The 57,671-nt window shown below is 44.2% G+C and carries 55 protein-coding genes and 1 pseudogene (2 of these 56 cut by a window edge); 9 read left to right on the top strand and 47 right to left on the bottom strand.

All coding sequences use genetic code 11. The features are described from left to right. From pnpS to AC2EXB_RS07155, 14 genes are all read right to left on the bottom strand, one after another. Positions 1-890: the 5' portion of a two-component system histidine kinase PnpS gene (gene pnpS / locus AC2EXB_RS07220; protein ID WP_483604238.1), read on the bottom strand. It extends 508 nt beyond the left edge of the window; 890 of the gene's 1,398 nt are visible here — the first part of the coding sequence; its start codon is at positions 888-890; its stop codon lies beyond the left edge, outside the window. Further along, entirely contained in the window at positions 887-1,594 is a 708-nt protein-coding gene (locus AC2EXB_RS07215) for a response regulator transcription factor (protein WP_483604237.1), read from the bottom strand. Before AC2EXB_RS07215 ends, pnpS begins: the two co-directional genes overlap by 4 nt. 59 nt (positions 1,595-1,653) lie before the next feature. Beyond that, positions 1,654-2,112 carry a MaoC/PaaZ C-terminal domain-containing protein gene (locus tag AC2EXB_RS07210; RefSeq protein WP_235198913.1) on the bottom strand — a complete coding sequence of 153 codons (459 nt, stop codon included), beginning with the start codon at positions 2,110-2,112 and terminating at the stop codon, positions 1,654-1,656. Between the two features lie 166 nt (positions 2,113-2,278). Next, entirely contained in the window at positions 2,279-3,217 is a 939-nt protein-coding gene (mdh, locus tag AC2EXB_RS07205; protein ID WP_483604236.1) for a malate dehydrogenase, read from the bottom strand. Positions 3,218-3,282: 65 nt separating this feature from the next. Beyond that, positions 3,283-4,551 (bottom strand): NADP-dependent isocitrate dehydrogenase, encoded by a 1,269-nt coding sequence (gene icd / locus AC2EXB_RS07200; protein WP_235198911.1) that lies wholly within the window; start codon positions 4,549-4,551, stop codon positions 3,283-3,285. An 80-nt stretch (positions 4,552-4,631) separates the two neighbouring features. Further along, positions 4,632-5,747 carry a citrate synthase gene (gene citZ, locus AC2EXB_RS07195; RefSeq protein WP_235198910.1) on the bottom strand — a complete coding sequence of 372 codons (1,116 nt, stop codon included), beginning with the start codon at positions 5,745-5,747 and terminating at the stop codon, positions 4,632-4,634. Positions 5,748-5,934: 187 nt separating this feature from the next. Continuing rightward, positions 5,935-6,318 carry an FxsA family protein gene (locus tag AC2EXB_RS07190; RefSeq protein ID WP_483604235.1) on the bottom strand — a complete coding sequence of 128 codons (384 nt, stop codon included), beginning with the start codon at positions 6,316-6,318 and terminating at the stop codon, positions 5,935-5,937. Positions 6,319-6,450: 132 nt separating this feature from the next. Beyond that, on the bottom strand, positions 6,451-8,211 hold the full coding sequence (gene pyk, locus AC2EXB_RS07185) for a pyruvate kinase (RefSeq protein WP_483604234.1): 1,761 nt from the start codon (positions 8,209-8,211) through the stop codon (positions 6,451-6,453). A 22-nt stretch (positions 8,212-8,233) separates the two neighbouring features. Further along, complete coding sequence (gene pfkA, locus AC2EXB_RS07180; protein ID WP_483604233.1) at positions 8,234-9,193, bottom strand: 6-phosphofructokinase; 960 nt, start codon at positions 9,191-9,193, stop codon at positions 8,234-8,236. 207 nt (positions 9,194-9,400) lie between these two features. Then, positions 9,401-10,372, bottom strand: a complete 972-nt coding sequence (accA, locus tag AC2EXB_RS07175; protein WP_235198908.1) for an acetyl-CoA carboxylase carboxyl transferase subunit alpha — start codon at positions 10,370-10,372, stop codon at positions 9,401-9,403. Next, the gene (gene accD / locus AC2EXB_RS07170) at positions 10,365-11,237 is read right to left on the bottom strand and encodes an acetyl-CoA carboxylase, carboxyltransferase subunit beta (RefSeq protein ID WP_260107744.1); all 873 of its coding nucleotides are present in this window, start codon (positions 11,235-11,237) and stop codon (positions 10,365-10,367) included. The genes accA and accD overlap by 8 nt, the downstream gene beginning before the upstream one ends. Further along, entirely contained in the window at positions 11,212-11,874 is a 663-nt protein-coding gene (locus tag AC2EXB_RS07165) for a FadR/GntR family transcriptional regulator (protein WP_235198907.1), read from the bottom strand. Before AC2EXB_RS07165 ends, accD begins: the two co-directional genes overlap by 26 nt. 113 nt (positions 11,875-11,987) lie before the next feature. Then, positions 11,988-15,044: a DNA polymerase III subunit alpha gene (gene dnaE / locus AC2EXB_RS07160; RefSeq protein WP_483604726.1), complete on the bottom strand. Its 3,057-nt coding sequence runs from the start codon at positions 15,042-15,044 to the stop codon at positions 11,988-11,990. Between the two features lie 22 nt (positions 15,045-15,066). Then, the gene (locus AC2EXB_RS07155) at positions 15,067-16,005 is read right to left on the bottom strand and encodes a DHH family phosphoesterase (protein WP_483604232.1); all 939 of its coding nucleotides are present in this window, start codon (positions 16,003-16,005) and stop codon (positions 15,067-15,069) included. A gap of 94 nt (positions 16,006-16,099) precedes the next feature. Here AC2EXB_RS07155 and AC2EXB_RS07150 point away from each other — a divergent pair, with 94 nt between their 5' ends. Beyond that, on the top strand, positions 16,100-16,399 hold the full coding sequence (locus AC2EXB_RS07150; protein WP_235198905.1) for a YtpI family protein: 300 nt from the start codon (positions 16,100-16,102) through the stop codon (positions 16,397-16,399). A gap of 313 nt (positions 16,400-16,712) precedes the next feature. On the opposite strand, the gene AC2EXB_RS07145 is transcribed toward AC2EXB_RS07150, so the two are convergent. After that, complete coding sequence (locus AC2EXB_RS07145) at positions 16,713-18,020, bottom strand: DRTGG domain-containing protein (RefSeq protein WP_483604231.1); 1,308 nt, start codon at positions 18,018-18,020, stop codon at positions 16,713-16,715. Positions 18,021-18,137: 117 nt separating this feature from the next. Next, positions 18,138-18,818, bottom strand: coding sequence for a metal-dependent hydrolase (locus AC2EXB_RS07140; protein WP_235198904.1), 681 nt, complete (start codon positions 18,816-18,818; stop codon positions 18,138-18,140). 90 nt (positions 18,819-18,908) lie between these two features. On the opposite strand from AC2EXB_RS07140, the gene AC2EXB_RS07135 reads away from it, so the two are divergent. Next, complete coding sequence (locus AC2EXB_RS07135; RefSeq protein WP_483604230.1) at positions 18,909-20,009, top strand: M24 family metallopeptidase; 1,101 nt, start codon at positions 18,909-18,911, stop codon at positions 20,007-20,009. 45 nt (positions 20,010-20,054) lie between these two features. On the opposite strand, the gene ald is transcribed toward AC2EXB_RS07135, so the two are convergent. Then, positions 20,055-21,170: an alanine dehydrogenase gene (gene ald, locus AC2EXB_RS07130; protein WP_251478497.1), complete on the bottom strand. Its 1,116-nt coding sequence runs from the start codon at positions 21,168-21,170 to the stop codon at positions 20,055-20,057. Positions 21,171-21,469: 299 nt separating this feature from the next. On the opposite strand from ald, the pseudogene AC2EXB_RS07125 reads away from it, so the two are divergent. Continuing rightward, positions 21,470-21,916, top strand: a pseudogene (locus AC2EXB_RS07125) (universal stress protein); the annotation flags it as partial. Positions 21,917-22,117: 201 nt separating this feature from the next. Here the strand turns inward: AC2EXB_RS07125 and AC2EXB_RS07120 are convergent. The 11 genes from AC2EXB_RS07120 to AC2EXB_RS07070 all read right to left on the bottom strand — a co-directional run bounded on the left by AC2EXB_RS07120 (position 22,118) and on the right by AC2EXB_RS07070 (position 32,069). Then, positions 22,118-22,459, bottom strand: coding sequence for a hypothetical protein (locus AC2EXB_RS07120; protein WP_235198901.1), 342 nt, complete (start codon positions 22,457-22,459; stop codon positions 22,118-22,120). A gap of 194 nt (positions 22,460-22,653) precedes the next feature. After that, positions 22,654-23,382: an alpha/beta fold hydrolase gene (locus AC2EXB_RS07115; RefSeq protein ID WP_483604229.1), complete on the bottom strand. Its 729-nt coding sequence runs from the start codon at positions 23,380-23,382 to the stop codon at positions 22,654-22,656. Positions 23,383-23,411: 29 nt separating this feature from the next. Beyond that, positions 23,412-23,750 carry a zinc ribbon domain-containing protein YjdM gene (locus tag AC2EXB_RS07110; protein ID WP_235198899.1) on the bottom strand — a complete coding sequence of 113 codons (339 nt, stop codon included), beginning with the start codon at positions 23,748-23,750 and terminating at the stop codon, positions 23,412-23,414. 99 nt (positions 23,751-23,849) lie between these two features. Then, positions 23,850-25,235 (bottom strand): Na+/H+ antiporter NhaC, encoded by a 1,386-nt coding sequence (gene nhaC / locus AC2EXB_RS07105; protein WP_483604228.1) that lies wholly within the window; start codon positions 25,233-25,235, stop codon positions 23,850-23,852. Between the two features lie 410 nt (positions 25,236-25,645). Next, on the bottom strand, positions 25,646-26,029 hold the full coding sequence (locus tag AC2EXB_RS07100) for a GNAT family N-acetyltransferase (protein WP_483604227.1): 384 nt from the start codon (positions 26,027-26,029) through the stop codon (positions 25,646-25,648). Between the two features lie 139 nt (positions 26,030-26,168). Continuing rightward, complete coding sequence (locus AC2EXB_RS07095; RefSeq protein WP_483604226.1) at positions 26,169-27,722, bottom strand: AMP-binding protein; 1,554 nt, start codon at positions 27,720-27,722, stop codon at positions 26,169-26,171. Next, entirely contained in the window at positions 27,719-28,567 is an 849-nt protein-coding gene (locus AC2EXB_RS07090) for an SDR family NAD(P)-dependent oxidoreductase (RefSeq protein ID WP_483604225.1), read from the bottom strand. The genes AC2EXB_RS07095 and AC2EXB_RS07090 overlap by 4 nt, the downstream gene beginning before the upstream one ends. An 11-nt stretch (positions 28,568-28,578) precedes the next feature. Beyond that, positions 28,579-29,475 carry a DMT family transporter gene (locus tag AC2EXB_RS07085; protein ID WP_483604224.1) on the bottom strand — a complete coding sequence of 299 codons (897 nt, stop codon included), beginning with the start codon at positions 29,473-29,475 and terminating at the stop codon, positions 28,579-28,581. Between the two features lie 158 nt (positions 29,476-29,633). Next, the gene (locus AC2EXB_RS07080; RefSeq protein ID WP_483604223.1) at positions 29,634-30,170 is read right to left on the bottom strand and encodes a GNAT family N-acetyltransferase; all 537 of its coding nucleotides are present in this window, start codon (positions 30,168-30,170) and stop codon (positions 29,634-29,636) included. A gap of 27 nt (positions 30,171-30,197) precedes the next feature. Next, entirely contained in the window at positions 30,198-30,689 is a 492-nt protein-coding gene (locus tag AC2EXB_RS07075; protein ID WP_483604222.1) for an N-acetyltransferase family protein, read from the bottom strand. A 129-nt stretch (positions 30,690-30,818) separates the two neighbouring features. Then, complete coding sequence (locus tag AC2EXB_RS07070; RefSeq protein ID WP_483604221.1) at positions 30,819-32,069, bottom strand: MDR family MFS transporter; 1,251 nt, start codon at positions 32,067-32,069, stop codon at positions 30,819-30,821. A 98-nt stretch (positions 32,070-32,167) separates the two neighbouring features. On the opposite strand from AC2EXB_RS07070, the gene AC2EXB_RS07065 reads away from it, so the two are divergent. Continuing rightward, positions 32,168-33,835, top strand: coding sequence for an ABC transporter substrate-binding protein (locus AC2EXB_RS07065; RefSeq protein ID WP_483604220.1), 1,668 nt, complete (start codon positions 32,168-32,170; stop codon positions 33,833-33,835). A gap of 65 nt (positions 33,836-33,900) precedes the next feature. On the opposite strand, the gene AC2EXB_RS07060 is transcribed toward AC2EXB_RS07065, so the two are convergent. The 15 genes from AC2EXB_RS07060 to ezrA form a co-directional block, all read right to left on the bottom strand. Further along, a complete protein-coding gene (locus AC2EXB_RS07060; RefSeq protein ID WP_483604219.1) occupies positions 33,901-34,686 on the bottom strand; it encodes a nucleotidyltransferase domain-containing protein in 786 nt (261 codons plus the stop codon). A 51-nt stretch (positions 34,687-34,737) separates the two neighbouring features. Next, the gene (locus tag AC2EXB_RS07055) at positions 34,738-35,424 is read right to left on the bottom strand and encodes a tetratricopeptide repeat protein (RefSeq protein ID WP_483604218.1); all 687 of its coding nucleotides are present in this window, start codon (positions 35,422-35,424) and stop codon (positions 34,738-34,740) included. 112 nt (positions 35,425-35,536) lie between these two features. Beyond that, positions 35,537-36,133, bottom strand: coding sequence for a histidine phosphatase family protein (locus tag AC2EXB_RS07050; protein ID WP_483604217.1), 597 nt, complete (start codon positions 36,131-36,133; stop codon positions 35,537-35,539). Between the two features lie 146 nt (positions 36,134-36,279). Next, positions 36,280-37,275, bottom strand: a complete 996-nt coding sequence (locus AC2EXB_RS07045) for an S-layer homology domain-containing protein (protein ID WP_483604216.1) — start codon at positions 37,273-37,275, stop codon at positions 36,280-36,282. 96 nt (positions 37,276-37,371) lie between these two features. Then, positions 37,372-38,223, bottom strand: a complete 852-nt coding sequence (locus AC2EXB_RS07040) for an alpha/beta fold hydrolase (RefSeq protein ID WP_483604215.1) — start codon at positions 38,221-38,223, stop codon at positions 37,372-37,374. A gap of 166 nt (positions 38,224-38,389) precedes the next feature. Continuing rightward, positions 38,390-38,575 (bottom strand): hypothetical protein, encoded by a 186-nt coding sequence (locus tag AC2EXB_RS07035; protein ID WP_235198884.1) that lies wholly within the window; start codon positions 38,573-38,575, stop codon positions 38,390-38,392. A 75-nt stretch (positions 38,576-38,650) separates the two neighbouring features. After that, positions 38,651-39,574: a class I SAM-dependent methyltransferase gene (locus tag AC2EXB_RS07030; protein ID WP_483604214.1), complete on the bottom strand. Its 924-nt coding sequence runs from the start codon at positions 39,572-39,574 to the stop codon at positions 38,651-38,653. Between the two features lie 54 nt (positions 39,575-39,628). After that, complete coding sequence (gene tpx / locus AC2EXB_RS07025; protein WP_483604213.1) at positions 39,629-40,135, bottom strand: thiol peroxidase; 507 nt, start codon at positions 40,133-40,135, stop codon at positions 39,629-39,631. A gap of 35 nt (positions 40,136-40,170) precedes the next feature. After that, the gene (locus AC2EXB_RS07020) at positions 40,171-40,749 is read right to left on the bottom strand and encodes an RDD family protein (RefSeq protein WP_483604212.1); all 579 of its coding nucleotides are present in this window, start codon (positions 40,747-40,749) and stop codon (positions 40,171-40,173) included. 14 nt (positions 40,750-40,763) lie between these two features. Continuing rightward, on the bottom strand, positions 40,764-41,777 hold the full coding sequence (gene sppA, locus AC2EXB_RS07015) for a signal peptide peptidase SppA (protein WP_483604211.1): 1,014 nt from the start codon (positions 41,775-41,777) through the stop codon (positions 40,764-40,766). Between the two features lie 78 nt (positions 41,778-41,855). Beyond that, a complete protein-coding gene (gene rarD, locus AC2EXB_RS07010; protein ID WP_483604210.1) occupies positions 41,856-42,773 on the bottom strand; it encodes an EamA family transporter RarD in 918 nt (305 codons plus the stop codon). A 216-nt stretch (positions 42,774-42,989) separates the two neighbouring features. Beyond that, the gene (gene mbcS, locus AC2EXB_RS07005; protein WP_483604209.1) at positions 42,990-44,564 is read right to left on the bottom strand and encodes an acyl-CoA synthetase MbcS; all 1,575 of its coding nucleotides are present in this window, start codon (positions 44,562-44,564) and stop codon (positions 42,990-42,992) included. 111 nt (positions 44,565-44,675) lie between these two features. Further along, complete coding sequence (thiI, locus tag AC2EXB_RS07000) at positions 44,676-45,878, bottom strand: tRNA uracil 4-sulfurtransferase ThiI (protein ID WP_483604208.1); 1,203 nt, start codon at positions 45,876-45,878, stop codon at positions 44,676-44,678. A 61-nt stretch (positions 45,879-45,939) separates the two neighbouring features. After that, a complete protein-coding gene (locus AC2EXB_RS06995) occupies positions 45,940-47,037 on the bottom strand; it encodes a cysteine desulfurase family protein (RefSeq protein WP_483604207.1) in 1,098 nt (365 codons plus the stop codon). A 59-nt stretch (positions 47,038-47,096) separates the two neighbouring features. Beyond that, positions 47,097-48,800 carry a septation ring formation regulator EzrA gene (gene ezrA / locus AC2EXB_RS06990; protein ID WP_483604206.1) on the bottom strand — a complete coding sequence of 568 codons (1,704 nt, stop codon included), beginning with the start codon at positions 48,798-48,800 and terminating at the stop codon, positions 47,097-47,099. 154 nt (positions 48,801-48,954) lie between these two features. Here ezrA and hisJ point away from each other — a divergent pair, with 154 nt between their 5' ends. Both hisJ and AC2EXB_RS06980 read left to right on the top strand, forming a co-directional pair. Continuing rightward, a complete protein-coding gene (hisJ, locus tag AC2EXB_RS06985) occupies positions 48,955-49,746 on the top strand; it encodes a histidinol-phosphatase HisJ (protein WP_483604205.1) in 792 nt (263 codons plus the stop codon). A gap of 45 nt (positions 49,747-49,791) precedes the next feature. Continuing rightward, a complete protein-coding gene (locus AC2EXB_RS06980; RefSeq protein ID WP_483604204.1) occupies positions 49,792-50,271 on the top strand; it encodes a GAF domain-containing protein in 480 nt (159 codons plus the stop codon). A 466-nt stretch (positions 50,272-50,737) separates the two neighbouring features. Here the strand turns inward: AC2EXB_RS06980 and megL are convergent, their stop codons facing one another. Beyond that, positions 50,738-51,946: a methionine gamma-lyase gene (gene megL / locus AC2EXB_RS06975; RefSeq protein ID WP_483604203.1), complete on the bottom strand. Its 1,209-nt coding sequence runs from the start codon at positions 51,944-51,946 to the stop codon at positions 50,738-50,740. Positions 51,947-52,272: 326 nt separating this feature from the next. Between megL and rpsD the strand changes: the two genes are divergently transcribed. Together rpsD and AC2EXB_RS06965 are read left to right on the top strand one after the other, a co-directional pair. Beyond that, a complete protein-coding gene (gene rpsD / locus AC2EXB_RS06970; protein WP_235198873.1) occupies positions 52,273-52,875 on the top strand; it encodes a 30S ribosomal protein S4 in 603 nt (200 codons plus the stop codon). Between the two features lie 183 nt (positions 52,876-53,058). After that, positions 53,059-54,282 carry an ISL3 family transposase gene (locus tag AC2EXB_RS06965; RefSeq protein WP_483601566.1) on the top strand — a complete coding sequence of 408 codons (1,224 nt, stop codon included), beginning with the start codon at positions 53,059-53,061 and terminating at the stop codon, positions 54,280-54,282. Between the two features lie 81 nt (positions 54,283-54,363). On the opposite strand, the gene nadR is transcribed toward AC2EXB_RS06965, so the two are convergent. The 3 genes from nadR to AC2EXB_RS06950 all read right to left on the bottom strand — a co-directional run bounded on the left by nadR (position 54,364) and on the right by AC2EXB_RS06950 (position 57,234). Then, positions 54,364-55,404, bottom strand: a complete 1,041-nt coding sequence (gene nadR / locus AC2EXB_RS06960; protein WP_311195635.1) for a multifunctional transcriptional regulator/nicotinamide-nucleotide adenylyltransferase/ribosylnicotinamide kinase NadR — start codon at positions 55,402-55,404, stop codon at positions 54,364-54,366. Between the two features lies 1 nt (position 55,405). Next, entirely contained in the window at positions 55,406-56,143 is a 738-nt protein-coding gene (gene pnuC, locus AC2EXB_RS06955) for a nicotinamide riboside transporter PnuC (RefSeq protein ID WP_235198872.1), read from the bottom strand. 242 nt (positions 56,144-56,385) lie between these two features. Continuing rightward, the gene (locus AC2EXB_RS06950; protein WP_235198871.1) at positions 56,386-57,234 is read right to left on the bottom strand and encodes an STAS domain-containing protein; all 849 of its coding nucleotides are present in this window, start codon (positions 57,232-57,234) and stop codon (positions 56,386-56,388) included. Positions 57,235-57,456: 222 nt separating this feature from the next. Between AC2EXB_RS06950 and AC2EXB_RS06945 the strand changes: the two genes are divergently transcribed. Beyond that, positions 57,457-57,671 carry the start of a hypothetical protein gene (locus AC2EXB_RS06945; RefSeq protein WP_235198870.1) on the top strand. It continues 301 nt past the right edge of the window, so the window shows 215 of its 516 coding nt (coding positions 1-215); the start codon lies at positions 57,457-57,459; the stop codon falls past the right edge of the window.

Here is a 57,671-nt window from a genome sequence, read left to right as displayed (position 1 = left end):
ATTAGCATTTCAAGCCGATTACTCTCTGTATGGATAATTTCGAGAAATGACAGCAATGTCGATTCGTCCGCATGAGCACCATCAATCAAAGTTTCGGAAAAACCTTTAATAGAAGTCACCGGCGTACGCAGTTCATGTGAAACGTTTGCCACAAAATCTTTGCGCACTTGTTCAAGCCGTTTTAATTCGGTGATGTCATGCGAAACGATTACGATCCCAAGCCATTGTTCGTGGTCTCCAAGCACTGGTGCACCATATACGTCAATATTCTTGGTCTGGATGCCCTGATTAAATTCCAGCTGATCTCGTGCCGCCTGCTCTGTCATGAAAACTTGTTCGATAAATCGCTCGAACATTTCCGGCAGCGGAATTTCTTTGTAAAATTTTTGATGGATTTGTTCTTCTTTCAAGTTGAACTCATCCATAAAAGATTTATTGACCAAAGCCACACCGCCTTGCCGGTCAATCATGATCAAAGCACTTCCCATGTTCTCAATCAAGGTTTTTAAGCGTTCCTGCTCCATTTCACGGACGGCCGTGATTTCCTGCAAATTCCGCGCCAATATATTGATCGTGGAACTTAATTGAACCGCGCCAACATTTCCATATTCAAAAGCCCGAGCCCGGTAATTTCCTTTAACGAGCTCCAAAGCGGTTTGGGTAACATTTTCAATTGGAAGAGCTTGTACTTTGATGATCCGATACCCGACAAGTGCTGAAAACAGCAAAGCACCGATAAAAACCAGTGCCAAAATAATCCATACTTCTGTTTTGTCTTCAGCCTCTGCATACATCGGAAAAAGTTGGATAATTATAATAAGAAGGCATGCCAAAAGCAAGCCGATCCATGCGAGTATGGTCAGCAGAAGCCGATGCCTGAATGACTTCATCCTGCTTTTGGCTCCTCGAATTTATATCCAAGCCCCCGAATCGTCTTTATAAAAACGGGTTTTCGGCTATTTTCTTCTATTTTTTCACGTAAATGGCTAATATGTACATCTACAATCCGCGTGTCTCCCGCAAAATCGTATTTCCAAACCGCACTTAATAGCTGGTCTCTCGTTAATACCCGGTTTTTATTTTCCATCAAATATACGAGGAGTTCAAACTCTTTTGGTGTAAATTCAATTTGTTCATCATTCAAAAATACTTCAAACCGTTCCGGATAAACACTTAGATTCCCCAATATTAAAGGAGCAGATGAATCATGCGCTTCTGTCGGTGTCGTCTGGACTCTTCTGAGAACCGCTTTGATACGGGCTACGACTTCACGCGGGCTGAAAGGTTTTGTCATGTAATCGTCAGCACCCAATTCCAAGCCCAGTACTTTATCGAATTCGTCGCCTTTTGCCGTCAGCATGATGATTGGCGTATTGATTTTTTGCTGGCGAAGCGATTTGCAGACTTCGACTCCATCCATAGAAGGCAGCATCAAATCAAGGACAATGAGAGAAGGTTTTTCACTGATCGCCATCTCATAGCCTTCCTTCCCGTCATAAGCGACAATCGTTTCATAGCCTGCCTGCACCAGATTATAAGATAATAAAGTCGCAATCGAATGTTCATCTTCAATAATCAATATTTTGTTCAGCATTTAACATCCTCCACATTCAGTTTGAAACCCCCATTTCAAACCGCTTTACTACTTAATTATCAATGCTGTGCCAACTGGTTCTCCAGTTTAGGCGGATTAACGAGAACAGTTCCCGAAATCAATAAATTGCCTTTTTCATCTGATGCTTCGATTTTTATGGTGACCTCGTTGTCTTCTATATCAATCTCTGCTAATTCCAAAAAGAAATTAAAGGTTGAATAATGATAGACCGGCCGATGAAATTTTATTCGCTGTTCATTAATATAAGATCCAGGGCCCGGTAAATATTTTGAAATGGCCGAAGTGATAATTCCCGTCAACATGATGGTGGGCACGACCGGTTTTTCGAATGCCGTTTGTGCAGCAAAATCATGCTGGATGTATAGCGGGTTTCCATCGTTGGTAAGTCCGAGGTAAAGAAGAAGATCTTTGTCTTCAATCGTTTCTGTCAACTGCAGATTCTCCCCTATTTTCAGGTCTTCTATTTTACGGCCTAATTCACGCTTTTTTCCAAGCAATAATAAGTTCCCTCCCCAATCTTAATACTCTTATAGTATCAATTATGTGATGAAAAGTGCAAGCGCCTAGACCATCATTGCGCCTCAGGCCTTTACGACTATTCGAGAAAAATTTTACGGAATAGAAAACCGGGCTCGGATTTCTCCTGCCCGGTTCAAAATAGCGTCAAGCCAGAACTTTCATGACCGCTTTGACTGATTCTGCGGATTTGTTTAATAAGGTTTTTTCTTCTTCATTTAAATCGATCTCTAGAATTTTTTCAATTCCGCCTGCACCTAAAATGGTCGGTACACCTAAATAGATGCCATCCATACCGTACTCGCCTTCCAAATAGGAGATGGAAGGCAAAATGCGCCGTTGGTCTTTCAATATGGCTTCAGCCATTTCAACCAATGATGCAGCCGGGGCATAATAAGCGGAGCCGTTTCCTAATAGATTGACGATTTCTGCGCCTCCTTTACGGGTGCGGTCAACAATTTCTGAAAGCCGCGCTTCCGGTATCAAGGTTTCTAAAGGAATTCCGCCCGCGTAGGAATAGCGGACTAACGGCACCATATCATCTCCATGCCCGCCTAGAACAAATCCTGTGACATCTTTGACCGATACGTTCAATTCTTCAGCCACAAAAGTCCGGAAACGTGCTGAATCCAAAACCCCGGATTGACCAATCACGCGTTCTTTTGGAAATCCGGATTCTTTAAAAACGGTATACGTCATCGCATCCACCGGATTGGTCAAAACGATGATTGTTGTTTGAGGTGAGTGTTTTACAATATCCGCTGTAACAGCTTTCATGACTTTCTGGTTCGTTTGTACAAGGTCATCTCGGCTCATCCCCGGTTTGCGTGCAATTCCCGCAGTAATAATGACCAAATCCGAGTCTTTCGTATCTTCGTAATTGGATGTTCCGCTCACCTGTGCATCAAAACCTTGTACAGGAGATGCTTCAGCCATATCGAGCGCTTTTCCTTTAGCGGGATCCTCCATTTGAGGAATATCCACCAATACGACATCGCCTAATTCTTTTTGGGCCAATAAAAAAGCCGTAGTCGCCCCTGTAAAGCCTGAACCGATAACTGAAATCTTTTTACGCTTCAATGTCATAAAAACTCTCCTTTATGGTTAAAGTAGGTATAAAAAAAGAGAGGGATTGCCTCCCTCTCTTTATCTTATAGGTTTTTGATCAATTCGTCAGCAAACTCAGAGCATTTCACTTCTGTAGCGCCGTCCATTAGACGTGCAAAGTCGTAAGTTACAACTTTAGAAGCGATTGTTTTCTCCATTGAGTTTGTGATCAATTTAGCCGCTTCGTTCCATCCTAAATGTTCAAGCATTAATACGCCTGACAAAATGACAGATGAAGGGTTTACTTTATCTTGTCCCGCATATTTCGGAGCAGTACCATGAGTCGCTTCGAAAATTGCGTGGCCAGTGATGTAGTTGATGTTCGCACCAGGTGCGATACCAATTCCGCCAACTTGTGCAGCCAAAGCATCAGAGATGTAATCTCCGTTCAAGTTCATTGTTGCAACAACATCGAACTCGCTTGGACGTGTAAGGATTTGCTGTAAGAAGATATCAGCGATTGAATCTTTAACAAGGATTTTTCCAGAAGCAAGAGCTTCTTCCTGCGCTTTGTTTGCAGCGTCAGTGCCTTGCTCGTCTTTAATCGCATCGTATTGGTTCCAAGTGAAGACTTTATCGCCGAATTCTTGCTCAGCCACTTCGTAGCCCCAGTTTTTGAAAGCTCCTTCAGTGAACTTCATGATGTTCCCTTTGTGAACCAATGTCAATGATTCGCGGCCTTCAGTGATTGCGTAGTTGATCGCAGCACGTACTAAACGTTTTGTTCCTTCTTCTGAAATTGGTTTGATCCCGATTCCTGAAGTTTCAGGGAAGCGGATTTTGTTAACGCCCATTTCGTCTTTAAGGAATGAAATCAATTTCTCAACTTCTTCAGTACCTTTAGCGTATTCGATACCTGCATAAATATCTTCAGTGTTTTCACGGAAGATGACCATGTCAGTGTCTTCAGGACGTTTAACCGGTGAAGGTACACCTTCGAAGTAACGAACTGGACGCAAGCAAGTGTAAAGATCCAATTCTTGGCGAAGAGCCACGTTCAATGAACGGATACCGCCGCCGATTGGCGTTGTAAGAGGTCCTTTGATCGCGATCAAGTATTCGCGGATTACGTCAAGTGTTTCTTGTGGAAGCCATTCGCCAGTTTCGTCGAATGCTTTTTGGCCAGCAAGTACTTCTTTCCATACAATCGCTTTTTCACCGTTATAAGCTTTGTTTACTGCTTGTTCTAAAACGCGTGAAGCTGCATTCCAGATATCCGGGCCAGTACCGTCACCGATAATGAATGGAATAACTGCTTGGTTTGGAACGTTCAATACGCCGTTTTCAACTGTGATTTTTTCGCCGTTTGTCATGTGTAATTGCCTCCTGAGTTCAAATTGATAGGGCTGCACAAGGTGCAAGCCCTATTGGTTATGATGCTTTTACGCTAATCTTATCGTTCTTCAACCGGGATGTATTTTTGCATGCCAGGTCCGATGTATTCTGCGCGCGGACGGATCAAGCGGTTGTTTGAATACTGCTCAAGGATATGAGCCAACCAGCCTGAAGTACGTGAAACAGCAAAAATCGGTGTAAATAAGTCGTGTTCAATGTTCAGTGAATGGTAAACCGATGCAGAATAGAAATCAACGTTCGGTGGAAGATTTTTCTGTCCAGTTACGATTTCATCAATTTTGACCGACATATCGTACCATTTTTCTTCACCACGGATTTTTGTCAGTTTTTGAGACATTTCACGCAAGTGTTTGGCACGAGGATCACCTTTGCGGTATACGCGGTGTCCGAAGCCCATGATTTTTTCTTTGTTTGCAAGTTTTTCAGTGATGACAGATTCTACGTTCTCTACAGAACCGATTTCTGTCAACATTTTCATTACTTGTTCGTTTGCTCCACCATGCAATGGCCCTTTTAAAGCTCCGATTGCAGCCGTGATACCTGAATATACATCAGATAAAGTCGCAACCGCAACGCGAGCTGTGAAAGTCGATGCATTCAATTCGTGGTCAGCATGAAGAACAAGCGCTTTGTTGAAAGCTTCCACTTCGATGTCTTCTGGCATTGTGCCAGACAACATATAAAGGAAGTTAGCTGCAAAGCTTAAATCTGTTTTAGGAGCTACCGGCTCTTGGCCATTGCGGATGCGGCCGAAAGCAGTTACAAGCGTCGAGATCTTCGCTTGGATTTTAATTGCTTTACGGTAGTTCGCTTCAGTTTCCATTACTTCCGCTTCTTCATCGAATAAGCCAAGCATTGAAACGGCTGTGCGAAGAGCAGCCATAGGATGTACTTTTTTAATATCGTATGTTTTGAAATGATCAAGAACTGCTTGCGGCACCGCCATGTTGTCTGCTAATTGCTGCTTAAGCTCTGCCAATTCATCAGCTTTTGGCAAGCGTTGATGCCAAAGCAAATAAATCACTTCTTCAAAACTTGCGTTGACTGCTAAATCATCGATATCGTAGCCAACATATGTAAGTGTGTCATCAATAATTGAACTGATGGCAGATTGTGTAGCTACTACACCTTCTAAACCTTTTGCCGATGTCATATAATTCGCTCCTTCTCCAGTATATTTCATCACTCCAAAAAAAAAGCCCGAAATGATGGGTTATCTGTCTTTTTGTAGACTTCCGCTGAATGCCTTACTAGACCATTATAATCAATGTTGAAGAATTTGTGAATGAAAACGCTTGTTTTTATTAGAAATTCATTTAAAACGATGAATTCACTCGGAATTATCGTACGATAATCCGAGCGTTTTTCATCTTATTGTTCAAAACTTTCATTATAAATGGTTTGTAGATTTTCTGTGTCGGAGCAAACAATAAAGATAAACCGATCGCATCCGAGATAAACCCTGGAGTCAACAGCATCACACCGCCTACCAAGACAAAAGCTGCTTTCAGCAATTGATCCCCCGGCGGCTCAAATCTATTGAAGCTCTCCTGTATATCCCGTATGGCTTTTAAGCCTTGTTTTTTCGCTAAAAAAGCTCCCAGCAAACCTGTTCCCAAAATCATTAATAATGTTGGGAAAAACCCAATAGCTCCCCCGGCCCAAATCAAAATGGCCAATTCCAGTGTCGGTACAATGATCAGAGCTAAGAAAATCCATTTCATCGTTTGACTAGTCCCCCTATATCGTTCGATTCCGATTTTGCTGCCGGCAAGCATTTGAACGATGCTCGCCGGCTTTCTGAAATCGGAAATCCAGGCCGCTTATCAGCTAGAAAAGCTGATAATCACTCCGTTTTATAAAACGCTTGCGTGGCCGTCGTAAATGATGCCTGATGCAGCGTCAATTGTAATATCATAATTATTTTTAATCAAAGATGTTGCGTCTTTCACTCCAACAATGACCGGAATTCCAAGGCTCAAACCGACAACAGCCGCATGGCTAGTCAATCCGCCTTCTTCCGTAATGATTCCTGCACATTTTTCGATAGCTGGCATCATTTCGCGGTCCGTTCCAATTGTCACGATAATTTTACCAGTTGTATCGTAAGCTAATGCTTCTTCTGAATTTCTCACGACAAGCGTGTTTCCGAAAGCAACTGATTTGCCGATGCCTTGCCCTTGAGCAATGCTGTCACCGATCAAATGGACTTTCATCAAGTTTGTTGTACCTGCTTGTCCGACTGGAACACCTGCTGTGATTACGACAAGATCGCCGTGTTTGACGTAATGATGCTTCAAGCTTTCTTCTACAGCATTTTCAAGCAATTCATCCGTTGAATGGACTTTCGACCCGACTATCGGCTGAACTCCCCATACAAGCGTCAATTTTCTTGACGGAATATCAGATGAAGTAACAGCGATAATTGGCGCACCTGGGCGATATTTCGAGATCATTTTCGCTGTATGGCCGCTTTCTGTAGGAGCGATAATGGCTTTAACTTTCAAGTTTAACGCCGTATAAGCGACAGCTTGGCCAATTGCTTCTGTCATATTCGACTCTTTTTCTTTTCTTCTGTTTGAAACGATTTGTTTGTAGTTCAAGGCATCTTCTGTCGTCATCGCAATGCGGTGCATCGTTTCTACAGATTCTACCGGATAAATACCCGCTGCAGTTTCGCCTGACAGCATGATCGCATCTGTTCCGTCAAAAATTGCATTGGCAACATCACTTGCTTCCGCTCGCGTCGGACGCGGATTGCGTTGCATGGAATCGAGCATCTGAGTCGCTGTAATAACCGGTTTTCCAGCGCTATTGCATTTTTCGATCAAGGATTTTTGAACAAGCGGCACTTCTTCCGCAGGAATTTCCACCCCAAGATCTCCACGGGCTACCATTAAGCCATCAGACACTACGATAATTTCATCAATATTGTCGACGCCTTCCTGGTTCTCGATTTTAGGGATGATCTGAATATGAGAGCCGCCATTATTTTCTAGCAAACTGCGGATTTCCATTACATCAGAAGCTCTTCTAACAAATGACGCAGCTACAAAGTCGACGCCTTGCTCAATTCCGAAAAGAATATCTTGTGCATCTTTTTCAGTGATCCCCGGCAATTGTACGGAAACGCCTGGAACGTTTACACCTTTTTTTGTTTTTAACGTCCCTGCATTTTCAACGAACGTATGGATTAATCCATTCGCTTTGTCGATGCTCTTCACGCGCAGCTCAATCAAGCCGTCATCAAGCAGGATAATTGATCCTTCTTGCACATCTTCGATCAGCTGTTCATAAGTGATAGAGAACATTTCGCTTGTCCCGACAACTTCTGTCATGGAAATTGCGATGTCCTGTCCCGTCACCAATTCAATCGAATCATTTTCCATTTTATGCGTGCGGATTTCAGGACCTTTCGTGTCCAATAGAATCCCGACGATTTTGCCTGTTTTAGCCGCAGCATCCCGGATGCGCTGAATACGCAAAGCATGCTCTTCATGGCTTCCGTGCGAAAAGTTTAAACGGGCCACATTCATGCCTGCCTCGATCAACGATTCGAGTAATTCCGGTGATTCACTTGCTGGTCCGATCGTACATACGATTTTTGTTTTTCTCAATATACTCACTCCATTTGCCGTATTAAATTGATAGTTCTTTGGATAAGGTGTACAAACTCATATCTGTTTCATGCTTCGTCGTAAATGCCTTAGTCATATCATAGTCTACCACTAGGTGATTTTTCATGCCAACTGCCCGGCCTCCAATGTTTTGAAGGAGAACTTCTACTGCATGGGCTCCGAACAAGCTGCCAAGCACACGGTCTCTCGCTGTCGGTGAACCTCCCCGCTGGATATGGCCAAGAACCGAAACACGCGTTTCAATATCCGCTTTAGATGTGATCAAATCAGCTAGTGCATTGCCGTTCATGACGCCTTCAGCCACAATGATGATACTGTGGCGCTTGCCGCGTTTTCTGCCTTGTTCTAAACGATCAATGATTTCATCAAGGTCAAAATCATCTTCTGGAATTAAAATGGTTTCCGCTCCGCCGGCAAGACCTGCCCAAAGAGCCAAATCTCCTGCATCGCGTCCCATCACTTCTATAATGAAAGTCCGTTCATGGCTTGTTGCAGTATCGCGGATTTTATCAATTGCTTCAATCACTGTATTTAAAGCCGTATCAAAACCGATCGTATAATCAGTGCCCGGAATGTCATTATCAATCGTGCCTGGAACGCCAACACATGGGAATCCGTGTTTTGTCAAAGCCATTGCACCCCGATAAGAACCATCGCCCCCAATGACGACAAGCCCTTCCAAACCGTGCTTTTTCATTTGTTCAATCGCTTTTAATTGCCCTTCTTCCGTTTTGAAAGCTTCGCATCTTGCAGAATACAACTTCGTACCGCCTCGTTGAATAATATCCCCCACATCTCTAGCTTCCAAGGTTTCAATTTTGCCTTCGATCAACCCTTGGTACCCTTGATAGATGCCAGCGACTTCTAACCCGTGGAAAATCCCCTTCCGAACAACTGCCCGTATTGCAGCATTCATTCCTGGAGAATCGCCTCCACTTGTTAATACACCAATTCGCTTCATTTGTTTCGCCTCCCACTAATCCTTGTACTCTTTTCACCTTACCATGCAAAGCCTTTACTGTCAGTCTCGAAACCACAATACTTCTATTAAGAACTGGTTTTTTTTATCTTTAAAAAACTGTAAGCGCTTATATTTTTTATTCATAGTAAATTTCCTGCAATAAATGAAACAGCCAGGCATTTAAGCCTGGCTGTCAGTTGTTCGCGTTTATTCGCTGAAAATACCGATTGAACGGAATTTTTTATAGCGCTGGTCGACCAGTTCTTCGCCTGATAGCCCTTTTAACTCTTCAAACGATTTCCGGATCGCTTGTGCAATCATTTCAGCTTGCTTTTCGTAATTATGATGCGCGCCTCCGCGAACCTCTGGAATGATCGCTTCGATGATTTGCATTCCCAGTAAATCAGGCGCTGTAATCTTCATCGCTTCGGCAGCTGTTTGCGCCAATGCGGAATCTTTCCATAAAATTGAGGCTGCCCCTTCAGGCGAAATCACCGAGAACGTGGAGTTTTCAAGCATCAAAATATGATTGCCGACGCCAAGGGCTAACGCGCCGCCGCTTCCGCCTTCGCCAATAACAATCGAAAGAACCGGCACTTCAAGGCCAGCCATCTCAACCAAGTTTCTGGCAATCGCTTCGCTTTGCCCGCGCTCTTCTGCCGCTTTTCCAGGATACGCGCCTTTCGTATCGATCAAGCAAATGATGGGGCGATTAAATTTCTCGGCCTGCTTCATCAAACGAAGCGCTTTTCGATAGCCTTCCGGATGCGGCATTCCGAAGTTGCGGCGAATATTCTCTTTTGTATCTTTTCCGCGCTGATGGCCAATGATTGTGACCGGTTGCCCATCAAACGAACCGATGCCGCCGACAATGGCTTCGTCGTCTCCGTATGTGCGGTCTCCGTGCAATTCGATAAAATCTTTAAAAATCAATGGAATGTAATCCAAAGTTGTCGGACGCTCTGGATGCCGGGCTACTTGGACACGGTCCCAGGGCTTCATATTCTCGTAAATATCATTTTCCAGGCTGGCCAAACGCTCTTCCAAACTGTCGATTTCCGAACTGAGGTCGACATCTGCTGTTGCGGTATATTCTTTAAGCTCTTCAATTTTTTTTCGCAATTGAATGAGAGGTTCTTCAAATCCCAAAGTTTTTGGAGCTGAATTTTTTTTAGCCATTTTGGACAGCTCCTTTCGTATGCAAGCGCACGATTGTACTCAATTTTTCTTTCATATCCGCTCTATGGACAACAGCATCAAGCTGGCCATGCTCCAATAGAAATTCCGCAGTTTGAAAATCTTCCGGCAGCTTTTCGCGCACAGTCTGTTCAATGACCCGGCGCCCAGCAAAACCGATCAACGCTTTCGGCTCGGCAATATTAATATCCCCGACAGATGCAAAGCTTGCGGATACGCCGCCAGTTGTAGGATGCGTTAGTACGGAAACAAACAACAAGCCTTCATTGCTATGGCGTTTTAGCGCGACACTTGTCTTAGCCATCTGCATTAACGACAATACACCTTCTTGCATACGGGCTCCGCCGCTTGCTGTAAAGATGATGAACGGGAGGTTTTTAGCGGTTGCGGCTTCTACCGCGCGTGTAATTTTTTCCCCGACTACAGATCCCATCGATCCCATCCGGAAATGGGAATCCATGATAGCTACCACGATTTCTTGGTTGTTCAACTTCCCGGTTCCGGTCAAGACCGCTTCATTCAATCCTGTCTTCTCGCTATCCGAACGGATTTTATCCGTGTATCCTGGGAAGCCCAACGGATTTTCCGATTTAATATGGTCATCGATCGATTCGAAAGAACCTTCATCTAGTAAACTCTCAACTCGCTCATACGCTGTCATTTTAAAATGATGGTCACATTTTGGGCAGACTTTATGAAGGTTCTTCAATTCTTTTGTTAGCGTAATTTGTTTGCATGAAGGACATTTTGTCATCAATCCTTCCGGAATATCTTTTGAATCTTTGTTTGGCATAGTCGTTCCTTGTTTGTCTTTGTTGCGTTTAAAGATCTCGCGTATCATTGCCATTTTGCATTCTCCCCTTTTGTAACCAACTGCTCCAAGTTTTGAATAAATCAATTGCTGAGCTCATATCTTGCTGCTCAAGCGCAGCCAATAATGGTAGTAACATTTCTTTTTCATCTTCTGTAACGGGCTCCTGATAAGGATTTCCGCTGTATTGCTGCAGTAAGAACCAGATTTTCAGTGATAATCGGTTCCCGGATAGAACCATCAGTTCGCGGACAAAATCCTCTCGGTATAGGCTTTCATTTTCATTCAGCCGATTTCTGAAACTATCCCAAACCTTCAAACTTGCTAATTTGCTATTTTGGCAAATGGTTCGGATAGCGGATATTTCATGGATCAATCTCGTTTGCCAGACATCTTCCTGAGACTGTGTATCCTGTAAGATAAACGTCGATAAGACTTCCACCAATTGATGGTTGCGGTGGTCGGAAAGAAAGGTGCCTTCCCCTCTCCTCGTCTCAATCAAACCCAGTAGCTCCAAACTTCTCAACGCTTCTCTGAGCGTCGACCTGCCGACTTGCAATTTCTCGGCCAGTTCTCTTTCGGATGGGATGCGATTGCCCGGTTTGATTTTCTCGCGTCGAATCATGTCACGAATGTCTGTTACTATATCTAAAAATCGTTTTGACTGATTCATGATAGCTCCTTACTTCCATAAATTTGAAAGTGGTCTGGCCACTCATATTTTCTAGAATACAAAACTTTTCGGCTGCCGTAAAGAAAAAACTGCCTTTCTAAGAAGAAAGGCAGTCAAGTATGAATAGATTTACAAATAATAGAAGTTTTATGGTTACGGTTTTCTACAGTCCCTTGTACTTCTAAGACGCTGTTAGGCTCGAGCAAATGATTGTACTTGGCGTACTCAGCTGGAAACAGCGTCACAGAAGCCTGGCCTGTATCATCTTGCAAGCTCACAAAAGCCATCGCATCCCCTTTTTTGGTTCGAATTCGCTTGATGTCGTCGACCATTCCAAGAACCGTCATCGATTTTCTGTCTTGAGAATTCTTCAGACTCTTCAAATCCGCATAAGGTTTATTGCGCTGCTGCTTTTCTCTCGCGATCGGATGCGTCGACAAATAAAATCCGAGGGCCTCTTTTTCATAATCGAGTTTTAAAGTTTCTGGAATAGGAGAAGCTTTGATGTATTTCGGCTTCATAAAGCTCGACCCCATTTCATCAAACAACCCGGGGTCTTCATTGGGTTTTACCAATTCGGCATGCTTGACGGCACTATCGAGTGAGGCAAGCAAAGTTGAACGATCCAGTTCAAAATCATCTAAAGCTCCAGCTTTCACTAGTGGTTCAAAGGCCTTCCGGGTAAAATGGATGGCCGAAATGCGTTCTGCAATGGCATAGAGGCTGGAAAACGGCCCTTCTTTCCGGGCCGACACCAGGGCTTTTATAGCGCTTCCCGGTACGCCTTTCACTGCGTTTAAGCCGACACGGATCTTGCCTTCTTCCACAGAGAACGAATAGCGGCTCTTTTGAATAGAAGGCGGAAGAACCGCTATTCCCTTGTCCTTGATCTCCTGCAAGAGCTGGCCGGTCTTTTCAGCATTGCCTGCGCTGTTCGCAAGTAGAGCTGCATAAAAATAAACGGCGTAATGTGTTTTCATATAACTTAGCTGATAAGAAATCATGCTGTAGGCCACGGCATGGCTTTTCGGAAAACCATAATCCGCAAATCGGACGATCAAATCATAGACTTCGGAAGCTTCCGTTGCGGTAAACCCTTTCTTCACGGCCCCTTGTGTAAAATGGACCCGTTCTTCATCGAGTATTTCCCGCTTTTTCTTACTGACTGCCCTTCTCAGCAAATCCGCTTCGCCAAGTGAAAATCCAGCGATGCGGGAAGCAATCTGCATAATCTGCTCTTGGTAAACAATAATGCCGTAAGTTTCACTTAAAATCGGCTCAAGCATCGGATGGATATACTCCACTTTTTCCTGGCCATGCTTCCGTCTCGCATATAAAGGGATAAATTCCATCGGACCTGGACGGAAAAGCGCGTTGACTGCCACGATATCCCCAAAAGCCGTCGGTTTGATCTGCCTTAAAGCGCCGCGCATGCCATCCGATTCCAATTGGAATATCCCCGTCGTATCCCCTTGCGCCAAAAGAGCATAGGTTTCTTTATCCATCAAAGGCAGCTTGCGGTAATCGATCCATTTTTTCGTGTCATGATAAAGCAAGCGCCGGATCTGCTCGAGAATCGTCAAATTGCGGAGACCGAGAAAATCCATCTTCAATAATCCGACGGCTTCGAGTTCAGCCATTGGCCACTGGGTGATATAAATGCCTTCGCTTCCTTTTTCAATCGGCACATGGTCGACGAGCGGCGTCGGGCTCAAAATCACTCCGGCAGCATGGGTAGAGGCATGGCGCGGCAGCCCCTCCAATTTCAAAGCTGTTTTAAACCAGCTTTTGCGTTCTTCCTTTTCGATGATCCAATCATTCAAGCGCTGATTTTCTTTCAAGGCAGACCGCAATGTAGTTCCCGGACGGTTCGAAATCATTTTCGAGATAGCATCGAGCTCTTCCGGTTCAAATCCAAATACGCGTGCCGTATCACGGGCGACCGCTTTCGCTGACAAGGTACCGAATGTGATGATCTGAGCAGTCCGCACTGCTCCGTATTTTTTGGCGACATATTCTACGACTTCATGGCGCCGGTGATCAGCGAAGTCAATATCGATATCCGGCAATGTTACCCGTTCCGGATTCAAGAAACGTTCAAAGAGCAAATCGTGTTCCAACGGATCAACGTCCGTAATCCGTAAGCTGAACGCAACAAGTGAGCTGGCTGAAGATCCCCGTCCTGGCCCTGTCAGAATTTCGTTTTCTCTTGCGAACTTCATAAAATCAGAAACAATTAGAAAATAATCGATAAAGCCCATTTTCCGAATGACTGAGAGTTCGTATTTCAACCGCTCAATGTAGTTTTCACCATAATTCGGAATTCGCTCGGACAATCCAGCCACACAAAGATCCCAAATGTAAGCTGAGCGGTCTGTACCATCCGGCAATGGAAATACAGGCAGCAGCTGCTGATGCAGAGGAATTGTCACATTACAGCTTTCAAGCATATTTTTTGTTTCCTCAAGCCATTCCGGCCGCTCTGAAAACCAAGATGAAAATTCTGCTGCAGAAGGAACATACGCTTTTTGATGCTCAGGCCGCTTGCGTTCCGGATCGTTCATTTTCTGGCCTTGGCCGATTGCAGAAGCGACTTCGTGGGAAAAGGCATCGCTTTCGTGCAAATAACGGCTTTCTTGTGTCGCCATGATGCGCAAGTTTTCATTTTCGCATAAAGCGATAAAGTTTTCTTCTTGCTCTATGCGCTGTCCTCCGGGCCGTTCGATGCTGCCATAGCAAAGGCTGCCGAAAATTTCATGGAGAAAGTGGACCGCTTCGCTTCTATCAGTCATCACCCATTCCGCTTTACTCGGAATAACACAAATCAAGCCTTGCCGGTAGGCCTTCAGCCATTGTTCCGGGATCGCCGCTTTGTCCCGCGTGGATAAAGCGGACGTAATTTTAAGCAAATTTTTATAGCCGGTATTTGACTGGGCATACAATACGGCTGGATACTCCTGCCCTTCAAATTCGATAAACACAGAAAGGCCGACCACCCCATGGATGCCGGCCTTGTGGCAAGCTTCCCAAAAAGGGAGGATGCCGTATAATTTGGAATTGACAATCGCTGCAGATGCCGTTCCCTGTTCTATCAGAAAAGGGAAAAGTTCATCAAGGCGAACCGTACTTTTCAGCAAATCTGCCGAGGTGCTTATATGCGGGTAAACCATTGACAATCCAATCCCTCCTTTATTAAGATGCGCAAATTTTTGTTAAACGTTCAATGACTTGTTCGGCTTCTTCCCATGAATAGGCTGTTGCTCCTGAAGCCATCGGATGTCCACCGCCGCCAAATTCTTTGGCAAGGCCATTTATGACCGGTCCTTTTGAACGCAGGCGAACGCGGATTTCTGTATCTTCTTCGATAAAGATAACCCATGCTTTCAAACCTTTGACATTGCCAAGGGATCCCACTAATAAAGAAGTTTCCGATGCGGTTACATCAAAATCGCTTAACACGTCTTTCGTGATTTTCACATACGCCGCACCGCTTTCGTTCATCACGAAATTCTGGTAGATATAGCCTTGCAAATGAAGCAGTTTCCGCTCCATTTCGTACATGCCGTTATGCAATTCATCGCGGTTGAAATTGTATTTGATCAATTCTCCGGCAACTTTAAAGGTTTTTTCTGTCGTGCTCGGGAATAAGAACCGTCCGGTATCCCCGATGATCCCAGCATATAGGAGACGGGCAGCCATATCCGGCATTTCCCAGTTTTCCTGTTCATGGCCGTATGTATACAATTCGTAGATCAATTCGGATGCTGAACTCGCATTCGTGTCCACATGCAATAAATCGCCGTATGCGTCGTCATTTGGATGATGGTCGATTTTAATGATTTTCTCGCCATTCTCGTAGCGTTGATCGTCGACCCGCTCCGTATTCGCAGTGTCCGTCACAATGACTAAAGCTCCGTTAAAATCGGCATCTTCCACTTGGTCCGGAAAATCCAAAAAGTCTAAAGTGAAGTCATGCTCCCCCGCAGCCAAAATCCGCTTTTCCGGAAAATTGTGCTGAAGCAAGTATTTCAAGCCTAGCTGCGAGCCGTATGCATCCGGATCTGGCCGTACATGGCGATGGATGATGATGGTTTCGTATTGTTTAATTGTGTCGATGATTTGACTATACATTTTTCAGTTCCTCCGTTTTTTAAGGAAATCCATTCGCATTTTTGTCCATTTCTCAGTACAATAGAATGAGTTATGGAATACAGGAGGTTCTCCAATGATCGTATTAGTAGGTATGATAATTATATCATTTGTTTTTTATTTTTATTATAAAACAAAACAATTCCGTGCAACTTTGCCAATCCGGAAGAAATGGTATGCTTCTATCGCTTCTGTAGCGCTTGGCAGCTTCGTGCTGTTTTTCGGCATCAACCAATTGTTTGTTTTCCAATCGGTCGTGACTTACATCATTTCCGGCATCTTCATCATTCTTGGTCTCGCTTTGATGGTCTACAATTACAAAGCGGCTAAGCATTATCATTCATTCGTAGCGGAAGAAGCACGGTTGAACCAATAAGAGACCTCTCCTGAAAAGGAGGGGTTTTTTTATGTCGCTTGTCGGGGCTGAACGGGCGCTTGCGCTTTTCTAGTGTCTAGTCTCCAGCGCCCAGCCCCTCGAGTCGCTTCAGCCTTTCCGCCAATGGCAAAGAACGCCATTTTCGGCAAGGCTTCCAGCGCTTGTCGGGGCTGAACGGGCGCTTGCGCTTTTCTTTGTCCAGACTCCGATGGCCAGCTTCTCGGGACATAAGCCATGCCGGCTGTGCGGCAACGAACGCCGCTTCGCCGAGCCGTCTTATGCCTTTCGAAGCTAAACGGCCATCTCCGCTTTTCTAACGGTCCAGCAATTGGAAAGTTAACAGCGCTTTTCCGACAATCTTATTTTCAAAGCTCACTTCGACGTCGACTTTTGCGGATTTCCGGCTCATGTCCAGAATTACCGGTTTGATCACCACTGTTGAATCCAATTGAACAGGATTCAAATAATAGACCGTCATGTTTTCAAGCGCACTGTCTTTCCGATTTTTTGTTTTTAAAGCCGTTGAAGCGGCTTCTATTAATATGGCGGAATAGGCGCCATACGAAATCGAACCATAAGCATTCGTCATTTGCGGTGTAACGCGGAAATTCAGCGTCACTTTGTCTGTCGACTGAAGATGCATTTGGCCCATGATCAAATCATCGATCGTCTCGCCTTGCTGCGGCTGGCGCTGGGCTGTCTGGATGGCTTTCAATACATCTTGCCGGCTGATGACGCCTTTCAGTTTGCCGTGGTCGTCTGCCACCGGCAATAGATCGATGCCTTCCCAGATCATCCGGTGCCCCGCAGAAGCAACGCTTGTCTGCATGGAAACCGTAATGGGGTCTTTCGTCATCACTTTCTCGATCAATTCGGTATCCCCGTGGCCGATAACATCTCGTGAGGTGATGATGCCGACCAATTTGCCGTTTTCATCGACGACCGGAAATCCGCCATGCGTGGTTTCCTTATTCAATTCGTGGTAGTTTCTGATGGTGTCTTTATCCTGCAGGAAGTTTGTATTTTCCAAAGGAATCAAAATATCTTCGATTAGCAAAATCTCTTTCTTGATCAATTGGTCGTAGATAGCCCGGTTGATCATCGTCGCTACGGTAAACGTATCATAACTTGTTGAAATAACAGGCAGCTCGTATTCATCGGCTAATCTTTTCACTGTTTCCGAAGCTTCAAAACCGCCAGTCACAAGAACCGCAGCACCCGCCTGCAAGGCGTATTCATGGGCTTTGTAGCGGTTTCCGACAATCAACAGGTTCCCCGCTTCTGTATAGCGCATCATATCGTCCAGCTGCATGGCTCCAATGACAAATTTGTTCAACGATTTATGCAATCCGGATCTTCCGCCCATCACTTGGCCATCGACGATATTGACAATTTCCGCATAGGTGAGCCGCTCGATATTCTCTTTTTTCTTCCGCTCGATCCGGATGGTCCCAACCCGCTCAATCGTCGAAACAAGACGCTGGTTTTCAGCTTCCTTGATCGCCCGGTAAGCCGTCCCCTCACTGACTTGGAGATCCTTTGCAATGCGGCGTACGGAGATCTTTTCGCCGACTGGGAGCGTTTCGATATACTCCAGTATCTGTTCATGTTTCGTCGCCATAATTTCACCTGTTCTTTCTCGCATTCTATACTTTCAAGTGTATCATAAGTCATAGAAAAAACAGACTGAACCGGCAAGCAATAAAAAACCCTTGAGAAAATTCTCAAGGGTTGCCGATTAATATTCGATTACATCTCCAGGCTGCATGATATTGACTTCAGCGCCTTTTACAAGCCCTTTGAAATACTCAGGGTCCTGCTTGATCGGCGGGAACGTATTGTAATGGATCGGCACAACAGTTTTCGGGTTGATCAACTCCACAGCATAAGCTGCGTCATCCGGCCCCATCGTGAAGAAATCGCCGATCGGCACGAATGCCAAATCCACTCCATGGCGTTTCCCGATGATTTCCATGTCACCGAACACTTCGGTATCACCTGCATGGTAAATCGTCTTCCCTTCCGCTTTGAAAAGGATGCCCGCTGGCATTCCACCGTAAATGGCCTCGCCTTCTGGTGTGGTATACGAAGAACTGTGGAAGGCTTTCGTGTATTTGACAGTGCCAAATTCAAATTCTTTTGCGCCGCCAAGGTTCATGCCAACTGTTTCAACACCTTGGCCAGCCAGGTAGTTAGCGAGCTCTACCGGCGCCACGACTTGCGAATTATTCCGCAGCGCAAGTTCGATCGTATCGCCTACGTGGTCGTTATGCGCATGCGTTAACAGAATGGCATCCGGCTTTTCTTCGCTAGCCGTTAAATCTGTCAAACTGTTTCCGGAAATGAATGGATCAATTAAAATAACTTTACCTGCTGTTTGAATTTTCACTACAGAATGCCCATGGAATGATACCTTCATTTAATCCCCTCCAGCTCTTATTATCAATCTTTCCAAGCTGTATTATACCCAGAATTTTGATATGCTACACATATACAAGGAGGAATACATATGAATAAAATTGAACAATTGCAAAATTATTTGAACGAAATGGAAATCGATGCAGCGTTTATCACCAACCCGGATAACGTGTTTTACGTCAGCGGTTTCAAGAGTGATCCGCATGAGCGCCTTCTTGGTGTGATGGTTTTCAAAAATGCGGCACCGTTCCTGATTTGCCCGCAGATGGAAATTCCGGATGCAAAAAGCGCCGGCTGGTCTGGCGACATCGTCGGACACGTAGATACTGAAAATGCGATAGAAGTCCTTCACCGCACAGCTTCAGTTAAAGCGGAGTCCATCCGTACATTGGCGATAGAAAAATCTCATATGACAGTGGACCGATACGAAGCATTGAACGAATTTTTCGGCAATCCGTCATTCTCTGCATTAGACGACAAAGTAAACGCGATGCGCGTCATCAAAGATGAAGCAGAGTTGGAAATTTTAAGAGAAGCGGCGGCACTTGCAGACTACGCAATCGAAGTGGCTGCAAAAAATTTGCGTGAAGGCATCACCGAAATCGAGCTGATGACGGAAATTGAGCTGGCGCTGAAAAAACGCGGAGTCACTCATATGTCATTCGATACAACGGTTTTAGCTGGTTCTAAAGCCGCTTCTCCCCACGGCAAAACAGGAGACCGAAAACTCCAAAATGGCGATCTCGTGTTGTTTGACCTGGGCGTCGTCCATAAAGGCTATTGTTCTGATATCACACGTACTTTGGCTCTCGGCGAACCTTCTGCAGAGCAAAAAGAAGTCTATGAAATTGTCAGACAAGCGGAAGAAGCGGCATTGAACGCAGTAAAACCAGGGGTGACAGCTGCTGAACTGGACAAAACAGCCCGCGATGTAATCGAAAAAGCAGGATATGGCGAATACTTCACTCATCGCCTTGGCCACGGCCTTGGTATTTCCGTCCATGAGTTCCCTTCACTTCACGGTTCCAATGAGATGGAAATGAAAGCTGGGATGGTCTTCACATTAGAGCCCGGAGTTTATGTGCCCGGTAAAGTCGGCGTCCGCATCGAAGATGATGTCGCAGTTACTGAAACCGGTGTAGAAGTGTTGACGAAGTTTCCAAAAGAATTGCAGATTATCCATCATTCATAAAAGCAAAAGGCGGTCCAGGATTTTTTCCCTGGACCGCCTTTTCAATTATCCGATCAATTCATCGATTGATCGGTACTCTTCGCCTTGATCGTCTGCCACTGCTTTATAAGTAACAAAACCATTAAACGTGTTGACGCCTTTTTTTAATGCTTCATTTTCCAAAATGGCTTTTTCAAATCCTTTATTTGCTATTTGCACCGCGTAGGGCACGGTGACATTTGTCAAACCGATGGTGGAAGTTCTCGGAACCGCCCCGGGCATATTGGCTACTGCGTAATGAACGACGCCATGCTTCATATAGGTCGGATTGTCATGTGTTGTAATCCGGTCGCTGGTCTCAAATATGCCGCCTTGGTCGATGGCAATATCGATGACTACTGACCCCGGTTTCATCGATTGAATCATTTCTTCCGTCACCAGTTTTGGTGCTTTCGCTCCCGGGATCAATACAGCGCCGACAACGAGATCCGCTTCTTTCACCGATTCTGCAATATTCATCGGATTGGAAATCATGGTTTGAACGTCTGTTCCAAACAAATCATCCAATTGACGAAGGCGATCGGGATTCAAGTCAAGGATGGTCACGTTTGCCCCCATGCCAATGGCCACTTTCGCAGCATTGGTTCCGGCCACTCCACCACCGATTATCGCGACTTTTCCGCGCGACACGCCCGGGATGCCACCTAAAAGAATCCCGCCGCCTCCATGGATTTTTTCAAGAAATTGCGCTCCAATCTGCGTGGACATTTTGCCCGCCACTTCGCTCATCGGCGTCAGCAACGGCAAAGAATTATTCGGCAATTGCACCGTTTCATAGGCAATGCCTGTCACTTTTGCTTCTAGCATCGCTTTCGTCAATTCTGGTTCCGGCGCCAAGTGCAAATACGTAAAGAGAATCATGCCTTCTCTAAAGTATCCGTATTCTTCAGGAGTCGGTTCTTTTACTTTCATGACCATTTCCTGGCTCCACGCTTCTTCTGCTGATTGCACAATTTGCGCTCCAGCCGCCTGGTAATCTGCATCCGTAAATCCTGATCCTGTCCCTGCTTCCGTTTGGATCACAACATCATGGCCATGCATCGCCAAATTGACCACACCGGCAGGGGTCATCGCTACCCGGTTTTCATTATTCTTAACTTCTTTCGGTATACCTATTCGCATATCAAACCCTCCAATTGGAATAAATTACACTTTTGAAGCATTTCTTGAAACTGCTAACTAAATGGCCTTGCTCCATCGGCCTTCATTACCTGTATTACCCTTTTACTGTCTTTAATGCATCTTTTCCGTTTATTCTTCTTGGAGTACTGAATTTCTTTATTCGCTAATGCGATAAAGTTATTGTACTAAAACATTCGTTTCACAAAATAGCCATTTTTCTGTATTAAATTCTGATTAATATGAAGGAGTTTCATATACCTATAGCGAATTAAAACAGTATAGACAAGGAGGAATGCAATATGACATTGAAATACTCACAAATTTTAGTAGCAGTTGACGGCTCCAAAGAAGCAGAATGGGCATTTAAAAAATCGGTCGGGATTGCGAAGCGGAACCATGCCACATTGAACTTGGTGAACATCATCGACACCCGTTCATTTGCGGCAATCGAAGCTTATGACCGATCCATTGCAGACCGCGCCCAAAAATTCGCGGAAGATCTGCTTGGCGGATATAAAAAAGAAGCGCAGGCAGCAGGTGTTGAAAAAGTAAACGTTCTGGTCGATTACGGTTCTCCAAAAACGATGATTTCCCGGGAACTCGCAGGAAAAGTAACTGCCGATTTAATTATTTGCGGTGCTACTGGATTGAACGCAGTTGAACGTTTCTTGATCGGCAGCGTTTCTGAACATATCGTCCGTTCTGCTAAATGCGATGTATTGGTCGTGCGCACAGAAGATGTCGAAGACAATGATATCGTTGCCAGCACATACCGTACAAGCGACGAATTAGAAAGCAATAGCCCCAATGATTATATTGTCGGCGATAAAACACCGCTCCAAGATTCGGGGAAAACGGATGTCGGATCAGATATCGGACGCCGGTAAAAGTTCAAAAGCTGTATCCAGAAGTTCTGGATACAGCTTTTGATATGTCTAGGCAATATTTTATTGGATTCGGATCAAGATTAAACGATTTGTAGCTGAAATAACATCTATTTGTTCTTGGCCTTTCGTGTAGCGTACAGAAGCGCCTTGCCTTGAACCTTTTTCCCATCCGTTCGCTTTCAATACCACTTCATAGCCCAAAGGAATCCCGTTTTCCTCAGATGCCCGGTTCCACTCGTACAATTTCGCCACTTCATTTTCTTCTGTCAGCTTTGCGCTTTTCGGCACAGGAAATCCTGATAATGCGGCCGACGATGCCTCATAAGAAAAGAAGGTAGTAAAGTAAAAAAACAAACCGCTAAACAATACGATTCCTAAAACCCATCCCCAAGTATGTTTCACAACGCGCCTCCTCAATTGAACCTCTTATGTATATCAATAATGAGAACTTCCATATATTCTATGTTTTTCCTATTAGTATATACGAGGAATCAAACTAAAAGGTTTCAGAAAATGAACAATTATTGAATATTTGTCTAATAAATTACGAAAAGAAAAAAGAAGCGGATGATTTTAAACGAATCATCCGCTTCTGCTTATCCAAGAAATTTTTCTTTTTTATCCAACCATTTCAGAAATCCTGCAATTAACCGGATAAAGTTTTCCTTATCGGGCTCCCAAAGTTCGTGCCCTGCATCTTTTACTGTCATGAATCGTACGTCTTTTAGGTGCTTTTGGTAAAATTCCACGTCGCTGTCTTTTAACAGCGAGCCATCCTTTTCTCCCCAAATGACTAAAACTGGAACATCAATTTTTGCCAATTGCTCTTCTAGGCTGAGCGCTGCTGATTCTCGTTGGATCCCTTCAGGCACATGGAAATTTTCCTCGCTGATAAAACCAGCGGCTTTCACTCGATCTGTCCACTCTTCTGAAAAAGCGGGATATTTGGCGGGATAATCGCAAAGAATCATCCCTTTTATATGGGAATTATGAGCAGCAAAATCAATGGCATAAGGGACGCCCATAGAATAAGCGAGCAGGCAATACTCTGTTACGCCGCTTCTGCCTACTACCGCTTCAATGTCCGTTACATGATCTTTGAATGCATAGCCTGAAAGCGGCGCTTCGCTCTTGCCTCTTCCCCTCAAGCTCATGCTGATCCGCCTTCTGTCTTTGAAATAGCCCAATAGCTCAGTTGCTTGTGCCGCATGGTTCAAAGCTCCCGGCACGTAGACTAAAGGAGTCATCATATCGTCGAAAATAGCGGTTTCCATATAGTGCAATTTCACACCATTTGCTTCTGTCCATCTGTCTGTCCAGTACATTGAAACTCCCCCTAACTTTCAGGTGCCTTTTATCCTTTTTTTACAAACTCCGATTTCAGTTTCATCGGACCGAATCCATCAATTTTACAATCGATGTTATGGTCGCCCTCTACAAGGCGAATATTTTTCACTTTCGTTCCGATCTTTAACACCGAAGAACTCCCTTTTACTTTTAAATCCTTAATGACGGTCACAGAATCCCCGTCTGCTAATAGATTGCCATTGGCATCTTTGACTTTCGTTTCGTCTTGGATTTCAATTTCTGGAGCCGGATTCCATTCATAACTGCATTCCGGGCAGACAAGCAAATTGCCGTCTTCATATGTATAAGGAGAATTGCATTTTGGGCAATTCGGAAGTTCGTTCATCAGGCGTTCCTCCATTTTCAGTAGATTTGCTAAAAGCTAACTATTTTTCATTATAACTTTCCATTTAATTTCCTGATACTTTTAACTCTTTTGAAAGAATCAAGTCTTATCCATATAGGTCAATGTTTTATTGGTAAAGCCGAACAAGACCGTTAAAATTGGCGAAAGCAGACAGAAAAAAGCGAATGGCAAATACTCGAGCGTAGAAATTCCAAGGACAGATGTAATGAAAATGCCGCACACGCTCCACGGCACTAGCGGATTTACGACGGTCCCAGCGTCTTCCATGACCCGGCTTAAGTTTTTGCCTGCAAGTCCGAGCTTGGCATAGGACTCCTGGAAAGCCTGGCCCGTCAAAAGAATGGATAAGTATTGTTCGCCGATTAAAATATTGACGCCAATTGCTGTCATTGCGGATGCTGCAATGACCGAGGAAACTTTTCTTAATAAGCTTTCAATTTTGGCAAGCAAGCATTGAATGATGCCCAGTTTGAAAAGCATTCCGCCCATACTTAAAGCAAGCAGCACCAATCCGATTGTAAAGAACATGCTTTGCATTCCGCCGCGGGTAAGCAATACGTCAATTTGCTCTACCCCTGTTTTAGACACATATCCACCGAATAAAGTTCCGAGCATTTTAGAAAACGGGATGCTCTGGTGAATGAAAGACAACCCGACGGCACTTATCGAACTGACGGCCAATGTCAGCAAAGCTGGCACTTTCGCCAAAGTTAAGAAAATCAATACAAGCAAAGGAAGCAAAGCATACCAATGGATCAAGCCAGTTCCTTCGAGGCCGCTCTTGAAAATTTCAATATTTGCCGTATCTTTCAGTTCCACGCTCGGCGAAAGGATGGCAAAGAAAAGAAATGTCAAAACAAATGCCGGAATGGTCGTCCACCCCATATTCCGAATATGTTCAAATAAATCGACTCCGACAATGGAAGCTGAAAGATTCGTCGTGTCAGACAGCGGCGACATTTTATCCCCGAAAAAAGCGCCGGATACAATCGCTCCAGCAGTGATCGCCAATGACAAGTCCATCGCCCCCGCTATTCCGATAAAAGCCACTCCTACTGTTGCAACAGTGGTCAGCGAACTGCCAATTGAAAGTCCGATTAAGGAAGTCACCACAAAAACGATGGCGAAAAAAAATAAGGGCGTAACCAGATTAAAGCCGGCATAGATCAAAGTCGGGATCGTACCGCTCATCATCCAGCTGCTGATTAAAATTCCGATGAGGAAAAACAGGAAAACTGCACTCATCCCAGCTCCGGCACCTTCGACCAGCCCTTTTTCAAGTTCACGGTAAGGCACTTTCTTTGCAAGCCCGTAGCAAATCAACAAAAAAATCGAAAATAATATAGGCATATGGGGTGCCGCTTCAAAAAAGATGATGCAAACACTGATGATGGCCACAACCATAGCCGTTAGGGCAATCGCTTCTTTAAAACTTGGTGAAATGACTGCTTTGATCTGGAACATGGAAACGCCTCCTCTTACTGATTCTTTACTAGATTATGCAAATAAAAAAAACCTTCCATCCCTGTAAAGGGACGAAGGTTTTCTCCGCGTTACCACCCAATTTGATGCCTCGCTTTAATCGATGCATCCACTTCATTGTTTGCTGAAAAGACAGATGGTGTAATTCATTCGATTTGCTGCCTGAACTTTCACCAACCGCTCAGTCTCTTTCTGCTGCACACAATCAAACTACTTTTTCATCATTCAACATTTTCTATCGCATTTCTAATTTCTTTAAATCTTATCATGTCTTTTTTACAAGTCAACCCTCCTTTTCGTCCTAGCACCAATTTATTCACCGATTGGATAGAAGAAAAAGGAACAAAAAAACTTCAAGTGGAATCAACGGATTCCACTTGAAGTTTAATGGTTTATGAGATGGCTTGTTCAGTAGGTCCTTTTCCTTTGGAAATAGGCAACGCTTCCACAATGGCCTGATCAGCTTCATTCGCAAGGCGCATTTTTTCAAATCGCGAAATTTCCTGTAGGCTCGCCTGCATTTTTTCTGCGATTTCATCTTTTGCATAAGAAGGAATGATGGATAGATGCTGGACTTTAAAATCCTCGTCTTCTTTGACAACTCCGATTAAACCGACAATTTTTTCATTTTCTTTCCAAATATATAATTGATAAAGCGGATCGCTTTCATATAGATCGATTAATTGTTGAAGGCTCCTCAATTCTTTTTCTTTCACAACCAAAGCGAGAAGACCCATTGCTATTTTTCTATAGGATTTCTTGTATCGGCTTAACATTCTGCTACCCCTCTTTTTCAGGTGATGTCAAATTCATGATGTGATGCGTTTCATAACTCCCAACTATGTATACACTTTTCCTTTCTGCTTTAAACCTATTTTCATTAAAAACCAATAAAAAAAGACCTGAAAGTTCAGGTCAAATTTCACTTATCGCTTCTTCATTGCGTAAAAGCATTTTTTTATTGAGTTTTCCGATTGCTGTGTAAGGAAGCTGATCGACAATTACCAGTTCTTTCGGCATCTGGAATCTGGCAGCCCTGCCTTTAAGCCATTGTTTAATTTCTTCCGGAGTTTCTTTCACACCGTTTTTCAGTTGAATAAATGCTTTTAGCCGCTGTCCGAAGACAGGGTCTGGAACCCCTACTACCGCCAAGTCTTCAATGGCGGGATGCAAGAAAAGGATAGCGGCTAAATCATGGGGATAAACGTTTTCGCCCGCCGATACAATTCGGTCATCCGTTCTTCCGGCTAAGAAATAATTATTTTGCTTGTCGCTATAGCCAAGGTCTCCTGTCGCGATCCAGGAACCGGAGGAAGCGCTGACTGCGCCACCATTCTTAATATGCAGTTGCCCGATTTCACCAATAGGCATAATCCTGCCATCTGCATCCATTATCCGTATGGTTACTCCGTCAATCGCCTTGCCGATGGTTTTAGCAGACATCGCCAAATCTACCGGGCCAGCAATCGTGTTCAAACCGGTTTCAGACGTCCCGTATAGATTAAAAAGCACCGGCCCTAATTCGCCAGCAACCCTTTTTACAAGCTTCGGATTGAGTTCCGCGCCGCCGGAAGCAATGCATTTCAACGACTGCATCGCTTCCCGATTTTCTTGCAGCATTTTATGAACCATCAATGGCACTGCTGTCATCACTTCCGCCTGATGTTCATCGACCAGCCGGCAAGCCTCTTTTTCATGAAACTCCCTTGTGATGATGGCATGTTTACCAAGGACGAAAAAGACCAGGAGCACTGCAATGCCATAGCCATGATAAAGAGGGGTCGCGATATAAGCTGTCCGGCAGGATAATAAATTCAATTGCGTAATGATCGCAGCAAACGGATGTAAGTAAGCAAAGAGCGAAATCTTATGCTGTGCCTCTTTCGCATGCCCTGTCGTCCCACCGGTCATTAAGATCAATTTGCCCATAAACGTCCGTGGAACTCCATTCAAATCGCTCGGATCAGGGGACAAACTCGCCACCAGTTTTTGAAGCTGCAAACAAATCACATCCATTTCCTCCAAAGCTTGACTGATCGTTTCTTCCAGTTCTTCGCCGTAGACCAGCAAATCGAAATTGTGGTGATCGATCAATCGGAGGAATTGCTTCCGTCCTAGCTCTGCATTCAATAAATACAAATCTGCGCCCAGACGTGATCCTGCAATAAGCGACGGAATCAAGGCGTCGTCGTTTTTGCACAAAAAGGCGATTTTCTTTCCTTTTTTGATTCCATAAGATTGATAGAGGACGGTTGAAAGTTGTTGGCTTCTCGTAAACAGCACTGAGTAAAGCGTGGTTCCTTTGTCAGAAGTCAAGACAGGTTTTTGGCCATATAGTTGATTGGCAAAATCGGCCAGCATCATTAAATTGACGCCTTGGCGATAAAATGCGGTTAACAAACCGAACAAATTACGCGGGCTTAGCAGCTGAATTTGCTTCAGCACACGGACTAGTTTAAAGATGTTCAAAGCCTTTCTCCTTTCCTGATGATCCGAGGAAGTGCCGTTTCAAAGAATCTCCTAAAAATAACTGAGCCAAACTGTCCAAAAATCAGCCACCATGGCATATGCCGCTTTTTCTTCTTGTAGATAGCCGTACCGATCAGTTTGGCAACATGGTCCGGTTCCATTGCAGCGGCTTTTTGATATGCGGGAGTCGGCAGGATCATCGGCGTTTTCACTAAAGGCAAGTAGATCGTCGTCGTCGCAATGCCCATTGCGTTCATTTCCGGTGAAGCTGAGCGGAACCAGACATCAAATGCACTTTTGGATGCTTGATACGCGGCCCAAAAAGGAAACGGAACGAGCAAGGCATTGATCGTCGAAACATTCACAACGTGGCCGCTATTTTTCTTCAGCAGCGGAATGATGGAAAGCATCAATTCGACTGGTGCAAAATAATTGATCGCCATTGTCCTGGTGAAATCATGGAAGCGGTCTAAAGAATATTCAATCGGACGATAGATGGAAATGCCTGCATTGCTGACCGCTATATCCAAGCCTTCGGGCAGCTTATGAAGAAACTTGAGCAAACCCGCCAATTGTTCCCGATTGCGCAAATCCGCGCCGAATACACTAACCTCGGTATGCGGAGATTCAATTTCCTCTTTGATCTCCAAAAGGATAGTTTCTCTTCTGGCCACTAAGATCAAATGGCAAGGAATATCTGCCAGCAAATAAGCGAGTGAACGGCCAATGCCAGAACTCGCTCCCGTGATCAAAATGGTTTTGCCGCTCAATGCCTCCACCAGTTTTGGGCGATTGAATAGAACCGGCGGAAATAAAAAATGTTCCAGCAACGTGTAAGTTCCCATATTCCACCTCTTCATCCTCTTACAACTTCAACCTCTCCTGATTCTTCGGCCTTTTTATCAGGCCAATTCACCAAGAAAATCCCTGCAAAAATTAGGGTTCCGCCAATTAAAAGGGAGATTCCAATTTTTTCGTCCAACAATAGCCAACCCGTGATGACGCCAAAAAACGGCGCAAGGAAAAGAAAGGCACTGACTTTTCCGGGATTGCCATTTTGCAGCAAATAAAACCAAACGGAAAATTGGACGATCGATGCCGGAATGGCCAGCCATAAAATAATAGCCACGGAAGCTGACGTGAAGACTGGGACGGCATTTTCCAATAACAAGCTCGCTGCTAAAAGAAGGATGCCGCCAAAAAACATCTGGTAAGCGGTCAATACCCATGTATCAAACTGTCCGCCCCATTTTTTGATCAATAAAGTTCCGATAGCCCAGAAAACTGCGCTCGCAAAACCGAAAACAGTTCCGACTTCCAACTGGACTTGGCCGCCCATCGTGACGACCACACCTAAAAACCCTAAAACCACACCTGCCCATTGCAATAATCGATAGGAGATCTTCAAGGCAAGTGTACCGAAGATTACGACCAACAAGGGATTCATGAAAGTGAGAATTGCAGATTCCCCAGCTGTAATTGTTCGGAGGCTTAAAAATATGGCACCCATGACGCCTGTCGTTTGGAGAGCGCCGATTAAAAGAATTTTCAGCCAGTCACTCACTTTTACAGGGTGCTTTTTCTTTAAAACTTTGACAATGACCGCCATCATAATGCCTGCTAACGTAAAACGCATCCCGACCAGCAACAGCGGTGAAATGTATTCCAAGCCGATTTTGCCGACTGCAAAAGAGGATCCCATCAAGCTGGTCGTCAGCACCACTAAAAAAGCAAAAACAGCTTTATTCTTCATACCTTTATCCCCTTTGCCAATCCACTCTATAGATTTTTCTCATCCTTTAAACGCATCACTTCATTTTCTAATGAACCCAAACGTTTATGGATTCGATAAAAAATAGGAAGATAAGCTATCACGATAATAAACACCCACCCCATAAAATCACCCTTTCTTTATGACCGATTGCATTCCATCAACCAACAATCCCGCATCTCCCCTTCATGCATTTCATGCTTTTCAAGCAGTTTTATTTTCCGGTATCCGGATTTCTCGTAGCAGGCAATGGCCCGTTTATTTTCTGCCTGCGGATCCATGACAATGCGTTCGGCTCCTAATGAATCGAATAAATAATGTTTGATCAAACCCACTAAGTCGGTACCGATCCCTTTATTCCAATAATCCGGTTCTCCGATAAATTGATCGGTGCCGAAGATTTTCTCTTGGCTTCCGTAACCATAGATTTCCCGTTCTTCCGACAAGACCGGATAGAATTGAATATAGCCAATCGCTTTCCCTTCATATTCCACCATGCACCTTCCTGTTTCGTCCTGCCGATTGAGGAAATGGGACTCGACTAGCTGTTCATCGTGGGGGTTATCCCGTCCTTCGTAATACTCGAGGACACGCGGGTCTGATAGCCAACGAACCATATTGTCTTTATCTTTGCGGGTTAATTCACGGATAGCAAGAACTTCATTTTGAATAATCAAGTTTCTATCTCCTTTTATCAAGTTGGGTTATCCGATAATTTTCGCCATATAATATTCATTGACGAATTGGCCATTTATGAGAAGCGAATCTCTTTTCGTCCCTTCCACTTCAAATCCCATTTTCTTATACAATGCCAGTCCTGCAGCATTCGTTTCCATTACGGTCAATTCGATGCGATGAAGGCCTTTTACGGTCGCCCAACTTTCTAATGCTTTGAAAAGCTCGGTTCCAACGCCTTTACCTCTTTGCCCTTCGGCAATGCCTAACGCGATATATACGGAGTGCTGCTTCCGCCTCACCCCTTCACCCATGGCAAACATATAGCCGACAATGCCATCAGCATCTTCAGCTAACAAAATGGCAGAGTCTTCGCCTAGAGCTTCGATTCTTTTGCTCAATTGTTCCGGCTCTGTTTTTCGTTCTCCCGGCTCGAATAACATAAATTCCGACTGTTCTACATGCTTCATTAAATTTACTAATTTCTCTGCGTCTTCCGGTGCTGCTTTTCTGATCTGCATAAATTGCTTCCTCCATAAACCGAGCTGACTCGACAAAAAGGAAATAGCTTAAGTCAGCTATTTCCTCCTTGCTATTAATCAGAACTTTTTATTTCTTTCATTAATAGTACACTATTCTATTGCGTTCTACTAAGGTAATTTGGTAATTATTTCTTTCTGAACCGAATAATTTCTGACGAATAAACCTGTATAAACCAAGAATGTTCCGATCATCAATAAGACTCCGATATACACGGACATCATGGACGGCATAAGATAAGCGCCTATGATGATGGTCGAACGTGCCAACAAGTCTGCTCCACTGAACGAAATATTTGAAAAGGCGGAGTACGAGCCGCGCTTGTCCGCCGGAATCATATTCGCCTGCTCGGCATTGCGGACCGGCGAATAAATTAATTCTCCAATTGTCGCAATCAAGTTGAATACGATTAAGATATACCAGGCATCCGCTGATGTAATCGTGATATAGCCGATACTGTAGATGATGAGGCCGGTCAGCAAGACTTTCTGTTTTGAAAATTTATCTGTGATCCGGCTGACAAAAAACGTCAAGCACACGACCAATAGCATGTTCTGGATATTCAATATGCTGAGCATGCGCACCCCGACAATTTCAAAGCTGCCGATGCTGACAGCTTCAAACGTCTCCGCCAATCGGACACCGATGTAGCTGTTCAAAGAAAATTCAGCCGCAAAGATGAACATCGATCCAACCACGACTTTAACAAAAGGCAAATCGCGAAAAGCTACACGGTAATTTTGCAGCACATCCATAAAAACGTTTTTATGCTGCTGCTTCCGCTGTTCCACTCCGCCGTCTTTCAACCAGATTTGGAAAGCAACCGGAAGCCCTGAAGCCGTCACGGTCAAAAGAATGAATAATTCAATTTGATGATTAACGTACAGCAATCCGCCAAGCGCTGCCCCGATTGCCATCGAAAGATTCGTCAGCCAATACTCGATTGTGTAAACCGCTTTCCGGTTCTCGGGAGTAGTGGAATCGATAATAAGTGCGTGCATAGCCGGCCGCCCTAAACTGCTGGTGACTACAAAAAATAAATATGCAGCAGCAAAAAGCAAAATCCAATTTTGATCAGGCAATAAGCTGATCGTCATTAACAGGAAAAAGAGCGCACTCAATCCGGAAGTCCAAACGACCACTTGTTTTCTCGGAAAACGGTCCGAAACATAGCCGCCGATTAAATTGATAAAAAAACCGATGATGACTGTAAAGACTAAAAATGCCCCAGCCCAAATCTTTCCGACTTCTTGCGCGAAAAATAATGCCATGAAAGGCATGACCGCAGAAGATACCGCCCGGTTAAAGAAAGAGGTGATTAAACGGACTTTAATGTTTTGTGGATAATCTTTCCATCTCATGTTGTCAACCTCCTTTGTCTTATGTATATTAAACTAGACAAAACAATTAGAAAATGGACATTTTTCAAAAATAATGTCCACTTTAAAAGGAGCGGCTCATGGATAATCAATTATTGAAAATGTGGCATGCCATTCCGTCAGGAGCAGCCAAAAAACAAGATCTCGCTGAAATCCTCGATTTGAGTTTGAAGCAAACATCACGCCTTCTTCAAAAATGGAGCAACGAAGGCTGGCTTGTCTTTACGGCAGGGAAAGGGAGAGGGAAAGTATCCAAACTTGATTGGCTGAAAAACGTAGAAAAATACTTTGAGGCAGAATTGATGGAGATGATTGAACAGGAGTCGGTCGAAGTCAGCAGCAAGTATCTTTTATACGATTGGTCAGTGGAAAGCAAAATGCGCCTGATCGATAAATTCCGGATGAGCTTCGGTTATTTTCATGACCTCAGTGAAGCCGATAAACTGATCATCCCAAAGAAAAATCCTTTGCTGACCAAACATCCATTGGAAGCTGCAGACATCTACAGTGCCAATATGATTGCAAATGTCTTCAATCGTTTAGTTTCCGTGGACAGTTTGGGCATTGTAGAACCGGAACTAGCCCATAGCTGGGAAATGGGTGATACAAGACTCGTCCTGTATTTGAGAAAAGATGTGAAATTCCATGACGGCTCCACGCTAACTGCTGAAGATGCTGCAACATGCTTAAACCGTTTACGTGAACACAGCCATTTCCACGAATTATGGAAACCGATCACTTCGATCAAAGCGGTTGGTCCGCTCGTTTTGGAAATCAATTTTCCTGAAGGCTGCAGTTATTGCCTTCAAATGCTCGGGATGATCAATTCCAGCGTATTCAAGGAAATCTCAGGAGACGTGATTGGGACAGGCCCTTTTTATTTTGAAGGGGACGGAAAGAGCAAGACAACACTTAGGGCTTTTAACGATTATTTCCGGGAACGCCCCTTGCTGGATGCCGTGGAATTCATCCAGGTACCGAAAGATTTCGATTCGATCATTTACCGATCGACGACTCAAGACGCAGCATGCGATACATTTATTGTAGAAAGTGATTCAGGTGTCGGCATGATGATTTTCAATGCTTTTCGGGATTCAGCCATCCAACGTAAAGAAGTCCGCGACTATGTACATTTCGCGATAGCCAAGCATCGCCATAAAATCGAAGCCTATTACCCAAGGGCAAAAGCCAATCACCAGAGCATCCTGATTGGCGAAAACCCGAATTATGAAATTCCTAACGCAGCTCGCCCTGAATTAGATCGGCCGCTCGTCATTAAAACGACCGATTATTTGGAAGGTGCCACCGCATGGCTGAAAGAGGCGCTCGAAGAGGAAGGAATCCCTGTCGAAATCCAGCATCTCTCGTTTGAAGGCAAAATGGACGACAATGGCTTGGATCAACAAGCCGACCTTTTTGTCCATGGTGAAGTTTTTGAAATGAACCAAAGTTTTTCTTTCTATCATTTTTTCAGAAATGGGTATTCTCCCTTCGCATCCCTTTGCAAAACAGATGCTATTCTAACGGATCGATTAAACCGCTACGCTTCCACCCCATTTTCGGAATGGGCCCAGTTAAACTTGGAACTCGAAAAATACTTGGTCGAATCTTCCTTGATGGTCCCTCTTTATTACGAAAGGAGGCAAATTCCGTTTTCTGCAGACTTGATGAATATTTCCATCAGCCATTTTGGCTATGTGGATTTCTCGAAACTTTGGGTACGCCCTTCTACTATTCCAACCGGTTAAAAAAACAGCTTCCTAAAAATTAGGCAGCTGTTTTTGCGGAGGAGCATAATATTTATATTGTAAACTTAAATCTTCTCTTCCACTGGCAAATGCAATTCAACCATCCTTCTGAGGAGCTCTTCCGTTTGTTTGTCGCCTTCGAGCTTCCCGATGATCCATTCCATATCGTTATGGATCAATTTGCTTAAATCGATTACCGCTTCCCGGTGGCGGCCGGGTGTGATGGTTTCCAATATTGCCACGAGACTGTCCATCATTCTATTCGGCAAAGCATCACTCATCGCTTTCAAACCGAGCTGTGCCCGTTCCGGTTTGTACTTATGCATTAACACTCGTGCAAGATGGTCCGTCGAATTGGTCAACATGCGGGAAGCCCATACATCATTTCCCCGGCCAGCCGCTTTTTTGTATTGGAACATAAACCAAGCCACATCGATCACCGCATCTTTGAACTCTTGCGGGCTGATTGTTAGGGATTGGCTTTCGCTAAATTCTTCCATAGCCCCATGTGGATCATACAGGACTTTAAAAAAGTCTTTTTTTGTAAAAGATTCAGCGGTCACGGTGAAAAGGTCCATATGCAAAAGATCATCAAATACCGCAATGAGCTGTGGGGCAATGATAAAGATGTCATCTTCAAAAATAATCGAACGATACGATTCAAGATGGGCTTTCCTGTTTTTGAGAAACGCTTTTTCGTCCTTTTGTTCAACTAAGCAATAAAGATCGATATCCGAATGTTCATCATGCTCGTTTCTTCCCATCGAACCTTTTAAGAATACCGCTTTTACGAATGGATCACTTGATAGACTTTCTGTTATCTTCTGGACTGCTAATTCCTGTGGCAGCATGTTTTCACCTTCCTAAATCTCATTGTTAAAGCGTATCGTTATGTGCAAATTCTATAAAAGTTCACTTTTGCGGTTCTCTGTGGAATTTGCGTTTTCCAATTCCGCAATAATTGCCTGCACTTCCTTGATCGCAAGCTTTTCTTTGGCCTGCCCAAACATTTTGTTTGCGGTAGCAAAAGACTTCACCGCTTCTTCTTTTCGCCCGATCGCTTGCATCACTGCACCATTGCCTCTATAAGAATAGCCGATGCTTACCAAGTCATCTGATTTCAGGGCATAATCCAGTGATGTCTGCATCATCTTTTTAGCTGCTTTCAGCTTTCCTTCACTCAAGGCAATAAGTCCATGCTCGTAGTAATTAGCCGCGAATAGGGCATTAGAGGAAGGCATATGCTTTTGCAGGAGGTCATATTCACGGATAAAGGTTTCTTTTGCTGTTTTCAGCTTTCCAGATAAACGCTCCGCTGCCCCGAGTTGATGCAGCGCAACTGCACTGTATTCCCAATCGTTTTCTCGAGACGCTGCATCAAAGAGCCGCTGATAGATTTCTTGCGCTTCATCAAATTTCCCTTGAGCGCTTTTCACATTGCCCAATCCAAGAAGCGCCGACTTGAATAAATCCGGATTGCCCTCCCGGCATTCTTCCATGCATTCCCTGTATAAAAACTCAGCCTGACCTAAGTTTTTCTTCTCCAACTGAATAAAAGCTTCCGCTACCCTCTCCTTTAAATCGTCCATGCCGTCCCTCCTCGCTTGAACTCCTCTTAACCATGCTTTCATTATAATGTAAAACTTATGTAATTGAAAAAATATTTAGAAAAGAGAAGGGACGACGGGCTAGCTTTTTCTTTTAATCTGCTAGTTGAATCGTTGTTAAATGCTTCGTGCAATTATACAAAGGGCATTGCCAAATCCCTTCTGCATGTTCAAGCAGCGTAATCGACGTATTTTCCAAATCTGTCTTCTGGAATTGGTCCGGCAATAGCGCCTTTAAGGTTAAGCCGATCAATGCCCCATGGCTGACCATCAATATCCGCTTTCCAGAATAACGCGCGGCTATTTCTTCAATAAACGCCATCCCTCTGGCTGCAACATCTTCCGCTGCTTCCATTCCAAGGTCCAAACTTCGCCAATCCGCGCCCCATTTTTCCAGACGTTCAGCTTCGGTCGTCCCTTCAATTTGTCCACAGGAAATCTCACGGATTCGCTGATCAAAATGGGCAATCGGCATGTTCAGTTTTTTGGCAATAATCTCTGCCGTTTCCCTTGCTCGAGAAAGGTCGCTTGAAACGATAAGATCCCACGGGCTTTCTTCAGCAAGACGTTGAGCGATGGCCCCTGCTTGCATGCGTCCTGTATCATTCAACGGCACATCTGCACATCCTTGGGAGATTCCTAGCCGGTTCCATTCCGTAATTCCATGTCTTACAATTCCGATTGTCGTCATCCAATGATTCCCCTTCCAACTTATGTATTCATTTAATTTTCCATTTATTCCGCTTTTTTTATTATACGGTAAACCGTTAGCGGTTCACAGCTGTACGTATTTTCCATATTAAAAGCCCTAGCCAAAAAACAGCAAGGGCTTATCTTCTATTCTTTTCTTTCAAGCGTTGTCGGCACTGAAAAAATTGTTTGGATATCTTCGGTCACTTGAATGCCTTCGCCGGACGTCATTTCAGGGACCGTAAAATCGAATGGGATTTCAACGGTGCTTTCAAAATCATTGATAACAATAACGCCTTTTTTTCCGGCCATATCGTCATTTTTGTGATTGATGGTAAAGGTCTTGCGGTCTGGTGAGAGTTGGAATGAATTCGGCGTGAAATCGATCAAAGTGCCATCATCCAGTCTCGCGGAATAGAAAAAGTAATAGCCTAAATCACGGGGTGAGAATTCGGCCGGTACTTCTTTTTTAGCCACTATTTGAAACGAAGTGGAGGAAGTGACTTCTGCACGTTCAATTTCAAAAAAGTAATTATTATCGATAATATACGAAATGGTTTTATAAAGAAGGTTCGCAAATTCACCGCGTGTGATATTCAAGTAAGTTCCATAAGACGTTTCTGTTTTCCCATTGGTAATTCCAAGTCCGTATAACGAATTGATATACGGGGTGAACACGCCGCCAACATCGGTAAATGGTGTTTCAGACTCTTCCTCTTCTTCCAATCCGAAACCAAGTACCAGGAATTTCGCCATGGCACCTCGCGTCAACTTGTCATTCGGTTTGAACTGCGTATCTGTGACGCCAGCCACAATGCCAAGTTCAGCAAGTCCGTTGACAGAACCACGTACGCGGTCGTTGAGATCAGTAAATCCGGCATCCGGTGCCAGTTCCGTATCTACCCCTAAAGTGCGGGCCATGATAACTGCTGCATCGCCTCTAGTCAAAGCCTGCTGCGTCCCAAACTGAGTTGACGTTTTGCCGCTGAGAATTTCATTTTCAAATAGAAAACTGACAGCTTCCTCGTATTTAGGCCCGACATCTGTAAAAGGATGCGCAGACGCTGCATGAATAGGCGCTGCTGCGCTGGCGACTGCAATGACTGTTGCTGAAGCTGCCATAAAAAATTTATCTTTGTTCAACTCATTATTCTCCTGTCCTGATAACCTATTTTTCCTGATTGTACCATCAAAGAAATTAACTGTATACACATTTAAAATGCCAAAAGAGCCTTTATTTTACACATCTAATTTTTTGATAAATGACCGGGCTTCCTGCACGAATTTCGGCTTTTCTTCCAAAAACGGATAATGGTTGCTGTTGCTGAAGACCGTCAATTGCGAACCTGGAATCCTTTCTTTCATCTCTAAGGAATAGAGGAGCGGGCACTGGACATCATGTTCACCGCACGCAATCCATGTGTGCACGGATATAGTGTCCAATTTTCGGGTCACATCGAAAATCGGCAGCTCCCGGCTGAAGAAGTCCAGTCGGATCGCTGAAATTGATTTTGTATGTTCGGCGTTGAAATAGTGAGGATAGCGATCTGGTTGATGCAGCGAAAGTTTCATCCGTTGAATCGCCAACTCTTTCCTTTTTTCCGGATTAAGCTCTTCCCGTTTTAAGGCTTCCAGCAAATCTTGCATCTTTTGAAATTCGGGATGGGCTTCATTATAAATGCAGTCGCTTGAAAAAGCGGCATAATCCCTTGCCGCCGCCCCGACAAGCAGCAATCCCGTTAAACTTTCTGCAGCGGCTATTCCATAGATAACCCCGAGCATGCCGCCTGTTGAATGTCCGGCAAATAACCATTGATCAAACCCAAGAGAATTGCGGACCGCCTCTAAATCAAAAATTGTTTCGAGCATACTTAATTGATAGGGCTGTTCCGCTTTTACCGATTGTCCCGCCTCTCTTAAATTGACTAAATAGACGGTGCAAAACGGCGTGAACGTTTCCGCGAAATAGTCACCGGTTTCATTGAAAACCGAATAATGATGCGTTACACAAAGCGGTGGCCCTTCTCCTTTGGTGAACACTTCAAAAATCCCTCTTTCGGTATCGATTATCAGCTGTTTCCATTTATCCATGTGGCTGAACTCCTCTATTTTTTCGTTTCTCTTTATTTCTGTAAAAGCATCGGGTTTTCCTGTGCAATCCGCTTTTCTTCACCAAATCGCCTTTTCTCTTGAATGCCCTAAACGGCTTATCGAAACCCAAAAAGAAAAACCTTCAGCAACTGCTGAAGGTTCTCGTTTACACGCCCATTTTGCGCCGTGTGTTATTCACTTTTTTCGTTTGCTGGCTCTTCATTTTCTTCGTTTCCATTGAAGATCCGCCTCCGCCTTTATTGTTAGCGGCTTGGTTTTTCTTTGCTTCCAGCTGGCGTTTTACGGCTTCCTGCAAACTGACTTTTTTCGGTGTGTCATTCGATTCAGTCATCTTTCATCCCTCGTTTCTTGTAAAGATCCTATACTGTTGGACTATTGGCTTTTATTATAACACAAATACAGGAAATTAAGCTTTGTTTTCCTTAAACCAACCGCTGACTTGAGAGAAGAATTTCGCCATCGGCTCTGGCTTCGACATATTCGGAACCACTGCGAGCAATACTTCTTTCGGCGCTTTCACACCTTCTTTTTTCTTCTGAAGAATCAAAATGCCTTTTGCATACGTAGAATTCTTGAATAAGGTACTCGGCAATTCCATAACCGATTGAATATGGGCATGCTTTTTCAGGAAATTATGCAGCTGTGCTGATTGCGGTGATTCGAAGAGCCCTTTTGGAATGACGAAGAACAAATAGCCGCCGTCCACCGTGTGTTTCAACGCTTGCTCAATGAATAGATGATGGGCGTAAGACATGCCTTCTTCCGCTTTCAAATCGTATCCGCCGGCTGTTTCCTCATCGGGATAATAGCCGACCGGAAGATCCGCAATTACCGCATCCACCGGATCAATCAATAGCGGCTGCAAAGCGTCCTGGCGGTAAAAAGTCACGGGCTGTTCCACTAAATCTGCCGTAGAAGCTGCCAAGCGAATCAACAGATCGTCAATTTCAACACCGACTCCGGTCAATTGGCCGTCCAGGTAGTTCATGACCGTCAACAGCAAATTGCCTGTTCCAAGCGCAGGATCCATGATCGTCGCTTTTTGTTCTTTTATGAACAACTCGACCAAATAGCCCATCAACAGTCCAAGTGCATCCGGCGTCATCTGATGATGCGGCTGGACATGTTCTTTCATCCCTTTTAAAACTGCCAGCTGGATCGCTTTTCGCATATCTTCTTTTCCGGCTTCTTCTGCAGGCTGGATATGACCATCAAGCCATGTCTCCGTCGTTTCAAGCAAACTCTCCAAATACGAAAGGTCTTGTTTCTTTTGTACGTCTGTTGCGTGATTATCAATAAAATAGAATATCTTTTCCATCGCTGAATTCATGTACTTAACCGTCCTCAATAAGGAAACCCACTCAATATGAGTGGGTTTCTTGTATTAGTTTGTCAATTCTTTTACTGCTTGGATCGCTTTGTCGTAATCTGGGTGATCCGTACCTTCTGGAACGTATTCCACGTATGCCACACGGTCATTTGCATCCACCACGAAAATAGAACGCGCGAGTAAACGCAGCTCTTTCATCGTTACGCCGTATGCTTCACCGAACGATAAGTCCCGGTGATCCGACAGCGCTGTAATGCTGTTCACTCCGTTGATTTCGGTCCAACGCTTTTGGGCGAATGGCAAATCCGCTGATACTGCCAATACCTCGACATTGTCGCCAAGCGAAGCAGCTTCTTCGCTAAACCGTTTCGTCTGATCGGAACAAACGCCTGTATCAAGTGAAGGGACTACACTGACTAAACGTACTTTACCGGCCGTATCCTTCAATGTCACAGGGCTTAAATCATTTGCCAGAACCGTGAAATCCGGTGCTTGGTCCCCCACCTTAACTTCATTTCCTGGCAAAGTCACAGGATTTTTCTTAAACGTAATTTGTACCAACAAAAACGCCTCCTTTTTCTCCACTTTCAATCTTACTAGAACGCCTCGGTGTGTTGCAACTCAGACCCTTCGGCTGCTTTTTTCTTCATCACCGAACTCTGGCGGTAAGCCTGTTCATGAATCACTGTCGTGTCTGCGATAAAATCATGGATCCCTTGTTTCAAAGGAGTGAATCCCACAATCCAATACAGCGGCAGGATCGTCACCGAAATAAAGCGGCCGATCCATTCGCGGAATAGCAAGGTACTCCACGATAGCTTATCCGTTTTCAACGAAACGACCCGGATGCCCATAATCATTTTGCCGACTGTCTGGTTAAAGTATTTTGTCATTAACACGAAATAGGCATAAAAGAGAATCGCAGAAATGATGGCATACGGTGCATACCAAGGCGAATCGCCCGTCTCAAGCCCTAACAGAAGGAAGATCGGTTTCACCAATATCGAAGTGACCGCTGAAATGAGCAGCAAATCGATCAAATACGCCCAAAACCGCACCCAAAACCCTGCAGGCTTACGTTCGTAAAATAGAACTTCTTCGTAGCTCGGTGTTGAAGGACGAGCTGCAGGTTTTTCTGTTGCAGCATGAGTTCCCTCGTTCAAATGGTCCGTCATCAATCGTCCCTCCTTTATTTTTCACCGTAAAGATACATCATCCGTGGTGAATTGTACTCTGAAAATAACTTGGCCATCATTTTCGATTCAATATCATTCCCTAAAAATGAGTTGAGTTTAAATGAAAGCAAGGATCCTAGTCCATCAGATACGCCGTACTCGAAAACTTCTGCGTTTTCTAATCCGAAATCTTTTTTCACTGCCGCAATGACATCTTCTTCAAATCCGAAGTCATCTGCCAAATTCGCTTCCACGGCTTGGCGGCCATTCATGACGCGGCCATCCGCTACAGCTTTCACTTCTGCTTCTGACATGCCGCGGCCTTCTTCAATGATATCGACAAATGACTCGTACGAATCATCCAGCATGTCTTGCAGAATTTTCTTTTCTTCGTCCGTCATATCACGGGTCGGGCTCATAATATCTTTATACGGCCCTGATTTGATAGTCACAAAGTCAATGCCGTATTTCTCAGCAAGCTTTCCGTAGTTGACGCTTTCCATGATGACCCCGATCGATCCAGTCAAGGTTTCACGGTTTACGAAAATCTTATCTGCCGGAGCTGCAATATAATAGCCGCCGGATGCAGCTGTTGCACCCATCGACACATACATCGGTTTTTCCGTTTCTTCCTGGATTTCTTTGATCTTATCGTAGATCTCAGCCGATTCGACCACTCCGCCGCCCGGTGAATTGACATTAAGGACAAAAGCTTTAATGCTGTCGTCTGATTTCACTTGTTCCAACTGTTCCATGAAAAACTCATGGTTATAGCCGGTACTGCCGAACAAAGGCGAAGCTTCTCCGGTGTCTTGGATAACACCTTCCACGTTCAATACCGCAATGCGTTCATCAAAATCGCCGGATTCAATCACATTTTCTGCGAAACTCGTTTCACCTGTAGCCAACATTTCATCAAAATTCGCATTCATCGCAGATTGGAAAAATGCAAATGCTGAGTTAATGACAAGAGATATCCCTAAAACGACTGCGGCCGCCACCAGTGCGATCCATCTTTTTGTATTCATCTATTCAGTTCCCTCCTTTAAGTCTACAATCCATTATACGGGTAACCTTAAAAAATGTTTCATTTCTGCTCTAAGTTATTAAAGTGGTGCATCGGCATTTGCCCGTTTTAAATTCCGGGCTTCAATGATTTTCGATCCCGTAAACAATGCTAATGCAAACCAGATAAACGAAAACGAAATCAAATCAATGCGGTCAAAAGCTTCCCCGTATACCAGGACGCCTAGCAATAGCATCAAAGTCGGCGCAATATATTGGAGAAAACCGATCATATACATCGGAATCAGCGGCGCACCTGTTGCAAACAGGAATAATGGCAGCGCAGTAGCGGCACCGCTTAAGATCAGCAGAATATCCGTTGTACCTGAATCATGCAGGAATACTGCCTGCCCGGAAGCAAACAAATAAACCATGTAAGCTGCCGCGAGCGGCAGCACAAATAAAGTTTCAAGCGCCAATCCCCGAAGCGCATCCAATTTAATGGTTTTCTTGATAAAGCCATAGAAAGCAAAACTAAATGCCATTCCAAAAGCAAGCCAAGGAAAATCGCCGTATGAAATCGTCAAGATCGCAACACCCGTTGCCGCAAAAACAAAAGCGACTTTAACAGCCGGCGCCATTTTTTCTTTCAGGAAGAATACGCCGAGCAGCATCGACACAAGCGGATTGATGTAATAGCCGAGACTCGTTTCCACAATCCGGTCATTCGTCACTGCAAAAATATAGAGGAACCAATTGGCAGTGATTAGGTAGGAAGCCAGCATCAACGTAAAAAATGTTTTTTTCGATTTCCATAAGGCTTTTAAGTCTGCCATTAGGAGCTTGGCCCGTCCGATTAAGAATATGGCTGCCAAGGTAATCAGGAATGACCAGATGACACGGCCGCTTAAAATTTCATCAGCCGGTACATGGTCCACGGTCTTCCAATAAATCGGAAGGAATCCCCAGATTGTATACGTCAATATCGTAAAAAGTATGCCTCTTTTTTCATCACTCATTTTAAAACTCTCACCATTCTCTCTTTATTTTGTCCCTCGAAATAATAGTCTAATTATATGCCCCTATAATTTTTAAGTAAACAAGAAAAGCGCAGGCAGCTGTTTAGATTCGCCGGGCATAAGAGAAATTGGCGAAGCGGCATCTTTTCAAGCGTGTGAATTCGGTGTGGCCAAAACAAAAAATAGAAAAGCGGCCGAAACATCGGCCGCTTGCTGCTACGATTTATTTTTTTCTTTCTGGCGAAGCTCCACTCGCCGGATTTTCCCAGAAGCGGTTTTAGGAAGTTCTTCCAAGAAATCGATGGCTCTCGGATATTTGTACGGCGCCGTCAGTTCTTTTACATGATCCTGCAATTCTTTGACTAGTTCGTCTGACGGTTCATTGCCCCCTACGAGAACGACAAATGCTTTCACGATGGTTCCGCGAATCTCATCCGGTGCTCCGATGACCGCACATTCCTGAACGGTTGGATGTTTGACAAGGGCATCTTCCACTTCAAAAGGTCCAATCGTATAGCCGGAAGAAATGATGATGTCATCGCCTCTTCCTTCAAACCAGAAATACCCATCATCATCTTTTGACGCTTTATCTCCGGTGACGTAATAATCGCCGCGGAATTGCATTTTCGTCCGCTCATCGTCTTTGAAATAGCCTTTGAATAAAGCTGGCGTCGAAACATGGACAGCGATATCGCCGACTTCCCCCTCCGCTGCCGGCTGGCCGTTTTCATCGATGATTTCCACGCGATTGCCCGGAGTCGGTTTCCCCATGGAACCAGTGCGGATTTCCATCCCTTTCATGATTCCGACCAATAATGTGTTTTCGGTTTGCCCGTATCCATCACGGACTTCTAGGTTGAAATGCTCTTTAAAGACATTGATGACTTCCGCATTCAACGGTTCACCTGCTGAAACCGCACTATGAAGAGAAGACAAATCAAAAGATGCTAAATTTTTCTGTTTCGCCATCAACCGGTACTCAGTCGGCGTGCAGCATAGCACATTGATTTTTTGCCGTTCTAAAATCTGCAAATAGACTTCCGGATCGAATTTGCCGTTATAAACATAGCCTGTAGCTCCGCTTCCGAGCGTCGCAAGGAACGGGCTCCAGATCCATTTCTGCCAACCAGGGCTTGCTGTTGCCCAGACAAGGTCACCTTCTTTTGCGCCTAGCCAATGTTCAGCGGAAGTGCGTAGATGTGCATAAGCCCACCCGTGGCTATGGACAGCCCCTTTTGGATTGCCGGTAGTCCCGGATGTATAAGATAAGAAAGCCATATCGTCATTCTTCGTTGCTGCAGCTTGATAATCATCAGAAGCCGCTTCCATTTCATCAGTCAATGATATCCAGCTGCTGTCAGATTTTCCGATGACGAATTTCGTCACTTTTTTCATTTCCTCAACTTCTTCAAACTGATCCATAAACGGTTCGTAAGCAATGACCGCTTTCGCATCACTGTGGTTCAACCGATAAGAAATATCTTTTGCGCGAAGCATTTCAGAACTTGGAATCACGACAAGACCCGCTTTAAGAGCCCCGATATAGGCAATATAGGCTTCGATTAAGCGAGGCACCATAACTAAAACGATATCCCCTTTTTGGAGTCCTGCTTTTTCAAAGCTATTCGCCGCTTTATTTGCTTGTTTGATCAATTCATCATATGTAATTTCTTTCTTTTCCCCTTGCCCATTTTCCCAAATGATGGCAAGCTTGCCGCTTCCAGTCGCAAAACGTTCAATTTCTTCAGTTAAATTATAAGATTCCGGTGCCAATAAATCTTCTCTGTTCACGATGTATGCCCCCTTGGATGCTAAAAAAATATTATATCCCTATCATTATAGCTCAAATGTTTTATTATTCAAAATAATTATAATAAAAGAAAAACTGCCTATTCAGGCAGTTTAAAGAAGGTCATCGAACTTATTCTCTTTTTTTCGTGGAAATTTAATAATTTCCCGGTTCTGTACAGCTTGCTGGATCAACTCATCAAACGATACAAAGTTCTCATAGTATTCCACCTTTTCCAGTTTCGGCTTTGTTTTCGGATTGGCTGGCGTAAAAATCGTACAGCAATCTTCAAATGGGCGAATGGAAATATCATAGGTACCGATTTTTTGAGCCGTTTCAATGATTTCTAATTTATCCGCTGCAATTAAGGGACGCAATACCGGCGAATGGGTCACGGCGTTAATAGCGTTTAAGCTTTCAAGCGTTTGGCTCGCTACCTGCCCTAAGCTTTCTCCTGTAATAATCGCCTGGCTTTTCGTTTCGGCTAAAACCAAGTCGGCTATTTTCATCATCATTCGACGCGTCGAAGTCATTGTAATATTGTCCGGTACTTGCTTATGCACTTCCTGCTGCAATTCGGTGAAAGGAATTACGTGCAGATTCACTGAAGATCCAAAATGGCTGAGCTTTTCTGCCAAATCGAACACTTTCTCTTTTGCGCGGTCGTTCGTGAAAGGCGGGCTGAAAAAGTGGATCAGTTCCAGGCGTACCCCACGTTTTAGCATGTGGTACCCTGCTACTGGACTGTCGATTCCACCGGACAGCATCAATAAGGCTTTGCCCCCAGCTCCGACCGGCAGTCCGCCGGCGCCTTGAATGACTTCAGCCATTAAAAATGCCCCATTTTCCCGAATATCAACTTTCAATTCAATATCCGGTTTTTTCATCTGCACAGTGAGTTCTGGAAAATTGCGCAAGACGCTTGAACCGATTGCTTGCATAATTTCCAGTTTTTCATGCGGAAAATCTTTATTGGCACGATTGACATTCACTTTAAATGTTTTGCCTTCCCGGTTGATTTTATCAACAACCGCAATCGCAGCCGCTTGCATCGCTTCAATCGTCAAAGCCGTTTCTGTCACCGGGCTGAATGATTGGATGCCGAAAACTTTTGGCAGCCTTTCCAAGATTTGCTGCATATCTTCTTCGCTATCTGTAAAGATGAACATCCGATCGCGTTCTGCCTTGACCCGAATGCTGTCTAAATCTGCGAACATCTGGCGTATATTATCACGCAGCCGGCCAATGAACGAGCTCCGGTTTTTTCCTTTAGTTGATAATTCCCCGTAACGGACGAGGATTTGATTTGTTTTCATCCAATAAATCTCCTTTTTAGCGAAACTGATAAATTTAAATTTCCGGCTGTCAACTAGCCGATTATTTTATAAGCTGATACGTTTTTTTGAATGCTTCTTTTAAACTGGCAATGTCTTCTTCTGTTGTAAATGCACCGAAACTAATTCGCATCACACCGTCTTTATACTCACGCGGCAGTCCGATGGCTTCAATCACATGGCTTGTATTTTTGCTTTTTGAAGAACAGGCGCTTGAAGTCGAAACGATGACGGATTCTTCCTGCAGTCCAGATACAAGGATTTCGCCTTTAATTCCTTTTACAGCCACAGCCAAAATATGCGAAGCCGCCGTTTCAGGACTTACTATTTTGACTCCATGAAATCCCGAGAAAAACGTCCTCAATTCCTGATTCCACTTGACAAATGCAGGATTGGGTTCAGCCAGCCGGAGTGCTTTCGCCAAAGCTGCTGCATGCGGCACTGATACCGTTCCACTTCGCAAACCGAATTCCTGTCCGCCCCCAAACTGAACTGCAGCCAGCTCAAGCTGATTGAAAGCCAATGCGCCGCTGCCTTTCAGACCATGTATCTTATGGCCAGAAATCGTCAATAGGTCAGGCTTTGCCTCGTCATTTAATTGGATCTTTCCAACACTCTGCACGGCATCTACATGCAATAAAACACGCGAACCTTCTAACATGGCCTTCACTTCAGCAATCGGATGGATTGTACCAATTTCGTTGTTTACATGCATCAAGCTTACAAGGATCGTATCGTTTCTGAGCGCATTCTTCAACTCATCCAAACAGATCTCGCCTGCGGCTTTCACTTTTAAGTACGTAATTTCAAATCCCTCTTTTTCCAGTTCTTTCAAAGAATTCAAAACCGAAGGATGTTCGGTTTCAGATGAAATAATATGCTTTCCGCGGTGCCGATTGGCATGAGCAACTCCAAATAAAGCTAAATTATTGGATTCTGTTCCCCCTGATGTGAAAATTACATTCTCCATATTTAAACTGTGTTTTATTTGCTGTCTCGCATTTTCCAGCAAATCTTCGGCTTCATTTCCCATTCGGTGCAATGAAGCCGGATTCGCATAATACTGTTCATTGACCTTTAAAAATGTTTCAAGCACTTCTTTTCTCGGCTTGGTTGTTGCACTATTATCCAAGTAAATCATTTAAGGCACCTCCGAAAAAGAAACCACCAGCTCAAATGGCTGGTGGTTTCTTTTTGTATTTACGTACGCCAAGCGTCTTCTTTGACCAGCACTTCAATGCGCTTCATTGAACCAGGCTCAAAGTTTTCAACAGCTGTAGCGGCTTCTTCCAATGCTTTCGTATAACGAAGCTGGCGGAACGATTCCTCCGCTTCCATCAACTTTGCATTCATTTGCGGATTTGTTTTGCGGTAACGGTTTCCGTACTGGATGATGCGTTCGATCAATTGAACATTCTCTACCATCTCAGTTGCTTTATCGTCTACCTCATCGATGCACTTCTCAGCTTTCATCAAGTAGTTATCGACCAATTTCATATTTAATGGAACTTCCTGCAATCCTTGCATTGCAACAAATAAATGCTCTTCCGCTTCTTCTAGGCGGACATCCATTTCTTCCGGGATGCCAGGCATATTCGCTTTGTGGAGCATACGATCGGTTTCCTGCAATTGCCGCTTTAGGTTTTCCAATTTCTTGCGTGCCGCATTTTCATCGATGCGCAAGCTTCTTAACGAATTAGAGAAATCATTTTGGGTGATATCAATTCTTGTCAATTCTTCACGGATATACGCAAGCTCTTCTTCTAAGCTCGAATAAGCCGATTGCGCTTCTCCCGTACGAGACTCTAATAGATCGAAGCGGCGCTGCAATTCTTCCAGTTTGTCGAGGCAATCGATCGGGATTGAAGCTTCGCTCTCTGGAATCTTATAACTTTGCTGGACAATTGCACATTCTTCCGCCATAGCATTGGTTTCGCGGGAAACGATTTCCAATTGGCGTCCCGTCTCCACTTTATACTGATCCACATAATGCTTCGCTTTTACTTCTTTTTCAAGCAATTCATAGAAAGAATCGATTTTATCTTTCATCGATTCCGCCTCTTCTTTTGCTTCTGCAATGTTCAGTTCCGCAATATTCTGTTTCAATACAGCCAGTTCATCTTCCATTGCATTCAGCTGATCAGTCAACTCCAAATGGTTCAAATAATACGATTGAGATTCCATCTCCCGTTGACCATTGCGCAATTCGTTTATATAGGAAGGAATTTTGGATTGGACATCCGTCAGCAAAGGCGGAATATCATCGATTAACGAAAACACATAATCGCCTTCAACCGCTAAATTCATGACGATTTCACGAGCTTCCAAGTAATTTCCTTGTTCCGTCAGCTCATCGTATTCATTGAATAACGGTGTGAACGATTCGAGTTTCTTCTCGAGAGGACCGGCGGCGGCACCATAGGAATGTTGATGGGCCAATAAATTCTTGCGTGCTTGGCGATACTGCTCTTTCATCAAGTCCATTTCACTGCGGTTTTTTTCTTCGCTGCCAATCAATTCTTCCAATTCGACCAAAATATCGTTCATTTGCTGATCCACATTTTCAATGCGGGCCTCAATGTCTTTTTCAATCGATGAAGCTTTTCCGAATTTAAAACGGTCGATGGCATCTTCAGCGTCAAAAAGAGAAGCATCGATTTTCGGAATATGTACATCCATTACTTCCGTCCATATGTTGCGCCAGCGTTCAAACATTTCCTCTGTCTGGCCGTTCATATTTAATTGTTTTACTTTCGTTAGTTCTTCAAGTATCGGTTTATTTTGTATTTGCAGTTTTAACTGTTCTAAGCGTTCAATTTCCGCGCTGTGTTTCTTGCGAAACAAAAAGCCGACGGTAATTGCCGCTAATAGAATGATGACCGCAATGATGATATACTTCATCATAAGTCATATAGCCCCCTGTTCCAAAATCACATTTGCTGGTCTATGTAAATGTATTTCATGATTCTACTATTTTAACATGTATTCCATTCTTTTGTTTGTCAAATTAGAGAAAACGGATAAATATTTTTCATCTCGAAAGAAAGCTGGTGTTTTTATGAAAAGAGACGGGCATATCCATACGCCTTTCTGTCCTCATGGCACGCAAGATCCACTCGATTCCTACATAGAAAAAGCGATTAAATCCGGCTTTACCGACATCTCATTTACAGAACACGCTCCCCTCCCCTTCTCGTTTGTTGACCCAACGCCTGAGAAAGACAGCGGAATGCGCTTAGATGAGATGCATTCTTATATAGACGCCATACAACAGGCAAAAGATGCATATATGCGTGATATCCGCATCCGCCTAGGCCTGGAAATTGATTTTATCAGCGGCTACGAAAAAGAAACACGGGCATTTTTAGATGAATATGGACCCGTTTTGGATGATTCTATCTTATCGGTGCACTTCCTTGAAGCTGGCGGCCAATTTTATTGCATGGATTTCAGCAAAGAGGTTTTCATGGAATTATCCCGGCAATCCGGTTCAGTCGAATCCGTCTACAGGGAGTATTATCGTACAGTGGAATCTTCGGTTCTTGCAGATCTTGGAGCTTTCAAGCCCAAACGGATTGGCCATCCTACCTTGGTGCATAAATTCCAACTTGCCCACGGACAGCAAATCGATGATAGTTCGCACATAAAAGCATTATTCCAACAAATCAAGAAAGCAGGCATGGAAATTGACATGAATGGCGCAGGATTCTCTAAACCCGATTGCCAAGAATCCTATCCGCCGCTTTCCTATATCGACTATGCGAAATCGCTTTCCATTCCGCTTGTTTTTGGCTCTGATGCCCATAGTGCGAATGGCTTGCATAAGCATTACGAGAAATTCTATACTTAAAAAAGCTAAATTTTAGATCACCCTTAAATGAAAAGAGGTTTTTGAATGTTTACTCAAACAGATTACAGCGGCACCCGTGCAGACCAGTATGCGATGCTCGGCAAGCAGCTGGATGCATTACTCGAAGGTGAAAAAAATACGATCGCAAACTTAAGCAACGCTTCTGCCTTATTAAACCAATTTTTAGAACGCATTAACTGGGTCGGGTTTTACTTGATGGAAGACGGTGAATTGGTTCTCGGGCCATTCCAGGGCCTTCCGGCATGTGTACGCATCAAAGTCGGAAGAGGCGTCTGCGGCACAGCCGTATCTGAAAAGAAAACAATGCTGGTGGAGGATGTCCACGCCTTCCCTGGACATATCGCTTGCGATGCCGCATCTCAGTCTGAAATCGTCGTGCCTTTGATCAAAGATGGCACAGTGATCGGTGTTCTTGACATCGACAGCCCGGAACTTAACCGCTTTACAACAGATGACCAAGCAGGCCTTGAACATTTCGCAGAAGTTCTACTAAAACATCTATAAGCGTGAAAAGCCTGGATCTCATAAAACGAGATTCAGGCTTTTCTTTTTTAAAATGCGGAGCTATGCCCGTCGAACTTACATGGCTGCTTCCGCTTTTCTATTTGTCCAGACTCCGGCAGCCAAGTTCTCGGGTCATAAGTCGCCTCGCCTGTGCGGCACAGAACGCCGCTTCGGCAATTCGCCTTATGCCCGTCGAACTTACATGGCCGCCTCCGCTTTTCTATTTGTCCAGACTCCGGCAGCCAAGTTCTCGGGTCATAAGTCGTCTCGCCTGTGCGGCAAAGAACGCCGCTTCGGCAATTCGCCTTATGCCCGTCGAACTTACATGGCTGCCTCCGCTTTTCTATTTGTCCAGACTCCGGCAGCCAAGTTCTCGGGTCATAAGTCGCCTCGCCTGTGCGGCAAAGAACGCCGCTTCGGCAATTCGTCTTATGCCCGTCGAACTTACATGGCTGCCTCCGCTTTTCTATGCTTCCTGCAGTTTTGGTTTTACCGTCTCAAACGCTTTTGTTAAGTCTGCGATTAAATCGTCGGTATGTTCAAGCCCTACAGAAAGACGCATTAAGGATTCGGTAATGCCCATCGCTTCCCTTTCTGTTTGCGGAACAACGGCATGGGTCATGGATGCCGGATGTTGGATCAAGGTCTCCGCATCTCCTAGACTGACTGCGATTTTAATTAAAGACAACGCATTCATGAAAGCTTGCGCTTCTTTTTTGCCGCCTTCAATTTCAAACGATATTAATCCGCCGCCGTCTTTCATTTGCGCTTTTGCAATTTCCACTTGTGGGTGTGCATCGTCAAATGGGTAATAGATTTTTTTCACCAGCGGTTCTTCTTTCAGGAACGATAGAACTTTCTTCGCGTTTGCAATATGGCGATCCATCCGGACATGCAATGTCTTCAATCCGCGGATGACAAGCCAAGCATCGAAAGGCGACATGATTCCGCCTACATCCTTTTGCACCGTCATGCGGATATTTTGCATCTCTTCGCCGTCTTTCCCGACAAGAATGCCGCCAATTACATCACCATGTCCATTCAAATACTTTGTGGCACTATGCAGAACGAAATCCGCTCCCATCAAAATCGGATTTTGAAGATAAGGCGAACTGAAGGTGTTATCTACAATAACCCGCAAGTTATGCTTTTTAGCTACAGCCATAACCGCCTCAAGATTTACAATTTCCATCGTCGGATTGATCGGCGTCTCCAAATAGATGCATACGGTTTCCGGGCGAAGCGCCTGTTCGATTTCCTCTTCCGTTGTCATGCTGACAAGGTTGTGGGTAATCCCATATTTCTCTTCTATCATTTCCAGCAGTCCGAACGTACAGCCATAAATGCCGCGTGAGCATAGAACATGGTTTCCTGCTTTCGTGGTGTGGATTAAAATCGCACTGACTGCAGCCATCCCTGATCCGAACGCAAGCGCTCCTTCGCCGTATTCAATCTCGGCCATTCGCTCTTCCAAAATGCGCACAGTCGGGTTTCCAAGTCGCGAATATATATTTCCGGCTTTCTCCCCTGCAAAACGATTTTCCCCTTCTTCTGCCGTTTCAAAAGAAAAAGTCGAAGTCTGGTACAGCGGCGCAGCTAGGCTGTCGTGATGGACAGCACTGTCATACCCCTTATGAATTACCGCCGTCTCCATATTCATCCTTGATTTCTCCATTTCCCTACACCCCTTAGTTGTTTTTGAAAACGCTTACATTACTTCTATTTTCATTCTACATGGGAAAATAAAAAAAAGAAAGCCATTGTTTTGCAACCTGCTTTCTTTTCGTTGACTTCTGGATTCGATTTCAGTTATACTAGACTTTGTGTAAAATAATCGCAGCAGTTGTATGTGCGTGTTTGACCATTTTGTTCCTATATGAATAGGTGTATCGCGTAACTCATGGCTGCAGAGCGAAGGTACATGAAAACAAAATGGCTTACAGCATGAATGCATCTGGTTTTTATTTTACTTCAAAAACCAAAAAAGAGGAGGAGACATATATGTCTCGTTATACAGGTCCATCATGGAAACTGTCACGCCGCTTAGGAGTTTCACTAACTGGCACAGGTAAAGAATTAGAAAAACGCCCTTACGCACCAGGTCAACACGGTGCTAACCAACGCAGAAAAGTTTCTGAGTATGGTTTGCAACTTCAAGAAAAACAAAAACTTCGTTTCATGTACGGTGTAACTGAACGCCAATTCAAAACTCTATTCAACAAAGCTGGCAAAATGCCAGGTAAACACGGTGAAAACTTCATGATCTTGCTTGAAGCTCGCCTTGATAACGTTGTTTATCGTTTAGGTCTTGCGCGCACTCGCCGCCAAGCTCGTCAATTAGTTAACCACGGTCACATCCTTGTTGATGGCAAACGCCTTGACATCCCGTCATACAGCGTAAAACCAGGACAAACAATTGCTTTCCGTGAAAAATCTAACAACCTTGATGTAGTTAATGAAGCAATCGAAGTAAGCAACTTCGTACCTGAATATGTAACTATCGATACTGATAGCAAAACAGGAACTTTCGTACGCCTTCCAGAGCGCAGCGAATTATCTGCGGAAATCAACGAACAGTTGATCGTTGAGTACTACTCACGTTAATTGTTAAAAAACCTCGAACCGGTCCGCCGGTTCGAGGTTTTTTTATGGAAACAAAATGGCTCCCTTTTAAGGTTCTACACTAATTGTTGGGGTGTTGAAACAATTCGGCCCAAAAAAAGACACGCAATCTCCAAATTCTTTTATACTTGAAATGTCGAATAACAAGTAAAGAAGAGGAGATGCGTGCACTTGAATTTTACCATGAAATTTCCCGGATTAGAAGATGTGAAAATAACGAAAATGGAACAAGTGGAGGACCGTGTGGCGCTACATGTGGAGTTGGAGGTGGGGGCCCAAAGCTGTCCGCGCTGCCAGGAAAAGACCCGGCGTGTCCACGATTACCGCATCCAAAAGATTAAGCACCTGAAATGGTTTGAACGGCTGACCTACCTGTTTTACAAGAAAAGACGTTATGCTTGCGGGGCGTGTGGCAAGAAATTTGCCGAGAAGAATTCATTCATCGATCGCTATCAACGGTTCTCAAAAGAGTGGAACCAAGCGGTTCATGTGCGCAGCGTCAAGGCGAAAACGTTCAAGGAAGTGGCCGGACAATACGGCGCTTCCGCTTCGACCATCGTTCGGCGTTTCGATCTGGTGGCGCTCCAGGAAGTTACTGAAACCGCAAAATTACCGCGTGTGATCGCCATCGACGAATACAAAGGCGACACCCGTGAAGGAAAGTACCAACTGATTATCGCCGATGGCGAAACGAGAGAACCGATCGATATCCTGCCCAACCGGAAAAAAGAGACGATCAAACAGTATCTCCAACAGCACGGAGCTGCGGTGGAAATCGTCGTCATGGACATGAGCCATTCCTTTAAAGCCGCGGTCAAAAAAGCACTCGGCAAACCGGTGATCATCGCCGATCGCTTCCACTTCTGCCGGTACATTTACTGGGCGCTGGACGCGGTCCGCAGACGCGTGCAGAAAAGTTGGAACGACTATGACCGCAAAAAAGGCAAACGGATGCGCTACGTCTTTTACAAAAACAGTGAGAAGTTAACCGAAAAGGACCGTTGGTACTTGAAGCGGTATCTTGAAATGGATGAGGAGCTCAAACGAGCTTACGAACTGAAGGAAGCGTATTGCAGGTGGTTTCAGGCAAGCAAAAAAAGAGATCCCGAGGAAATCCTCAAGACCAAAGAAGCGTTGCTGGAATTTTATCGGCTGGTGGAACAAGCGGGCATTCCCGAGTTCCAGAAAGCCATGGGCACCTTCCGAAACTGGCAGACGGAAATCTTGAACAGCTTCTCGTTCAAGTATTCCAATGGTTTCTTGGAAGGCATCAATAACCTGACAAAAGTGATTAAGCGGAACGCGTTCGGCTTTCAGAATTTCGAACGCGCCCGCGCCAAAATACTACTGACACACAAGTATAAGAATATGGGAGTTCACGTTGGTTAGGGTGAGGAAGATTTCACCTCACCCCAACATTTGACGGAGAACCCCTTTTAAAGGAAGCCATTTTTTGCTGTTTAATCCAGATTATGAATAAAGTTTTTCTTCCAGTACTCCATCCACAAGTTCGATCGCTTGTTCCAACCGTTCGTTATAATCGCCGCTAATCGAATGATAGCGGATATCGCGTTTATCCAGCAGCCGTTTAAGATAGGCATTGTTCTGTTCCCGTATGGATTGGTCTCCGAAGGAACGCATGCCGTCATCCACCCATTTTACATCCGGCTCTAAGAATAGCCATAAATCATAATCTTGGAGATCGGCCACCTGATCTAATACGGGCTGCTCATATCCAAGGTAAGCCCAGGAAAAGTATTGAGTCACGTTTGCTTCTGTATCAATGAAAAGCAATTTATTGGCTCGTTTAGCCTGCTCTTCTTCATGGTATTTATGTTCGAACGCTATTTTAGGAAAATCGGATTCGATGGCAATTTCAGCGCCAATGTTTTCGTAAAATTTCCGTCCGTATTCTTCTACATAACTCGTATTGTACAGATTGGCCAAATTTTTTACTAAAGTTGACTTCCCGGCACTTTCAGTTCCCACCACTACAATTTTTCGGACAAAATACGGTTGGACGACATGCGGGATGATTCCCCAATGTTTCATCGCCCCTTCTTCCCGGATCTGCGTAGCGGATACCGGATACGTGCGCCGCTCTGCATCCAGAATAATGTGTTCGGCTTTTGGGTAAAGCTTCTCGAAATGCGCTCCATATTCCGGCTCTGAACTGAAAACCGCATCAATCTCTTTTCCGATAGCTTCTTTAATGCTTTCGGCCCCTTGTTCCCAATCCGAAAATTCACCTGTCTGCTTTTCTGAAATCGCATGAACTTTAACATGCGGCAAGTCTTTTGTCAGTTCATTCCACCACCGAAGCCGTTGGTGGAATGGAATGGGTTTCATTGTCGTGCCTTTAAAGTAAAATTCCTTTTCGTATTCTTCGTCATGTGTAATCATGACATGCAATTCTTCGACCATTGTACTGGCTCGAATCATTGCGCTGACATGCCCTTGATGTACGATCAGAAATTTCCCTCCATACATCCCGACTTTTCCCATTGGCATATTAAATGTTCTCCTTTTCTAAAACCTGTTTCTTAGCCATTTTTCTCCAGTTGAAATAGCCGTAAATCGAGTTGAACAAAAATGCGGTCCACATGACGACCAGCGTATAATCATTGCCGCCCGATGCATCGAGCGTGATCACCCATAGTGCAATGGACAAAACATTTACCAAAATCCATATAAGCCATTGTTCAGCAAATCGTTTAAGCATCAGGATTTGTGCCATAACAGAAAGAATCGTCGTCGCAGAATCCAAACCCACAGTTCTTCCGCCAATGAGCTGTAGCAAAATGGCATATAAAGCGGTACCGGCAATTACTGCAATAATTGAGTAGACCCACGATTGGACGCTCATTAGTTTGACGGCTACGTCTTCCCCTTGGACGCTGTCTTTATTTTTGATGCTGTTGCGGTGCCAGAGATATAATCCGATAAACTGCACCGGGAAATAGAAAAGCCCATTGAGCATGGCTTCTCCATACAATCCGTAAGTGAAAGAAATATAAGCGTATGTAGATGTCTGGATCATTCCGAAATAATAATTGCTGATTTTCCCTTTTGCCACTAGCAATACACAAAACATTCCCGTCAATGAACTGATTAGACCGAGGAGTGTATCATCCCAGGCAAAAAATAAATAGATGTTGATAGCAGCGAAAATAACCAACCAACTTTTTTCAAACAGACTCCAATCTTCAAAAAACTTTTTCCTTTTTGAAAGTGCAGCAGTACCGACCATTCTTTAGTCCTCCCATTTGTATAAGCTAGTAACTTCACTTACGGATTGCCCTTTCCACTCCATGCCGCTTGATGCGTTTCTGTTTCCTCCTCCATTCATCAGTATACTTCTTCGAAAAAGTAAGATGCATTATTTTTTTAGAATAATTTTACATTTCTTTCATAAAAAAGAGTTAATTAAAAAACGCCGCCTTCGTTGTTGAATTCAACTAACAACGAAGGCGACGTCTAAAGGAATCATCCTTATCCATCTATTAACGAAATGCCATTTTCTTTTAATGCCTGTGCCAATGTATTGTAAACTTCAATGTCGACAAATTTAATCCCGAGATGGACTGCCGTTTGAGCAATCACCGGGCTTAATCCGGACAAGGCTGTTTTGACTCCAATAATTTTCAACCCATTGATCAACTGGAAAACTTGCTGCGCCACCATCGTATCGATGATTGGCACCCCTGACAGATCAATAAACAGTTTTTCGATATTGTGTTTGGCGCTCTGGCGCAGCGTTTTCTCAAAAATGATTTGCGCACGGTGGGTCGTGATTTCACCGATGAGCGGAAGAAAACCTGAATGCTTCGTCAGCAAAATGACCGGTGCACTCATCTCAATGATCATCTGCTGTTGAGCGTATAGACGCTCTTGAGCGGCTTTTGTGTTTTGGGAAGTGAATTCGAGAATGACCGAAGTGATCGCATTCACTACCGCAATATTCCATTCGTTTAATTGCTCAATGTTGACTTTGTCTTCATTTTCTTTAGCGTAAGCTCCGATCATTTGCAGGTATTGTTCTTGCGTACGGAAAAATTCGCCAAGTACGCTTACGACAGGAGTTGAAAGATGGTCTTCATCTTTTGCAATCGTTTCAATCCAATCTTGGAATCCTGCAAAAAACTCATCTTTGTCTTTTTCAAACATTGCACAGAAACGCACGTGGAATTCATGGTTCTGATGCTTTAAAGTTTTAATTTTTTCAGGGTCTGTCGAGCTGTAGACTCCTCCTTTGTTCTTGTCCAACCCTTCATACCATTTTTCAGTTAGTTCCCATGTACGTTCAGTCAAATAATGATACAAACCCTGATTTTTGAGCATATGTCTCTCCCTTTGCATCCAGAGGCATTTTCGGACAGGCTAATTTGCCTTGAAAATCACCTTAGTTTCTAAATTAAATGTTCTTAATGTAATAATATACGATTCTCCCAGCAAGTGCATAATTATAACCGTGACATTTTTTATTCTTTCCCTTTTTGTTGTCGATTTATAGTGGAGGTGCTAATCTTGTACTATCATGAAAACTGAAATGAGGTAAGGCATATGGCGAAAGTTTCACTTGCAGAGGCAGTCAAATTAAAAAGCATTTTGGCAAAGCGGATTCACGAATTGGAAGAGGAAATGGTGCGTGTCTCTTTTGCAGAGATTGAAAAAGGGGGCAGCTTGCCTAAACAAGCTCGTTCAATCGCAGATGCTGAATACGATTTGGAAAACGTCCGCAAGGATTTTAGGACATTGGACAAATTAATGTATGAAGC

It is taken from the genome of Planococcus alkaliphilus (genome assembly GCF_057031095.1).
The sequence above is the reverse complement of the archived record's forward strand: the minus strand, read 5'-3'. Positions and strand labels throughout refer to the sequence as shown.

Coding starts and splice junctions, on each gene's coding strand:
- ezrA (WP_483604206.1), bottom strand. CDS start 48,800: ATGATGAAGTATATCATCATTGCGGTCATCATTCTATTAGCGGCAATT.
- megL (WP_483604203.1), bottom strand. CDS start 51,946: ATGGAGAAATCAAGGATGAATATGGAGACGGCGGTAATTCATAAGGGG.
- AC2EXB_RS07070 (WP_483604221.1), bottom strand. CDS start 32,069: ATGAGATGGAAAGATTATCCACAAAACATTAAAGTCCGTTTAATCACC.
- AC2EXB_RS07150 (WP_235198905.1), top strand. CDS start 16,100: ATGATCGTATTAGTAGGTATGATAATTATATCATTTGTTTTTTATTTT.
- thiI (WP_483604208.1), bottom strand. CDS start 45,878: ATGAAAACAAATCAAATCCTCGTCCGTTACGGGGAATTATCAACTAAA.
- AC2EXB_RS06950 (WP_235198871.1), bottom strand. CDS start 57,234: ATGCTCAAAAATCAGGGTTTGTATCATTATTTGACTGAACGTACATGG.
- accA (WP_235198908.1), bottom strand. CDS start 10,372: ATGGCTAAAAAAAATTCAGCTCCAAAAACTTTGGGATTTGAAGAACCT.
- AC2EXB_RS07100 (WP_483604227.1), bottom strand. CDS start 26,029: ATGTTAAGCCGATACAAGAAATCCTATAGAAAAATAGCAATGGGTCTT.
- AC2EXB_RS07040 (WP_483604215.1), bottom strand. CDS start 38,223: ATGGATAAATGGAAACAGCTGATAATCGATACCGAAAGAGGGATTTTT.
- rpsD (WP_235198873.1), top strand. CDS start 52,273: ATGTCTCGTTATACAGGTCCATCATGGAAACTGTCACGCCGCTTAGGA.
- AC2EXB_RS06980 (WP_483604204.1), top strand. CDS start 49,792: ATGTTTACTCAAACAGATTACAGCGGCACCCGTGCAGACCAGTATGCG.
- AC2EXB_RS07020 (WP_483604212.1), bottom strand. CDS start 40,749: ATGACGGACCATTTGAACGAGGGAACTCATGCTGCAACAGAAAAACCT.
- citZ (WP_235198910.1), bottom strand. CDS start 5,747: ATGACATCGGCAAAAGGTTTAGAAGGTGTAGTAGCTACACAATCTGCC.
- AC2EXB_RS07085 (WP_483604224.1), bottom strand. CDS start 29,475: ATGAAGAATAAAGCTGTTTTTGCTTTTTTAGTGGTGCTGACGACCAGC.
- AC2EXB_RS07035 (WP_235198884.1), bottom strand. CDS start 38,575: ATGACTGAATCGAATGACACACCGAAAAAAGTCAGTTTGCAGGAAGCC.
- AC2EXB_RS07110 (WP_235198899.1), bottom strand. CDS start 23,750: ATGAACGAACTTCCGAATTGCCCAAAATGCAATTCTCCTTATACATAT.
- AC2EXB_RS06995 (WP_483604207.1), bottom strand. CDS start 47,037: ATGATTTACTTGGATAATAGTGCAACAACCAAGCCGAGAAAAGAAGTG.
- nhaC (WP_483604228.1), bottom strand. CDS start 25,235: ATGTTCCAGATCAAAGCAGTCATTTCACCAAGTTTTAAAGAAGCGATT.
- nadR (WP_311195635.1), bottom strand. CDS start 55,404: ATGCCAATGGGAAAAGTCGGGATGTATGGAGGGAAATTTCTGATCGTA.
- rarD (WP_483604210.1), bottom strand. CDS start 42,773: ATGAGTGATGAAAAAAGAGGCATACTTTTTACGATATTGACGTATACA.
- pfkA (WP_483604233.1), bottom strand. CDS start 9,193: ATGAAGCGAATTGGTGTATTAACAAGTGGAGGCGATTCTCCAGGAATG.
- AC2EXB_RS07075 (WP_483604222.1), bottom strand. CDS start 30,689: ATGCAGATCAGAAAAGCAGCACCGGAAGACGCAGAGAAATTAGTAAAT.
- AC2EXB_RS07135 (WP_483604230.1), top strand. CDS start 18,909: ATGAATAAAATTGAACAATTGCAAAATTATTTGAACGAAATGGAAATC.
- dnaE (WP_483604726.1), bottom strand. CDS start 15,044: ATGGTTTACCCGCATATAAGCACCTCGGCAGATTTGCTGAAAAGTACG.
- ald (WP_251478497.1), bottom strand. CDS start 21,170: ATGCGAATAGGTATACCGAAAGAAGTTAAGAATAATGAAAACCGGGTA.
- AC2EXB_RS07165 (WP_235198907.1), bottom strand. CDS start 11,874: ATGAATCAGTCAAAACGATTTTTAGATATAGTAACAGACATTCGTGAC.
- AC2EXB_RS07115 (WP_483604229.1), bottom strand. CDS start 23,382: ATGTACTGGACAGACAGATGGACAGAAGCAAATGGTGTGAAATTGCAC.
- AC2EXB_RS07065 (WP_483604220.1), top strand. CDS start 32,168: ATGGATAATCAATTATTGAAAATGTGGCATGCCATTCCGTCAGGAGCA.
- icd (WP_235198911.1), bottom strand. CDS start 4,551: ATGACAAACGGCGAAAAAATCACAGTTGAAAACGGCGTATTGAACGTT.
- accD (WP_260107744.1), bottom strand. CDS start 11,237: ATGGCAATGATACGCGAGATCTTTAAACGCAACAAAGACAAACAAGGA.
- AC2EXB_RS07145 (WP_483604231.1), bottom strand. CDS start 18,020: ATGGCGACGAAACATGAACAGATACTGGAGTATATCGAAACGCTCCCA.
- AC2EXB_RS07215 (WP_483604237.1), bottom strand. CDS start 1,594: ATGCTGAACAAAATATTGATTATTGAAGATGAACATTCGATTGCGACT.
- AC2EXB_RS07140 (WP_235198904.1), bottom strand. CDS start 18,818: ATGAAGGTATCATTCCATGGGCATTCTGTAGTGAAAATTCAAACAGCA.
- sppA (WP_483604211.1), bottom strand. CDS start 41,777: ATGAATACAAAAAGATGGATCGCACTGGTGGCGGCCGCAGTCGTTTTA.
- AC2EXB_RS07190 (WP_483604235.1), bottom strand. CDS start 6,318: ATGAAATGGATTTTCTTAGCTCTGATCATTGTACCGACACTGGAATTG.
- AC2EXB_RS07030 (WP_483604214.1), bottom strand. CDS start 39,574: ATGAATTCAGCGATGGAAAAGATATTCTATTTTATTGATAATCACGCA.
- mdh (WP_483604236.1), bottom strand. CDS start 3,217: ATGACATTGAAGCGTAAAAAGATTTCAGTTATCGGTTCAGGCTTTACA.
- AC2EXB_RS07090 (WP_483604225.1), bottom strand. CDS start 28,567: ATGGGAACTTACACGTTGCTGGAACATTTTTTATTTCCGCCGGTTCTA.
- AC2EXB_RS07060 (WP_483604219.1), bottom strand. CDS start 34,686: ATGCTGCCACAGGAATTAGCAGTCCAGAAGATAACAGAAAGTCTATCA.
- AC2EXB_RS07155 (WP_483604232.1), bottom strand. CDS start 16,005: ATGTATAGTCAAATCATCGACACAATTAAACAATACGAAACCATCATC.
- AC2EXB_RS07050 (WP_483604217.1), bottom strand. CDS start 36,133: ATGACGACAATCGGAATTGTAAGACATGGAATTACGGAATGGAACCGG.
- hisJ (WP_483604205.1), top strand. CDS start 48,955: ATGAAAAGAGACGGGCATATCCATACGCCTTTCTGTCCTCATGGCACG.
- AC2EXB_RS07055 (WP_483604218.1), bottom strand. CDS start 35,424: ATGGACGATTTAAAGGAGAGGGTAGCGGAAGCTTTTATTCAGTTGGAG.
- pnuC (WP_235198872.1), bottom strand. CDS start 56,143: ATGGTCGGTACTGCTGCACTTTCAAAAAGGAAAAAGTTTTTTGAAGAT.